Origin of the sequence: Planktothricoides sp. SR001, from assembly GCF_001276715.1 — a bacterium.
In the GTDB taxonomy this organism is placed as follows: domain Bacteria; phylum Cyanobacteriota; class Cyanobacteriia; order Cyanobacteriales; family Laspinemataceae; genus Planktothricoides; species Planktothricoides raciborskii.
The window spans coordinates 1-41,342 of the sequence record NZ_LIUQ01000057.1 but is presented as its reverse complement, the minus strand read 5'-3'; the positions used below and the strand labels follow the sequence as shown (position 1 = coordinate 41,342).

Here is a 41,342-nt window from a genome sequence, read left to right as displayed (position 1 = left end):
CCAAAACGTAGATAAGGGCGAGGGCGAGCGCCCCGAACAGCTATCCAGTAATTATTGTGCCACAAGGGCTTCTAGTATGTTTACGAAAATTAGTCCCCCTGCCAAAATGTCCGACTACTTAAGTGATGTCTCCAAATCTGACGGCAAGACAAAAGCTACCCATTTTTGAGTAGCAATGGGTAACTCTGTCCAACAATTACGTTACAGTTTCAAACCCCGAATAACGAATAACCAACAATCAATTACCAATAATTAATTATGGCTGACAGAATTTTTCGACGCACCGCACAAAGATTTCTACACCTTTGCTTAAAACGCTTTCATCAAAGTTAAAGCGGGGATGGTGATGGGGATAGGCCAGATTTTTGGCGGGGTTGGCTGATCCGAGGAAGAAGTAACAACCGGGGACAGCTTGGAGAAAGAAACTCATGTCTTCGCCGCCCATTGTTTGACATTCAGGAACGATGCCCGCAGGGGTTTCTACGACTTTGATCGCACAGGAACGCACCAGGTCAGCGATCGCCGGATCGTTGACCACCGAGGGATAAAGTTGCCAGTAGTCGAGGTGATAACTAGCCCCGTGACTTTGGCAAACTCCAGCCACAATTTGCTCAAAGCGCTGACGGATGATGGGTTCTAGTTTCGGATTAAAATAGCGCACGGTTCCCGCGAGTTCTGCTCGTTCGGCAATGACATTATGAGCATTTCCGGCGTGAAATTTGCCCACGGTGACAACCGCCGCATCCAGGGGGTCTACATTCCGGGCGACGATGGTTTGTAATGCTTGCACCACTTGGGAAGCCACTAATATAGAGTCGGTGGTTTGATGGGGCATAGCGCCATGTCCCCCTTTGCCTTGAATGGTGCAGCGAAATTGTTCGACGGCGGCCATTAATGGGCCACTGCGGACGCCAACAGTGCCGGCGGGTAGATTATTCCACAGGTGCAGACCGATGATGGCGTCTACGGTGGGATTTTCCAGCACCCCCTCAGCAATCATCGGTTTGGCACCCCCTGGGCCTTCTTCTGCGGGCTGAAAAATGATTTTTACGGTGCCGCAAAAGTCTTGGCGATGTGCCGCGAGGTATTTGGCGGTGCCCAGGGCGATCGCGGTATGGCCATCGTGTCCGCAAGCGTGCATGATTCCATGATGGTGCGATCGATATTCCACGTCATTTTCTTCTTGAATAGGTAAGGCGTCCATATCAGCCCGAATTGCCAGGACAGGCCCTGGTTGCTTTCCTGGAATGGTGGCCACAATTCCAGTTTTGGCAATGTCGGTTTTATGGTTAATGCCCCATTCTTGCAATTTCCGGGCGACAAATTCACTGGTGAGATATTCTTTAAAGCCTAATTCGGGATATTTATGAAAGTTACGTCGCCACTCCACTAAATCCGTGTGTAAGGCTTGAATTGTTGGGCGCACAGAGGAAATATCTTGTGCGGCTGAAATCGGAAACGTTGTCACCATAATAATCGGCTCTATCGGCTCTTAAGATTGGGCAATTTTTATTGGGATCGATTGTTAATCGTCTCTGACTGAATTGAACAGTTTCAATCGATTATTTCAAAAATGTTGTGACTAAAGCAAATATTCTAAAGCAAATATTCTAAGTCTAAGTTGGCGGCAACAGCGACGAGTTGCTCCATATCTTCACGGGCATTTAGGCCACGGGCATTTAGGGCATTTAAATGGGGAATCACTCCACAAACCGGGACCTTGGTTAAAGATTCGATCAGGTCTTGGGGCGCCCATTGGGCAATTTCTCGGTCTGAACAAGGCTCAACGCAGTTGAGGATGATGCCTTTTAGGTTGACGGCGGCTTGACGGGCAAGGGCAACATTGGCGATCGCCTGTCCAATGGCACCTAATTTCACCGGGACGACTAAGACGGTGGGCAAGCGCCAATCCCGCGCTAAATCAGCGACGGCGAGTTCGCGGGTAATGGGCGAACCCAGTCCCCCCAGGGCTTCCACTAAGACGAAGGATTTTCGTTCTCGGAGGGCGGAGAATGCTTGCCACGCGGCACTCAAGTTGATTGAGGCGTTTTCTTGTTCCGCCGCCAGGGGGGGCGCCAGGGGAGCGGAGAAATAAATCGGGTTGAGTTCTTCAAAGGATTGATCTAATTTATCTAGGTCAAAAAGTCGGGCAATCAGTTCGCGATCGCCGATACCAGATTGGATCGGCTTGATAATGCCCAAAGAACTTTGGGGATAAACTTTCTGCCAATAAGCTGCTAAGGCAGTGGTCAATACGGTTTTGCCTGCGTCGGTATCCGTTCCCGTAATTAATAGCGATCGGTGATTTTTCATGGTTAAGAATAAGTATGGTAGGCGATTGCTAATCTCTAACTTGAATTTGCATAGAAACTCAGCCAAGTTAACTAAAACCTTTATGCTGTCTGTTTTATAGTGTCAAAGTGCTTATTAGTTACTTCCATCGTTACTAATAGGTCACTATAAGAATGATTTTAAGCTGATTTTAAGCTGATTTTGGTGTCCCTAAATAGCATTGTTGCAGTAATGTTTGTAACTAAAACGTCTCTACTAACCTTGATAGCTGTTATGGGTGATTAGCGATATCACCTAGCAAGTTAACAAGGCGTCATTAGAGATACCTGTATTTAATGTCGCCTCATTAACTTGTTATACCCTGTTTGACTTAATCGACGTTTGGCTTGTTCTACACGGCGGCAAATGTTGCCACGGAAACCGTCTAGTTGTTCGGTTGTCATGTCGCTAAGAGATTTTTTCTTATACAAGAATTCTATGCTGTCCTGAAATTCTCTCTCTGGGAACCCACAACCGACAAACTCTGCTTTCAAGTGAGTGAGTTCTTGAATTAAGGCTTGTTTTTCCCTCTACCGCCGTATTCTCTTTTTATTCCTGAGTTGTGATTGTCTATTTCAGCTTTGATTTTTGGCAATTCATCGGAGTTGCCTGACTTGATTCTTGACATGGCTGTAGTTTCTATAGGTGGCATCTAGTAACTATAGCGTCACTAGATGCCACCTATAAACTGGGAAAAGCAGCGGGGAACCCATACCCAGAGTCAGTCACAGAGAAACTTAATCTCTAACTTGAATTTCCATACCGAAGTCTAAAGGTTCAGGAGCAATCACGTCAATTTGATATTGACCCGTCATGGTCGCCTGTCCTTTCCAGAAAACCACACCCTCGGCGTTTTTGAGTAAATTGCCGTTAGGATCGCGAATATCCAAAGATACGGCGCCTCGCAAAATTTCTACATTCAAGATTTTGCCAGGGTCAACGTTGACCAAATAACTCTTGATCTGGTCAGGACTGGTCGTACCATTAAGTTGCTGGACACCACCCCCACTGGGAAAGCTGACTACCTCAACCAATTCGGAAGATGGCCAATTTTCCCCTTCAGTTTCCGTGGGTTGGGGACTTGGTGTCACTTCAATGGGGGTGGGACTGGGGGTGGGTCTGTCCGCTTGAGTGCTTGTGGGAGTAGGGCTGTCCATTTGCGGGCTTGTAGGCGTAGGTCTCTGTGGAGATGTGACGGTGGGTGGCGCCGCCGCCCGACCCGGATTTAATTGAATTTGTAACTCATAATTACTGCCGGGGATATCGGGTAAGGGACTCAAGGCGATGGTGTATTCTCCGGTGCTGGGTAATGAGCCTTCCCACATGGAGACATTTTCTATTATTTCGCCATTCGGCCCGATTAAATCCATTAAAACTCCGTGACCACTGACAAAGGTGAGTAACTCTTCTCCGGTTTGTCCTTGAATTTTATAGTTAATCGTTTCTTTGGCTTTTAAGTTTCCTTCCAAAACCTGAGGAACCCCTAGGCTAATTTCTACGGGTTGATTATAGGTCTGGGGGGTGGGTGCCGGAGTAGAGGGTGTGGGGGGTGGGGGTGCAGGGGAGCGGGGGAGCGAAAGCTCCTCATCTCCTGTGACCTCCATCCCCTCTGCTGCATTTGTGCTGGTCTGCCCTGGAGTGGGGCTGGGTTGTTCGGTGGTTGTGGGTTTGGGCGTGGGTTTGGGTGTGGGGGTGGGGGTGTTGGGCAATGTGGGAATGTTAGGGCTGGGAATTTCCGGGTTGATGAATATGGGGGTTTCTTCTGGTTCTACGGGGGTTGGAGGTTTGTTGAAAGCCATCACTACTACCCACGCGGTGAGCCCGGTGAACAGGGACACGACAATTAAAAGTACACCGATCGCGATCGGACTTTCTAATAGGGGATTCCGATCCTCATTGTCGGTGTAAATCATCCCATCGGCTGTTTCACGGTTGCCTTCTGTGTGACGGCTGGTTTGATGGCTGGTTTGATGGCTGGTTTGATGGCTTTCGTCGGTGTAATGTTGGCCGATCGCCACCGTCCGCATTTCTGAATCTAGTTTTGAGAAATTTGGCTGGCTTTTGGGGGGTGCCTCTGGTTGATTCACAGGTGGCTCCGTGACTTTGGCCGCCAAATTATAACGTTTAAGCTGATCGAAAGTATAACCGACTTCATGGACAGATTGATAGCGCTGTCCGGGTCGATAACTTAACATCCGATTTAAAATATGTGCAAAATCTTTGTTGACTGGCGGTTGGACAAACTTTTCCCACTGCCAAGATAAGGTGACATCATCAAATAACTCCTGGGGTTCCCGCCCCGACAACAAGACGATCGCCGTGACGGCTAAACTATATAAATCACTACTAGGATATGAGCGACCGGATTGGATTTGTTCGCCTGGTGCGTAGCCAATTTTTCCCACGGTGGTACTGGGAAGATAGCGATATTGCTCCGCAAAGCTATCGCGAGCGGTCAATTCCATCTGTGTCACCAATTCCTTGACCACGCCAAAGTCAATTAAAACTGGCAGGCGATCGCTCTCTCGACAAATAATATTTTCTGGAGAAATATCTCGGTGAATAATCCCCTTTTGGTGCAGATAATCTAACACCGGCAACAGAGAATCCATTAGATGAAAAACTTCCGCCTCTGAGAAAGTTTCTCTGTCTTTAATTTTTTCCTCTAGCAACGTAGCATAAGTCTTGCCCTCTACATAATCTTGTACTAAAAACAAGCGGCTATCTTCTTCAAAAGTTTCTCTAAACTTAGGAATTTGCCGATGTTCAATTTGATATAAAGTTGCCGCTTCCCGGAGAAAAAGTTCGTGGGCTTTTTGTAAAGCATAATGATCCCCAAGAGGGGGAATAAATTCTTTTAAAGCACAAATTTCATTAAATCTGCGCTGATTTTCCGCCAGATAAGTACGACCAAACCCACCTTGACCTAACACACGAATAATGTGATATCGATTTTGCAGAACAGTTCCAGGAGAAATTTCTGATTGCATGGCCGGTTAATTTTAAATTATTATTTTGGCTGTCTTGATAGAGATTTTAATTGTTGCTTGATTTTTTTCGAGTTTATTTGGGGCTGGAATCATCCGAATACTACTAACCGATTATTACTCCTCCTAATTAATCAAAACAATTGTTATATCTAAGATTTGTTCGGATAATTCGATATAGGTTATTTCAATATTTTAAACGAATTTATGGCGGCATTTATGGCCTAAAAAAACGCTTAAATTCATTTTTATATTGCTTTCAAAGCGGTTAAATATGACTCGTATTTCATCATAAGCTAAGGCAATTGAAACCCCAAGGGGGTCTCGACATTTGACCTGGAGTAAGCTTTGAAATACCCCAAATTCTTCATTAAGATAGAATTTTTTTTACAGACTGGACTGATAAAACCGTCAATCGTCAATTGATTCAGGGCAGCAATTCCCAAAGGACTATTTAAAATATAATCCCACCCTTGGGCTTCTTCGTCCCGATTCATTTGTCTCCAGTTTGAGTCACTACCTTGGCTGACTTCTCTGGGGACTGAATCCTGAATATCCCTGGTTTGGCGATCGAGGTTTCGAGCATAACTGGAAATTAGGGTCAGCCCGATCGCGGCGGTTGGTAATAAGCGTTTCGAGAAATAGAATTGCTGGTATTTTCATACAGAATAATCAGGCAGAATAATCAGGCAGAATAATCAGGCAGAATAATCAGGCAGAATAATCAGGCAGAATAATCAGGCAGATGACTGCTGTTTTTATCGGCGACAAGACAGAAAAAAGCCACATTTGACCAACAGGATCACTAAGCAATTTGGCCAGAAAATATTACCAGCATGACCACCAGTATTACCATTCGACCTGCGATCGCTCTGTCACCACTTGTTGATAAACTCTCTCAGTTTGTTTCGCGAGTTTTGCCCAGTTAAAGCGCCACTGTAAATCCGCATAAGCATTATCAACCAACCACTGTCGGTATCCGGGATTTTTTAGCACTTCCAAAATGCCCCAGGCTAAAGAATCAGAGTTATTTGCCTCAGTGACAATCCCCGTTTGCGTATGTTGGACGACCTCTGGTAAGCCCCCAGTATTGGAAACGACCACTGGCACCCTAGCCGCGAAGCTTTCCAGGGCGACAATCCCAAAAGGTTCGTACAGACTGGGAAAAACAGCACAATTGGCGATCGTTTGGAATTTGTGTAAGTCATCATCGGACATAAATCCGGTGAAATAGCAGTGATCCCAAATTCCCAAATTCCAGGCAAGAAATTTTAAGCTATCAGTATTGCCACCACCGACAATCACAAATTTGACGTGACCGCCCATTTCCCAAAGGACTTTGGGTGCGGCACTGAGTAGCACGGAGATGCCTTTTTCATGGGTCATGCGTCCTACATAATAGACAATTTGTTGGTCATCATTGGCAAAGCGGCGGCGGAAATTCCCAGCATCAAACTCATGCAATAAGGGTTTTTTCTCAGGGCGAATCCCATTATAGATCACATCAATTTTATCCCAAGGACTGTGAAACGCCCGTTGCATCTCCTGTCGCATATAGTGACTACAGACAATAATGCGCCATGCTTCATGGGCTAAGTGAGACTCTTTTCCGTGGATATAATAGTGAGTCTGGTTATGTAAACCATTGTATCGCCCGTATTCTGTGGCATGAATGGTGGCTACTAACGGCAGTTTAAAGTGATATTTGAGGGCGATCGCGGCATCGGAGACCAACCAATCATGGCCATGAATCAGATCAAAGGAACCGGATTCTCCTAGCAGCTTGCCCCCCAACTCTCCCATGCTATCGTTCATATTTGCCACCCACTGGAAAAAGTCGTGACCGGATCGCACAGGTACGCGATGTACATGGATCCCTTCCACCACCTCATACAAGGGTGCTTGGCCAAACTCCACCGTAATCAAATAGATTTCATGTCCTAGTTTGACCAACTCTGGATATAACTCCGCCACATGGCGAGCAATCCCCCCGACAATTCTTGGTGGAAACTCCCAACTTAATACCAGAATTTTCATGAACCCGTTTGGCAAAATTTTTTATCTATATATTCGCACATTTTTTGTGAATTTCACCAAAATTTTTCTGAAAGCGAAGACATAACGCATGATTTCCGCATCTAATCCCCTCTCTTCCATCAACTTTTAGGGCGGGGGTGTTAGTCTGCCCAAAAGTTTTACTGGTCATTATCTGGTCGTTATCTGGTCGTTATCTGGTCATTCAACCGTCTGGGCTAAGGCATAATTGTTCTGGAAATAATCCAATAACAATCATCCCCTGGCTAATTTTTATATCAAAAAAAATTGTTATTCGCTATATTTACGGGATAGTTTATATGACTTTATTAAAACAACTAATATAACTACATAACCCCGGAATTTTAACGTCGCAACACTTGCAAATCTTCCTCATCTAATTCCATAGGAATCCCACTTCTAATTAATTCTATAAAATCTTCATTAGGCACCATCACACATAACGCATACAAGCGAGTCGAACCCGTATTAATAATTTCATGGATTCCTGTGGGGGGAACTAACAAGCTATCCCCGGCTTGAATTTGCACTTGTTTGCCATCACAAATCGCCATGCCCTCTCCTTGGAGAATATAAAACATTTCTACGGCCATCGTATGTCGATTTGGTGGGGTTTTTCCTCCGATATCAAAAATTTCCACACAAACCGCTAAGGACATATTTGCATTATTTGGATCGAAGACAATGGCTAATCGATTCGTATCCTTTGGACTAATTTTATAAACTTGATATTCTTTTGGGCTTTTAACCACGGGAATCATACAAATTTTATTCATATTTTCTTGATATTATTTATGCTTTTTATCTGAAAATATCAGATTATTAATTATTGTTTATTGGTCATTTACTAATCATATATTTAATAAATAATAAACAATAAATAATAATTAATAACCAATTATTTAAATTAATTAATCGCATTTAAAATAGCTTGAGAATTTGCTACAAAGCCAAAGCATTGTTTCACATTATAAAGGGTGGCTTGCCAGCAATATTCTGGGGAAGTGGTGGCCGTACAATCGGTGACTAAAATACAGTCATAGCCTAAAAAGTTGGCATCTTGCAAAGTCGTCATTACACATTGATCCGCATTCACTCCCGCAAAAAATAATGTGGTTTTGCCTAGGTTTCTTAATATGCTATCGAGGGGAGTATCCCAAAATCCACTCATTCGGTATTTATCGACCCTAATATCTTCTGGTTTTGGTTCTAATTCATCGACAACCGCTGCTGCCCAACTGCCTAATGTGAGTACCGGAGCCCCATTTTTCGGTAAAGGATCGGCTAAACCCACCCCCTCTCCTGTGGGGTTATAAACGTGCAAAAGTCCGGCACTAATATTTAGTAAATCTGGACGGTTTCCCCAGTTTAACCAAATAACTGGAATATTGGCTTTTCTTAGTTCTGGCAGTAGATTTTGTAACGGTTGAATTGGGGTTCTGGCTGGGGTGATATCGACGCCAATATGGGCTAACCAACCATCAGGATGACAGAAGTCATTCTGCATATCAATGACGATAATGGCTGCTTTGGCTAAGTCTATTTTTAGGGTTTTTGTTTCCGTTGGCAATGTCACCAGTTTGGGCTCTAAGGGAGGCCGAGTAATATCGGCAATTTCCTCATTAACCGCCCAAGCATTTGGGGGCGTTCCTAATGTTTTTAGTGGTTGCTTCATGGGTTTTATTTTTTAGATAATTTGATGGATTGGTGGTTGGTGGTTGGTGGCCGATGGCGGTCGCCCCCCTAGCCCGATGGTGATCGAAGGGGGGGGTTGGGGTGGTTGGTGGTTGGTGGTTGGTGGTTGGTGGTTGGTTGGGAAAGACCCATGACTGCTAAATTCATAAAACATTGCTACAGATAAATCAGCATCGATCGCCCCAACCCCCCTTTATCAAAGGGGGCTTAAGAATGGGGTGGTTGCAGAAGCGAAGGACGGTCAAAAGACAACAAGATATATTCACCAAATATATTCACCAAATATATTCGCCAAATATATTCGCCAAATATATTCACCAAGTATATTCACCAAGTATATTCACCAAGTATATTCACCAAGTATATTCACCAAGTATATTTCTGGGGTTTCTGGAAATTGTAGCGTTTATAGGGAGGAATGAACAGCAAATATTATTAAGTTTTGCTAACAATAATTGCCATAATTGGGCTGAGTGCGATCGCCTGATTGCTTTTGCTTGTAAGGGCGCCAGCCGAAGCGCCCCTAATTTTGTCCGTAGGGGCGCCCCCAGGGCGACCCTAAATTGTGTCAGTCGCCCTGGGGGCGCCAGCCGAAGCGCCCCTACATTTTTATCCCAGGCTAGAAAATTTAGCGCCGATCATTTTACCGAGTCGATCTAGGGTGAGTTTTTCGACGGGAATGGCTGGGGAAATTTGGCCATTACTGAACACGATCACCCGATCGCTATATTGCATGATTTCATCTAAGTCAGCCGAGGTAAATAAAATTGCCGTGCCCGTTTGGCAGCGGGCAATTAGTTGTTGCCAAACCCATAAAACCGATTCCATGTCTAAGCCTCTGGTGGGATATTCCATTAAGAGTAAATTTAAGGGACTAGGCAATAAAGCTAATTGGGTGCGTTGTTGGTTGCCGCCCGATAATTTTTCTACCGGGGTTTGGGGTTGACCGCGAATGGAAAATTGAGCGATCGCTTCTGCGGTTTTTTGGCCGATTTTTGCCCAAGGAATTAACCCGTGATGCCGTTGATTTTTTAAGGCGATATGTTCTTGAATGGATAATCCGGGAATTAGGCCATCTTTGAGGCGATCGGCGGGACAATATGCGACCCCCGCTTGCCGGTAATTTTCGTAGGGTTCCTGGGTCATTGGTTGACTATTAATATAAAGGGTTCCGGTGGGCGATCGCCTCAGTCCGGCACATAGCTGAAGCAGTAATTGTTGCCCACTTCCGGCTAATCCGGCGAGGCCGATAACTTCTCCCGCTTTTACCTGTAGTTCTTCAATTTTTATTTGCAAATAATCACTTTTTAAGGTAATATTGTTTAGTTGTAATCTGATGGTATTTCCTGCGGTTTTCGGTTTAATGGGTTTAGCCAGTTGCCGCCCAAATATCATCGAGATTAATTGGTCTTCGGGGCAAGGAAGTTCTCGATGACCAACGATTTGACCTTGGCGCATCACGGTAAGGCGATCGCACAATATTTCCACATCTTCTAATTTATGGGAAACAAAAATTACTGACTTACCTTGGGCGGCTAATTGCTTCATCGCCGCAAACAAAGCGGTTTTTTGGGCAGGAGAAATTCCCGTGGTTGGTTCATCCAAAATCAGGGTTTTCACCCCCAAAGATAATAACCGCAAAATTTCCACTTGCTGCCGTTCTCCCACGGTCAAATTGCCTAATTGTTCATTCACATCTAACTCAAACTGAAATTGATAAGATAATTGGTGAAATTCCCGGATAATTTGACGCAGGTTGATCAAAAATTTCCCGGATTTGCCGATAATAAAATTTTCCCAGACCGACAACGAGGGAAAATCTAGGGGGTCTTGGTGTAACATTCCAATTCCCGCTTTCATGGCATCTATGGGAGTTTGAATATTCACAGGGCGATCGCCCAGCAAAATTTCTCCTTGGTCGCGGCGAAGATAGCCGGTTAATATTTTCACCAGGGTACTTTTGCCCGCGCCATTTTCCCCTAAAATACCGTGAATTGTTCCCGCTGCCACGGTCAGGGAAATATCATTATTTGCCCGCAAATTGCCAAAAGTTTTGGAGATATTTTTGATTTCAATTTTCATAAAAACATCAGAATAAATTAATCTATTTCAGAAACAAACCGATTTTTAGCCTCTTACTGTAGAAATTATGTGGTTTAAATTTTATCAAATTTATTGTGAATTTAACCACTAAAATTATATTTTCTTAGGAAAAAATATATAACAAAAAACTTAGGAGGCAGCAATGGTTACCGAAATTCTGAATGTAGGGGAGATTCGCGAATCTCCCCTACAGACGAAAATCATCTATCCAGAAAGCGACGGTCAACCAATGGCAGATAACACGAAACAATTTCGCTGGATTGTGACGATTCAATGGGTAATCGATGCCCTATTTAAAGACGATCTAAATGTATTTGTTGCGGGATATTTACTTTGGTATCCTGTAGAAGGCAAAAATAAAATTCGGGTAGCCCCAGATACAATGGTAGCTTTTGGGCGACCCAAGGGAAAACGCGGTTTTTATTTACAATGGCAAGAGGATAATATTCCCCATCAAGTAGTTTTTGAGGTGTTACCTCCGGAGAATACCTTAACGGAAATGGCGAAAAAACTGGAATTTTATCAGCGCTATGGGGTGGAGGAATACTATATTTATGACCCGGATAAAATAGACTTCTGTGGCTGGATGAGAAAGGAAAATCAATTAGAACCGATTGAAACCACAAGGGTTGGGTTTCTCCGCGCTTAGGTGTAGGTTTTCACATGGGGGATGAAGGGTTAGAACTTTATCGTCCTGATGGCCGCAAGTTCTCCACTTATATTGAATTAGATACGGAACGCCAACAGGCAGAAGAACGGGCAGAAACCGAACGCCAACAGGCAAATCGCCTTGCAGAAAAACTCTGGTAATTAGAGATCGATCCTGATTCCATGTAAGGAATATGAACCACTTCAGACACAGAGAACACCGAGGTTTCTCCTCTTTGTGTCCTATGTGTCTGAAGTGGTTCATATTTTAGGATCATTCATACCTGCGATACCAAAAAAAACGGTTTTTTGCGTTAATTTTTGCCTCAAATAAAAATTTAAATTTAATTAAATTTAATTTAAAAAACCCGGTTTATGTACCCGGTTTTTGCGTTAGCTTTTGCCGGGATAAAGAAATCGGTTTTTTGTGCTAGTTTCCTCTTTCCCCAAGCAATAGCCGAATTAGTTAATTTTCTGGTTCAATGGTGATATCCCATTGGTCTAAAGTAATCCCCAGGGTGGCATATAAATCAGTTAACGCATTTAGATAAGCTATGGTCGCATTAAGTTCTTGGTTTTTAGCATTCACTAAATCTTGTTCAAAATCTAACACATCAATTAACCGAGTATTTCCTACTCCTAATTTTAATTTATCTTGTTCGTTTTTTAGCTGCTGTTCTGATAATTCTCTGGTTTTTTTAGCTTGCTCTAATTGCTGTAAGTTAAACTCAACATCCCGGAGAACGTTAATCACGCTAATTTCTAATTCTTCCCGTTGTTCTTCTAAAGTATTTTGCACAATTTCTAGTTTAATTTTACTGCGGTCTACTTCGCTGTCTAAGCTGCGATCGCCAAAAGTCCGACTCAGGGAAATCCCTGCTCTCAAATCATTGTTATTCTCAGTATTATTGCTTAAATTGTTCAGATAATTAGCCTGGAGACTTAAATCCCATTTTTGATTATTTTCCGCCAGCAATAAGTCAATCTTGGCTATCTCAATATCAATCAGAGATTGTAAATAATCGATATTGTTTGCCAAGGAAATACTTAGAGCGGATTCCCGATCCCAGGAAGTTAATTCCCGGTGATTGATCGCCGGTTGTTCAATTGCAACTACTTGGATAGTTTTGTCAATATCTAAAATAGAGATTAGATCGAGTTTTGCCGCTTCTAGCTGATTTGATGCAGCTAATAAGTCGAGTTGGCGATTAGCTAAATTTGTTTCCGCTTGAGTGCGATCTATTCTCGCTCTTCTTCCCGCTTCAATTAAAGCGTCAATAGATTCTAATTGCCTTTGGGTACTGGCTAAGGCAATTTCTTGAATTTTTAACGCTTCTTGGGCTTGCAATAAACTTCGATAAGCTCGCAAAGTTATGGTAATATTGTTAATTAAGGTATTTTTCAAATTTAAAATATTCGCTTGTTCATTCAGCCGCGCAATTTCAATCGAGGCTCGATTGATATCCGTGCCAAAGTTTCTTAATAGAGGCTGAGTGAAATTCAGGGAAATATTTTGTACCAGGCTATTTTGATCTACAATTGTACTAGAATCGAGAGTATTTTGGGCTTGCCTTACTCCCGCCCAAGTAGCCGAAATTTCTGCCCCCGTGGGAATTTTTACTACTAAGTTTGCTCCCAGGTTAAATTCACCCTGGTTGGTGGCGATCGCTCCTATTTGATTTCGATTATAAACCACTTCAACGCTCGGAGTAAAATTCGGGGTAAATTTAGCTTCGGCGATCGCTAAATCTTGGCGTTCTATGATTCTTTGTAAATAGGCATTTTTAATATCCCTATTATTTTGTAATGATAAGATAATCGCATCTTGGCTGGTTAATTCTAAAATGCGATCGTTTCTCGTAGATGGGGCAATTTGTTCAGCGGTTTTTGCTGATTCATGGGGTTTATTTTCTTGTTTAATTTGGCGAACAGTTGTGATTTCTTCTAGCCAATGTTTGCCGGTGAATCTTACAGCGGTTTTTAAGATAGGAAATAGTGGTTGATTTCCGTTTATGGGGGTAACGGATGGGGCAGCGGATGATAACTCAATGCCCCCCTTGGATCGGGGGGTTGGGGGGATCCCTTCGGATGGGGCAGCGGATGATAACTCAATGCCCCCCTTGGATCGGGGGGTTGGGGGGATCCCTTCGGATGGGGCAGCGGATGATAACTCAATGCCCCCCTTTTTACGAGGGGTTGGGGGAATCTCTTCTAAACCCTCGTTGGATCCGCTATCGGTTGAGGGGATCTCATCAACGATCGCCTCTTGTTTTTTGATACCTGTTTGGCTGGATAAATTATTAGTTGATAGGCGGTGTGATTTCGAGGAATTTGCGTTGAGATTATGGTGGATGATGTTGTCAATATCATCCAAGGTGAGAGGGGCGGTTTGGCTGGGTAATTTGTTGGCGCTTGCCGGTTCTTTGGGAGCAGATTTAATTACCAGGGCTAGGCTGAGGAATAAGCCCAAAGTGGTTGAACAAATTGCCGCGATCGCGAAATTTACCTCATCCGGTGAAAACAGCGATTTTCCTAATTTTTTATGATATTTTGAATTCATTTCTGGCTTGGGTTCTATCATAGTATTTGTTAAGCAAAAAATCAATAATTATGGAAACAATCGGTATTGTGAAACTCTAAAAAAATTAAGCTTATCGTATCAATAACAATCAACCATCAACAATAGAATCCCTACCCATCAACAATAGAATCCCTACCCATCAACAATAGAATCCCCAAGCATCAACCATCAACCATCAACCAGAACTTAAAGCTTTGACTGGATCGAGTTGACTGGCTTGTAAGGCCGGAAAAAATCCGGCACCAACCCCCACTAATAAAGCGGATCCTAATGCTAAACCGGCAGTGGGCGGCTCGAATTTATAGGGTAATTTAAAGGTATCAGCTACCACAATTGTGATACCATGTACGGTGCCGATCGCCAAGATTCCACCAATTAAACTCAGTAAAGCAGCTTCTAAAATAAATTGAAGCATAATATCGGCTTGAGTGGCACCAATTGCCCGACGTAAACCAATTTCTGCGGTGCGTTCCATCACCGTGGCAATGGTAATATTAGCAATGCCCACCCCACCCACTAATAGGGCGATCGCTCCCACCGCTAAAAGCGATCGAGACACCATTAGTAAGGTGTCTTGTTGTTCTTTGATATCGCGAATATTATTCCAGGTAGATAGTTCTTTGCCAGAAAATCTTCGTTTTAACAATTTACTCACCTGTTCACTCATCGGGTCGATTTCTTCCAGGCTTTCAGGCCGAATTAATATCAGACTAAGAGTTTGATCGCCGGTGAGCGCACTGTAGACAGAAAGTGGTATAATCGCCTCGCCATTCCCCTCATCCCAAGAACCTCTGAGTTTAGTTTCCATCACCCCACGGACAAAATAAGGGCGGCCATCAATATCAATACGTTCTCCAATGGGATTACTGTCTAAAAATAAAGCCTCAACCAGCGCTTCATCAATCACCACTACTGGGCGATACTTGTCAAAATCAGCTTGGGTAAAAAAGCTGCCTGAGATTATTCTGCGTCCAGAAGTTTCTAAGAAACCTTGAGAAACTGCTGTGATTTTAGGCTGCGGATTGGCTTGGCGATCGCGAAAACGGGTTTCCCACGAATATACCCTGTTGATCACCGCGATCGCCTGCGAACCTACCAATCTTTTTCTTAAAAATTCGATATCTTCGAGTTTAACGTCAACGGGTTCCCAGTCGTTAGAAGCATCATAAGGAAATACGATAATTTGTGGTGCTTCTCTTTCCGCCAATTTTTTGGCGACAACAGCCCGACTAATTGTTCCTACTTGCAAGGTGGCACTGACGGCGGCAACTCCCATAAAAACCCCCACAGAAGTTAAGGCCGATCGCAATAGATTGCCGCTTAAAGATAGATAAGTTAATTTTAGTAAGTCAATGGGTGTTAAACTCATTTTTCTATAATTATCGGTTATTGGTTGGTGGTTATTGGTTGGTGGTTATTAAAAATAATCACCCTAATTTATCTTATAAATACTATCATATTCAGCATTTTTATCGTAATTCAGGTCACTGTTTTTTTTTGCTAAAAAATATTGGAATCAAAAAAATTGAATAAATTTTAGTTTAAAAAATGCTTTTATTCTCATTAATTACGTCTTCTGCTTCTCTGGTCTAATTGCGCTAATTTTCGCTTTCCTCATTAGTATTTTCTGGCTTAAATTCTTTGACGATCATTCCTTCGGTTAATTCCTGATCTACTGGAGGCAAAATCACTTCGTCTCCAGGCTTTAAACCCTCGGTGACTTCAATTAAACCATTGGTTAAATCTTCTAGTCCTAATGTCACCGATTTTTTTTGGGCTTTTCCTTCAGCATCACGCACCCAAACAAATGACTCTGCACCTAAGTTTTGCACAGCAGTTGTTTCGACAGCAATTACATTTTTTCGTTGTTCTAAAATAATATCCACAATAACCCGACTGCCGGGAATAAAAGTGCCAGAAGGACTGTCTAAGCGTACTGTAGCTTCCACGGATCCGCCCCCAGAATCACTGCTTCTACTTGAGCTTTCCGACCCCTCACTGTTCGCCACCAAAGAGACTGTTTCCACATATCCCGTAAAAATTTCTTCATCGGGTCCAGGGAGACTAATTCGGGCTAATTGGTTGAGTTTTACTTTCGCCGCATTCAGGGTAGAAATTTTCAATTTTACGACTTCTCTATTCGGATCGCCAATGATGAGTAAGTCTTTACTGCGATCGACCACATCTCCAGGTTCAACGGCAATATTTAAGACTTTACCATTAATCGGCGCCGTGACGATACTATCGAGAATTTCTTGTTCAATTGTTTGCCGTCCTAGTTGATTTTTATCTAGGTCAATACTGAGGTTTCTGAGTTCTGATTTGGCATCCCGCAGATTTCGTTCTGCTTGTTGTAATTCCTGACGAGCCGCGACCAGATTTTTTTCTAAGTCTTCCTCGATTTCTTGCAAAGCAATTAATAAATTATTTAATTGATATTCCAGATTTTTTACCTGATTTTTTTCTTTTTCTAGGGTGATGGTTTTTTCTTTTACATCTAATTCTAATGCCAGCAATTCTTCTGAGATGTTTTTTTCTAATTTTTGTAAATCTACCTGACTATTATTTAACTCTAGTTGGGCGTTATTTAAGGCCAATTGTGTATCCCGCAGCATGGCCAGACTGCTGCGGACTTCTTGACGGTTTCCTTGCAGTTCATTTTCGGCAATAAATCCTCTGGAATAAAGACTTTCACCTTCTTGCAGTTGTTCTTGGGCTTCTTTTAAATTAATTTCCGCTTCGGTAACTTCTTCTCGCAGGTTTTCTAGGTTGAGTTGTTGTTTTTGAATGTCTACCTTTTTCTGTCTAATCTGGGTTTGGATTTCGCTAGATTCTTCCTGGAGAAATTGCTGGATTTTTTGAGTGGCTACTTTTAAGTTTTCTTCAGCGATCGCCACCGTTTGACGTTGATTTTGAATTTCCAGTTGTTGAGATTGAATTTCTAGTTGTTTTTGTTGCCGTTTCGTTTCGCTGTTGCTGCGATATTGGCTGAAAAGGTCTTGGAATTTTTGTTGTGCGATCGCCAGGTCTGCTTCGGCATCTTGGATTTTTTCCTGTTGTTGCACCAAGGCTAATTCTTTTTGCTGGGTATTATATTGATGATCGAGTAATTTGGTTTCTCGATCTGGCGATCGCAGCAGGATTAATTCATCCCCAATTGCAATGCGATCACCCATCTTGACTAAGACTTTTTCTACTATGCCATCGCTGGGAGATTTGAGGATTCTTTGATCGCCGAGTTCTAGGATACCCGATTCATTAATCGGTTCTTCGAGAGTATCGGTTTTGACAGTAATTAATCGCACTTCAACCACTTTACTGGATTGCTTTAAGGTACGACTATAAAGCCACCATCCCCCCAATGAGGCGATCGCTAACACTGCCGAAAAAGTCAGCCACCGCATCCCCAGTTTCAGTTTCTTGGTGGCTGTATCTTTAGTTAAAGTTTCATCTGCTGACATAGACATTCTTCTAAACGATGCAATAGCGTTTCGAGGTCTTCTCCCACTTCTTGAAAACAAATCGGAGGCGGAGGTTCAATTTTAAACTGAATTAACTTAATTTGACCTTTAGCAATGCCAAGCAGCAGCACTTCAGTTTCGGGATTATGATGATCGACAATACCCAAAACTTCCTGCAACTTATTATTCACATTTTGATTCAGAGTCGCGATCGCCTCTTTGGGACAAGAAACAAAATGAGGCCGGGGTTCCAGGTCAATGCCCAAAGTATCGTCACTTTTGCCCCATTCTTGCCACAAACCCCAAGCCAGGGCAGCTAACTCTTTTTGATTCGCCTTGACAAAATCTGCCAGATGTTCTCGCCATTCATTGTCTGCGGGATTACTTTGAGGTTGGATAGATTCAAACATGATTCCTGATGGTTTTTAGTGAGTTGAGGATGAAATTATTGCTATTTTATCAAACATTTCTGCTCGATTGTGGGTTGTGACCCCAAATTAACCAATTTTGCTGACAAATTGCCAGTCCCTAGGGTTATCCAACCCCCCTGAAAAGGGGGGATTTCCAGATTAAACCTTAAATTTTTCCGTAATTCGCCGCATAGCTTCTTCTACATTTTCCCGGCTATTAAATGCGGAAATGCGGAAATAACCTTCTCCGGCAGCGCCAAAACCAGACCCAGGAGTTCCCACGACATTGACTTGGGAAAGTAACTGATCGAAGAACTCCCAACTAGATAAATTATTGGGAGTTTTCACCCAAACATAAGGGGCATTCACACCCCCATAAACCGTTAAGCCCGCAGCGGTTAATTTTTCACAAATAATTTTGGCATTTTCCATATAGAAACTGACCAAACTTTTCACTTGGGCTTGCCCGGCTTCAGAGTAAACCGCTTCTGCCCCCCGTTGCACAATATAAGAAACACCATTAAATTTAGTAGATTGGCGCCGATTCCACAGTTTATGTAGTTCTACTTTTGTCCCATCACTGGTTTTCGCGGTGAGGGTTTTCGGCACCACGGTTAACGCGCAACGAGTCCCGGTAAATCCGGCATTTTTCGAGAAAGAACGAAACTCGATCGCGCAATCTCGTGCCCCTTCAATTTCATAAATTGAGTGAGGTAAAGTGGGGTCGGTAATAAATGCTTCATAGGCCGCATCAAAGAAAATAATTGCTTCATGGGCTTTAGCATAATCTACCCAAGCTTTTAAGTGGTCTTTGGTGGCGGTGGCGCCGGTGGGATTGTTGGGAAAACATAGATAGATTAAATCTACTTTTTCCGAGGGAATTTCGGCGGTAAAATTATTCTCTGCTGTGATGGGTAAATATAGTAATCCTTCATATTTTCCCGACTCGGTAGCCTGCCCCGTATGACCGGCCATCACGTTGGTATCCACATAGACAGGATAGACCGGATCCGTGACGGCAATGGTGTTATTGTCACCAAAAATATCCAGGATATTTCCCGTGTCGCATTTGGAACCATCAGAGATAAAAATTTCTGATGCATCGATATCACATCCCCGCGATTGGAAATCTAATGCGGCAATTTTTTCCCGCAACCAAGGATAGCCTTGTTCTGGGCCGTAGCCTTTAAAAGAGGCGCGATCGCCCATATCTTCTACCGCTTGAATCATTGCGGTGCGGCAGGCTTCTGGTAATGGTTCAGTCACATCACCAATGCCTAATTTAATAATCGGGGCTTGGGGATTTTCTTGAGCAAAAGCATTCACCCGACGAGCGATTTCGGGAAATAAGTAGCCAGCTTTTAGCTTCAGGTAGTTTTCGTTAACCGTTGCCATTTTTTGATTTTACGACTAAACAATTAGAAAATTATTTTATCATAGTTTAAGAAAAAATTAGCATAAAAATTATAATTTGTTTTCCAGGGATTTGACTAAGGCAAATAAAGCTCGCTGTCCGCGCAAGCGCATAATAATTTTAGTTAAGAATTTTAGTTAAGGGAAATTTTGCATCTTTCCCATTTAAATGACTGCTCAATCCTGGGAGATGTCCCGGAGGAGTGGTTAAATCAAAAATATGGCCCCCTAACTATTCTTTATCCGTGGGAGGGGAGATGCAGTCCAACCTAAGCGAAAAATCAAATATTTAAAGGAATCATAATCGAGGATTGGCTTTTCAGTCTGCATGGTTTCAAAGATCCGCTTATGGAAAAACCAAAACGATTTTGGCTATATTTCACCCAGTATCCAAAGTCAAAAAATATTCCCGGAGAAATTGGTGGATTTCTTGTTCCCGAAGCTATCCATTGGACGATGGCGATCGCCCCATTACCTCTAGCATTTTTTTCGCGGTTTCTTCATTGGCGGCTTGCCATTGTTGCTGGGATAATAATTGTTGTAAACGAGTATAATCAATGCCCATAGGACTTTTTAAAATTAGGTATTTATTGGTTTCATCGTTAAGGGCAGATAAGTGCGCGTTGTTCAATTTTAGCATTTTTATTAATTAAATCCTCGGTTAAATGTTGGATTTCTGCACTTGGCTGCTGGACAGGAAATTGGAGCTTTTGAATTTCTGAAGCTTTAGGGATGAATTCTGCGGGCAGCAGTTTAATTTCCGCCTGTTGCTGCTGAAATTATTGTTCGCGATTTTTCAGATTATTCAAGGCATTTTTTAACAAGTCGTTCGTATTCTCTGGCATAATCATTGAAAAGTGATAAAGGCTGACTGCTGACCGCTGATAGGAAATGATTCCTGGATGACTCCTGACTGTTGTATGATGGTGAATGTTAGCGTTTTTCCCAGAAAGATATGACCCTAGTAATTGGTTTAATGAGTGGGACATCAGTCGATGGCATTGATGCAGCTTTGGTTGAGATTACAGGTAAGGAATTTGACCTAAAAATAGAACTACTTCAGGCTAAAACTTATCCCTATCCTAATCCCCTGCAAACAGAAATTTTAGCAGTTTGTGCCGGCGATCGCCGATCGATGGCAGAATTTGCCGCCCTGGATGATGCGATCGCCCAAGTTTTTGCCCAAGCAGCGATCGCCATTCAAACCAATCAACCCCAAGCGGAATTAATCGGATCTCACGGACAAACAATTTACCATCGTCCTCCCGGAACCGCGATCGACCCGGGCAGAATTCCGGGAATTAATCCTCATGTCCCATTAGGTTACAGTTTACAACTTGGCAGAGGTGCATTGATTGCCCAGCTAACCGGAATTCCCACGGTGAGTAATTTTAGGGCTGCGGATATTGCCGCTGGGGGACAAGGGGCGCCCTTGGTGACAAAAGTCGATGCTTGCTTAATTAGTCACGAGCAAAAATATCGTTGTATTCAAAATATAGGGGGCATTGGCAACGTGACTTATTTGCCGCCAAAAAATTCAGCAACCATAAATCAAGTTAATTGGTTAGCACAAATTCAAGGATGGGATACAGGGCCGGGAAATAGTTTAATTAATTTAGCCGTAGAATATCTGACGGAAGGTGAACAAACTTACGATCGCAATGGGGCATGGGCTGCCCAAGGAACGCCTCGCTTAGACTTAGTGGAAACCTGGTTAGCACACCCTTTTTTTCACCAAAAACCGCCAAAATCTACGGGAAGAGAATTATTTGGGCTTGACTATTTTCAGCAATGTTTAGCCGATGCCAGTACCTTAGCCCCAGCGGATTTATTAGCCACAATTACCGAATTAACCGTAATGTCAATTGTCCGAGGATATCGGCGGTTTTTGCCCGTACAACCGGATGAAGTTTTTTTATGTGGAGGTGGCAGTCGTAACCAATATTTACGGCAACGATTAGCCCAAGAATTAAAATTACCTGTATTCCCTACCGACGACTTGGGTTTGAATGCGGATTTTAAAGAGGCGATCGCCTTTGCCGTATTTGCTTATTGGCGAACCATTGGCATTCCGGGAAATCTGCCCCACTGCACCGGCGCCAGTCAACCGATGTTATTAGGAGAAACTTATTTTATCTAGCTGTTATTCTATGCTATTAACCTTATATGTAATATATTTTTTTTATTTAATTTAACATTTACTTTGGCGATACTTTTTCACCGATATTGTCTGTGTTCTCTGTGTCTCTGTGTTGATTTAAAATAGCCGCTAAATCCCCGACCTAAAAGTACCAATAAAACTAAAATTCCTTGAATTACTCCGGCTAAAGACGATTCTAATTGTAGGGATAGCGGTAGCTGTAAACTGCCGATATTTAAGGCACTGAAAAAAAAAGCCACGGGCAAAATCCAAATAGGCCGAAATCCAGCAATCATCGCCACTAATAAAGCCAGAAATCCTAAGTTACTAGAAATCGCCGGAATTAGGCGATGAAATACGGCTAAAACTTGCAGAGCACCGGCAATCCCCGCTAAGGCACCACAAATGGCAAAAGCCCCTAAAATTTGGCGAACTGCGGGAATTCCTAACACATAAGCGGCGCGTAAATTTTTGCCCACCGCTTGTAATTCTAGGCCAAAATAAGTGCCTTCTATGACGATAAAAGTGATGGCTAAAGCCAAAAATGCGATCGCCAAGGCAACGGGACTGGCATCAGTTTGGCCAAAGGTGTTTAACCATAAAGATTGGTCAAATAATTCCGTCCCACTCATGGAAGCAACCCCGGCCCGTTTCCAGGGATTTAATATCAAATATAAGGCAATGCCATCGGCCACAAAATTTAACCCTAAGCCCGCAAAAATTTCGTTGACTCGACCATAGATGTTTAAGGTTCCCGCTAATAATCCCCAGCATAAACCGCCCAAACATCCCGCAATTAATCCCAAAACAATCACTAACGGTGCCGGGAATATGGGGTACAATAAACGTAAAGTAAATGTGGTGGCGATCGCGCCAAAAGTAATCTGACCTTCAACCCCTAAATTGTATAAACCAGCGGTAAAAGTAAAAATTAAACCACTAGCACATAATAGCAAAGGAGCTAAAGTTGCCACCACTCTAGCAAACCGATTAATGTTGCCAAATGCCCCATTAAAAATCCTCGCGGTGACGGCGATCGGGTCAGAACCCGCCAATATAATGAATAGGCTAATTAATCCCAGGGCAATCGCCACAAAAATTACTTGATTTAACCATTTATTGCTCATTTTTTGATTGGTTATGGGTAATTGGTTGTTAGCTATTAGTTATTAGTTCTTAGTAGGGTGCGTTAGCCACAGCGTAACGCACCAATTTTATCCGTATAAGTGACTATCAGTAGGGGACCGTTTTGAGACGGTGACACATCAATACAATGTAGGGGCGGTAAAGCGAATCGCCCCTACTGCCGATCGCCCTAAACATGATATTTTTGCCATGCTTGCCAAAAGATATAAAATGAAAGAATCAGCAGCAATATATTAAAGGCTAAACTGACCGTGCGATCGCTCAATTTGGGTAAAAATCTGGTGCTAATTTGAGCGCCCAATAACCCACCCATGCCTAAAATTAAACCAGGAATCCATAACACATTTCCTTGGAGGGCATGGCCAGTGGTAGCAGAAATTGCCGTAATCACAATTACCCCTAAACTGGTTTGAATCGCGGTTTTAATTTTAGTATTTAATAGCAGGATTTGCAGGGGCACCATAATCACGCCGCCCCCGACACCAAACAACCCCGCTAATAACCCGGCAAGGCTGCCAGTTAAAATCCGCGATAAAAAGAAATAAATTGGGCTTTTGTGGGTAAGTAGATCCCTATTTTGGCTGGCTTCAATTGTTGGCTCAATTGTTGGCTCAATTATGGAGTCAGCTTCTTGGTTATTTAAAGCTTCAATCGCTGCTTGTTTGCGGGTGATTCGTTGGCGAAATTGCACTAAATATATATTTAGCAAAAGTAAACCACCAAAAGCAGTTAATAAGACAGGAGGAGAAAAGATAGTCGCCAATTTTGCCCCAATTTGAGCCGTGACGATCGCCGGCATTCCAATGCCGATTACTTGACGAAAATTCAGATAGCCCATGCGCCAATTTTGCACTGTACCAGAGATGGCAGTGATGACAATAGATAAGCTACTGGTGGCAACCGCTTCACGCGGGGAATGTCCCAAGGAGACTAAAATTGGTACTAATACGGTGCCCCCACCAATCCCCAGAAATCCCGCGAGAATTCCGGCCAATAATCCGGCGGCAGTAAACGTCAACAAGGCGATTTCACTCATAATAATATGGGTTTAGATTAATATGGGCTTAGATTAATATGGTTTTAGATTAATATGGGCTTAGATTAATGGCTTGGGCAAAATTGACTTAGGTAACATACTATGGACTCCTTTATGAGGACGATTCACCACCTGAGTAATATGAAAATTCACCGCCAAGGAACATAATATATAGGCATCTTCGGCTTTGAAGCCAAACCAGTCCACCAAAAGGGCGATCGCCTGTTCCAGGGCTTGTGCAAACGCCTGATCCAAGGTTTCCCCAAACCCCATCGTCATCCAATGGGTTGGAGTTTCCCCCAAAGGGGCAGTCAACTTCAAATCCCGACGTAAATTAAGCTGAATCCTGCCATTCATCGAAGTTTCAATTGCCGTCACATTCACCTCCCCATCTCCTTGGGCTGAATGTCCATCCCCAATAGAAAATAAGCCCCCTGGGAGATAAATCGGCAAAAAAATTCGTGAACCTGCCTGCAAATAGCGGTTATCCAGGTTGCCACCATAATTACCAGGAGGAACCGAAGACCGATTAATTTCTGAAGTGGCAACTCCCAAAATGCCAAAAAAAGGTTGCAAAGGAATCCGGATCCCAGAGGCGATATTGCATCCGCAACGCTGCGCGAACGGAAATTCTGCCTCGGATTTTGCCAAATCCAAAGGAATAAACCGCAGCTTAGACTCGGTAAATTGGTCGGGTAAAGCGCCCCAACCGGGACGAATCGCGTTAAACCCCATTGGCAGTCGAGGGGAAATTTGTTCTAATTTCACTTCCAGGACATCTCCGGGTTTCGCATCTCGCAGATAAATTGGCCCGGTCAGCAAATGTGGGCCTGGCCCCACCTTTCTTTCAGTGGGTAAAGACTGACAAATTTCCACAAATTCTGGGGTGAGAAACTCTGGTGGGGCTTGATCGTAAACATAGAATCCTGTATAGGTTTCTACATCAATCGTATCCCCAGAATCAATGATTAAAGCCGGTTCCAGATCCGGGGAAAAACCCCCTAAATGAACCGTGTTCGGAGTAGCTTTGAGGATATAATGGCTCATGGAATTTTTAGTTACAGATTTGATATGTTTTCAATACTTATATGTTTACCCAATTTACTCTAAATTAATTCTCCCTAGCATCTGGATCATGTTTAAAATACCATAAATTGTGGTGAAACAATGTTACATTGTATCCGAATTTTAGCTGGGGTGGACACCAGCCCAACAGTTTATAGAATATGGGATAATGGGATAGTCACTGTCTACAAATACTGGATGAAACATCCGAGCGTCGCCGTACATCTTGATTGATTTGATTCAATCTAGTGTTTTTTCCCTGTACCAAGGCAACATCATTGATCAGTAATTCATCGGTAAAATTGTGATTATTTTTGTTTTAACCTAAGACTATTATGCTTGGTTAATTATTATACTTGAAAACTTACCATACAATGAAAGAGCGAATCAAATTTCATAAATATTTAATTATTGATGACAGTAAATATTTTAGAAAACTTATTAAATTTATTTTAAAGAAATCTCAGGAAAATATTCAAATTTTTGAAGCAGAAAATGGGAAAGTTGGAGTGCAACTTGCCTTAAAACATTTACCAGATTTAGTCATTTGTGACATTATGATGCCTGAACTAGATGGGTATGGCGTACTTCAGGCTTTGCGCGAACACCCCACCACTCAAAGTATTCCGTTTATTTTTTTATCCTCTAGAGTAGATAAAGCAGATCAACGTCATGGGATGGAATTGGGGGCTGATGATTATCTGACAAAACCTTTTACCAAGGAAGAGTTATTGGGCGCGATCGCTGCCCGGTTAAAAAAATATGAACTATTTTATCGCCAATCCCAGAAAGAACTAGATGAATTGCGAGATCACCTAACCCATTCACTCCCCCATGAACTCCATACCCCTCTCACGGGAATTTTGGGTCTTTCTAGAGTTATCTTGGATGTCTACCATATTGAAGATCCCAGAGTCGTTGAGATGATTAACATGATTCACAATTCTGCTCAAGTCCTCTATCGATTAACCCAAAATTTTTTACTTTATGCTGAATTAGAAATTCTCAGTAATGATCCAGAAAAATTTCAAAAAGTGAACATTTTTCAAGAATCAACTTTTACTGAAGAAATTATTACCAATTTAGCCAAAAAAAAAGGTGAAAAATATCAAAGAAAAGCTGACATTTACCTGAGTATTACTCAGGATAAATTTATTAAAATATCAGCGCCAAAGTTTGAAAAAATTTTAGAGGAAATTCTGGATAATGCTTTTAAGTTTTCTCAACCCGGTACACCCATTGAGATTAAAACTCATACCGATGATGTCTTTTGGAAAATTGACGTGATCGATTATGGCAAAGGCATGAGTCCCTCTGAAATTGAGCGGATCGGTGCCTATGTCCAATTTCAGAGAAAACTATATGAACAACAAGGGTCAGGATTAGGCTTAATTATTGCCAAACGATTGACCGAATTATACGGTGGGGAGTTAATCATTAGCAGTATTCCCGGTCAACAAACAATGGTAACAATTTCTTTGCCTTGGGAATCTTGATGGGTAGGGATTCTATGGTTGATGGTTGATAGTGAGACTTTTCAATTTTCAATTTTTCAATTTTCAATTTTTCAATTTTCACTTTCCATCGCAAACATTTGAATTAATTCTTGCTCCAATTGCTGATATTGGTTATCTAATTCTGCGAGCAATTCCTCAATATTTTGAAAGTCATCGGCTTTGCCTTTGATTTCAATTTGTAGGCACAGTTCAGAGAGTGCTTTCGCACCCATTAAGGCCGAAGATCCTTTGAGGCTATGGGCGCATTTTCTCATGGCCGAGGCGTTTTGTTCGGCAACCGCTTGTTTGAGTTGGGCGATCGCATTCGGGGCATCATCTTCGAGAAATCTTTTGGCCATTTTTTGAGGCAGAGAAGGGTTGAGTTCTTCTAACTCAGCAATCACCGATCTATCGATCAACGATGTTACTTCTGGAACCAAGGAAGGTTCCGTAACCGCTGAGGGAATTGCCGGAATATTTTTTGCCCATTTTTGCAACATTTGCTGGACTTGTTCGATGCGAATGGGTTTACTAATATAGTCGTCCATTCCCGCATCTAAACAGTTTTGTTTATCTTCTTGAAATGCGCTGGCGGTCATGGCAATAATTTTCGGTCTTTGCTTTTTTGGCCAATGGCTGACAATATAGCGAGTTGCGGTTAACCCATCCATTCCTGGCATTTGTACATCCATGAAGATGATTTGATAAAAATGCTTTTCCAGGGCTTCAATGGCGGCTAATCCATTGTCAACAACATCAGCAATATAGCCCATTTTTTGTAAAATGGTCAGCAATAATTCTTGATTAATAACGCTATCTTCGACGATTAAAATTTGCAAGGGTATATGTTCCGCTAAACGGGGATTTAGTTTAGCTTTATGGCGTTGATTCGCGGGAGTTGAGGCTTGAATATTTGAAAGAATACTCAGCAGCGAGTCAAAGAGTTGCGCGGGTTTAACCGGCTTCAATAAGTAGCTATTAAAAATCGCCGCGATCGCCTCACTATTTTCTTCGTGATGTAACAGAGTAGTTAATAAAATTAGGGGAACTCTTTTCCCGCCATCATATGCATAAATTTGACTGGCTAAAGTCAAGCCATCCATATCCGTAAGCTGCATATCCAAAATCATCACATCTGGGCGATCGCTGTTCTGCCATTTGAACAACAAATCCGCCCCAGTAGCAATCATTTCCACCTGCAATCCCCAATACTGACATTGTTGCCCTAAAATTGCCGCCGTGGTGGGATGAGAATTCACCAACCAAACCCGCCGATTTATCAATTCGGGAACTGCCGGATTTAAAGAGGGTTCAGGATGGCCGGGAACTGCCTGAGTTTTAATCTTAAAAAAGAAAGTAGACCCTTGGTTTTCTTGACTTTCTACGCCAATACTTCCATACATTAACTTCACCAAGCGATCGCAAATCACCAAGCCCAAACCCGTCCCGCCATACTTACGACTGGTAGCGGAATCCACTTGAGAAAACGGTTTAAATAACCGATTTAATTTATCCTGGGGAATGCCAATTCCCGTATCTTTCACCGCAAAAGTCAGATTGGGGAATTCTGGGGATTGCGCTTCACTGCTATCTGACTGCACTTTTACCTCAACAAACACCTCTCCTTGTTCCGTAAACTTAACCGCATTACTCAATAAATTCATTAAAATTTGATGCAGTCGGGTCACGTCTCCCATAATCATAATAGGCACATCCGGGGCGACTTGATAGAAAAGTTCCAGTTTTTTTTCCTGGGCTTTTAAGCTGAGTAAATCACAAACATTTTCAATACAATCACGGATATTAATTGGGCGGTGTTCTAACTCTAACTGACCGGATTCAATTTTAGAAAAATCCAGAATATCATTAATCACTGCCAGTAGAGTTTCTCCACTCATTTCAATGATTTTTAAGAATTTCTGCTGTTCGCGATTCAGTTCGGTTTCGGCTAACAGTTGAGTCATCCCTAAAACCCCATTTAAAGGAGTTCTAATTTCGTGACTCATCATCGCCAAGAAATCTGACTTTGCTTGCGCCGCTTTTTCCGCCGCTTCTTTTTGCTGAGTTAGTTGTTTTTGGAGGCGACGAATCGAAAGTTGATTTTCCACCCGGGCTAAGACTTCTTCAAACTGAAACGGCTTAGTAATATAGTCTACGCCGCCAATATTAAAAGCTTTTACTTTGTCCAAGACATCATCTAATGCACTTAAGAAAATCACCGGAATGTCACGAGTGATGTCTACGGATTTAAGCCGTTCACACACCTCAAATCCATTCATTTGGGGCATTTTAATATCCAGTAAAATCAGATCGGGAGGGTCAGCCTGTACCGTAGCCAAAGCCATTGGCCCATTTAAGGCTTTCCGCACTTCATAGCCTTGTTCGGCCAGCATAGTGGATAGAAACCGCAGGTTTTCTGGGGTATCGTCAACAATTAAAATATCGGCTTTTAACGTGGATGTTGGCTGGGATGTTGGCTGGTTATTCATGCGGCCACCGTTGAATTAAATCCATGATTTTGTCATAGCGAAAATTATTGACTAAGTCAACTAAAACATTCGCGAGGGGGCTATGTTCTGGTGGGATTTGGTCAATCAAGCGAAACAGTCGTTGATCTCTGGCACAAAGGGCCGCTTCTTGGAGTTGCGATCGCCATTGGGGAGACATGGCTTTGAGATGATCCGCATTCAGTTCGTCCGTATGGAGTAAACGGTTTTTACTGGATAATTGATGGGTCAGGGTGTCGTGATGGGTATTTTTGGTTTCATAAATATAACGCACCCCCAAATATTCAGCAATTTTTGCCAAAATTACCTCCTGGCGAAAGGGTTTGCGAACCCAATCATTACAGCCGATCGCTAATATCTGTTGGTGTTCTTCTTCAAAGATACTGGCGGTGAGGGCAATAATCACCACTGGATCCTCACTGGGGTCTTGCAGTTGGCGAATTTGCTGAGTGGCTTCTAATCCGTCCATTTCCGGCATCCGAATATCCATCCAAATTAAATGCGGCTGCCAACTGCGCCATAAAGCGATCGCCTCAATGCCATTCATCGCTTCACCCACCTGAAACCCAATCGATCGTAGTAACTCGGTTAGCATCACTCGATTAGCGGTTTGATCTTCCACTACCAAGATACGATATTCCGGCTGATTTGGTGCAAGACCGACGATTTTTGCCGGGGGAATTTTCGCTTTCACCGATCCAGCTACGGCCAGACGGATAGTAATTTCAAAGCTAAATAGAGTACCGCCATCTAAACAACTGCTGACCAAAATATCTCCCCCCATTAAGCGAACAAATTGGCGGCTAATGGACAAGCCTAACCCGGTGCCTTCAATGGATTTACGCCCGGTTTTAGTTTGGACAAAAGGCTCAAACAAATCATCAGTTTCATCGGGTTCGATCCCCGGCCCACTATCTTGAACTTGGAAGTGCAGTTTATCCTCATAATTTTGTACCATCGTCACCGATAATTGCACCATTCCTTGTTCGGTAAATTTGATCGCATTGCCCAGAAGATTAATTAATACTTGGCGTAATTTACTTTCGTCTGTTTGCACATATTGAGGCACATTGGGGTCACAGTGAAAGATGAATTTTAAACCTTTGCCCGTGGCTTTGAGTTGCAACATTTCAAAGATAGAATTGAGTAACCGAAATAAGTCAAAGCTGGTGGGGTTTAATTCTAGATGACCCGCTTCGATTTTAGACATATCCAACACATCATTAATCAGTTCCAGTAAATGCTCCCCAGAGTAGTTAATAATGTTCAGATATTCTTGCTGTTCCGGGGTTAATCTGTGATCGCGACTCATCAGTTGAGTAAACCCCAGAATCGCATTTAAAGGTGTTCGCAATTCATGGCTCATTTTCGCCAAAAAAGTGCTTTTAGCTTGATTCGCCGCATCTGCCGCTTCTTTGGCTTTTTTCAATTGACTCTCTGATTGACGTAAAGCTTCTTCCGCTTGTTTAAGATAAGTAATATCGCTGGCGGTGCCCGTAATTCCCACGACACGACCTTGCCAATTTCGCACCCCGATCGCATTCACCATTAAATAAATGGGTTGACCTTGTTTAGATCGGTGAACAGTTTCATAGTGAAATACAGATTCACCGGCTAAAATTTCTTGCAGCATTTGCCTATCTTGGTACTGATGTTTCGGATCCGCATAGTCCGTAAACTTTTGTTGGCTCATTTCCTCTGGATCGTAGCCATAAATTTGTTTCACCGCTTGATTCACAAACGTAAACTGACCGGCAGCATCTACAGACCAAATCATATCTTGAGAAGTTTCTACTAAATTTCTATATTTACGTTCATTGGCCGCGATCGCCTCTTCTGCTTGCTTGCGTTCCGTAATATCATTCACCAAATAAAGAATACATTCTTCTCCCCCCAGATTAATCAATTCAGCAGATAATAAAACGGTTCTGATTTCTCCCGACTTTAGTCCCCAAGCAAATTCCTGATTATGCACCGAATCGGCGGTGGTTAACATCTGCATAATTGAGATTTCATCTTGAGGATTTTGCCAAATATTCAGGTGATGACTCATTTGGTTAATCACTTCTTGTTTACTATAGCCGGTTAACGTCAAAAAACTATCATTTACTTCGATAAATTTTCCCGCAGCCAAGGTAGTAATAACAATGGGATTCGGCGAAGACCGAAACGCCTTAGAAAACTTTTCTTCTGATAAGCGTAATGCCGCTTCAGTTTGCGCCCTGACGCGAATTTGCTCTTCTAATTCTTCGGTACGTTCTTGCACTTTCGCTTCTAAGGTGCGGGAATAGACTTCCTCCGCTTCATAGAGACGAGCATTTTCTAAAGAAATCGCCGCTTGAGAACAGAGTAAGCGCAAAACTAAGAGACGATCGGGAGTAAATGCCCCAGGGGTGAGATTATTTTCTAAATAGAGAATGCCGATAAATTTTCCTTGGCCAATAATCGGCACGCAAAGCACGGATTTTGGCTGATGCAAAAGAATATAAGACTCGTCGGGATTTTGAATTTTACAAAAAGGAGAATCAATTTCTTTGGTGGCATCATTGAACACCACATATTCGTGAGTTCTGGCTACATAATTAATAATTGATTTCGGCAATAAGTTAGTTTTTTCCACCGGATGCGATCGCCGTACTGAAACTTCTGAATCTTCCACACCTCCAGCCGCTTCAATAACTAATTCTCCATTTTGTTCTAGAATTAAAAAGCCTTTTTGCGCCCCCGCATTTTCTAGGACAATGGTGATTAATTTGGCCAATAACTTATCCAGGACAATTTCCCCAGATAGGGCTTGAGATGCTTTCACCACCGTGGTTAAATCCAAGGCGGATGCCATGCGAGTTTCCGTGGAGGTTAAGGAGGTCATCCCATGATGGTTTGTGGCGGATAGGCGCCGCAGATCGGCTCGATAAGGAAGCAGTTCGGGATAAGTTTCTTCTAACTGCTTGGCTTTGGCTTTAGCCCCCCATTTGACATAGCAATAGCGAGCATTTTGCAAATAAGTCCTGGCAATATTAATTTGTTGTTTATCCGCATAAAATTTAGCGGCAAGTTCATTAGCTAAGGCTTCTTCGTGAAGATATTCATATTTTTTCGCAGCGGCGATCGCTTTTTCATAAAAATCCATCGCTTTAGCTTCCTGTCCCTTCGCCCGGTAGCGTTCAGCCTCAACTAAATAAAATTTCGCTAAATAGTTCATGGGGGCAAATTTAGCCCATTTCTTCATCTGCTTTTGATTTCGGTAAATCTCTTGCATTTGTCTTCTTTTTTGAAACTGACTAGCGGGATTAATTTGGCTTAAATAGATTAAAGAATCATAAAAATAAAACACCGGCAGGGCGATAGTCCCCACCACTCCGGCTACATATTTTTTAGCAAGTTTCGCATTTTGTCTCGCTTCATGATAGTTGCCAAATAAATAGCAGAGAATCAATTTATTTAAATAAAAGTAGTGTAAAATAGTTTGGTCTTGAGCTTGTTGATGCACCGGCAACATTTTTAACTCATTATAAGCTTCGCCAATTAAAACACAGGGATTCGCCGCCTCTCCCATCAAATTTAAAATTCCCTGGCGAAAGAGTTCACTGCCATAAAAACTGTTAATTTGATTTAGCTGGTAAAGAATCTGGCTATACCCCGCCATTTCTTGTTCTAAAACCGTCAGTTCTTCCTGACTGCTAAAATAGGAATAGTAGCCAGTATGCGCCGCATATTTAGCCCATTCTAAATCCCCGGTTTCCCTGCCCATTAGATACAACTGGCGGACTGATTGTAAGGTTTCTCGGATATGCCGTTTCCAGGGAAAAATCCAAATACTCACGGTTTGGACAACTTTGGCTTTAATCTGGCGATCTTCAACTTTTGACAACAGATTTAAGGCTAACTGACCAAACTGATATCCGGCATTAATTTGCCCTAAAAATCCCGATAAAATTAGCCCATAACCAGCATAAGCAAAAGCAGATTCTGGGGAATTTCCATATTCTAGCGAGAGATTCACCATTTTGAAAATAATCAGGGGAAACAGTTCGGGAACGGCAATATAAGACGCGGTAGCTACGGTGGATAAAATTCTAATGGCAGCCAGGTGAATGGGATCGGTCATGGTCGGCAGATGAATTAAATCCTCAATTTTTTTGCAAAACATTGCCCATTGAATCTGGTAAACTCCGAACCAAATTTTATGCAGAGGTACAGCGGTTGTTGTTGAATTTGCCGGGACTGAAGGGAAGGTAATCCCTAATAGTTGTAAAACAGGTAAAGCGGTATGAACCGCTTCTTTTAACTGGTTTTGGGCTTGGTAGGCTTGGATTTTGATTTCATAAACTTTTGCCTTATCTAAAATATTTTTGGCCGATTGTAAAACCACTAAGGAAAATTTATACATTTGCGGCAAATGCCCACTTAAATAAGCCGCTTCCGCTGCTTCCACATGGAGGAACAAGGTTAGTTCATATTGGGTTTGCCAACTGCGAACTCCTAATAAAGTGATGCCGATGGTGAGATAATTTAAAGCCAGTTCATAAGCGGCAGCAGTTTTGGCTTTGATGCCAGCAGTTAAATTTAGTTCCGCGAGTCGATCGCGATCGCCCTGATATTTAATCTGTTCGCTCCCCGCATTCAATTGATTGACAATTTCAAAGATTTTCGCCTCGCGATCGCTTTCTGGAGTATTTTGATATAAAAACTGTCCCACTTGCCAGTGAACCGCTTGTTTTTCCTTCATTGGCATCAAAAAATAAGCCGCTTGTTGAATGCGATCGTGGACAAACTTGTAGGCGATTGACTTTGTTTGAGACAGATGCAATGGCTGGGATGCGGATAAATTACCCAGAGAAGTTTCTGGTAAGAATCCATCGCGATCGCTTAAGGGAACAATCAGCCCTTCTTGGACTGCGGCTTGCAAATTTACCGTTGTTTGCTTCAGGGATTTTCCACTCAACATTGCCAAAGTCCCTAAATCAAAATGATTGCCAATACAAGCGGCTAACTTCAGGCTTTCTTGACTAGAATCGGGCAATTTTTGAATTTTACTGGCCATCAACTCAACCACATTATCAGTAATTTCTCTGAGTGAAATCTGATTAATCTCCCAATGCCAAGAACCTCGTTGATAATCAAAGTAAATTAACTGGTCTGCGGCCAAAGCTTTTAAGAACTCATTCACAAAAAAAGGATTACCCCCGGTTTTATTTTGGACTACTTGGGCTAAATATTTCGTAACCTCTAAAGGTTGCTTAACCGTCTCAGAAATTAACTGATTAATTTCCTTTAATTTCAAAGGAGATAAAGAAATAGATGAAATAATTGCCCCCTGGTGTTCCAATTCACTTAAAGTCAGCATTAAAGGATGACTATGACTGACCTCATTATCCCGATAAGCCCCGATAAACAAAACAAAATCCAAGCAGCCACTCATCAAGAGTTTCAGCAGTTTTAAACTAGCGGAATCAATCCACTGTAAATTATCCAGGAAAATTACCAGAGGATGTGCAGCATTAGCAAAAACTTGGATTAAGTTTTGAAATAACAAATTTAAGCGATTTTCCGCTTGCATCGCCGGTAAAAATGACCCCACTGATTCACAGCCAATAATCCGCTTAAATTCGGGAATTACCTCCAGAATTAATTGGGCATTAGCCCCTAAAACTTTTAAAGTTTTTGTCCGCCACTCATTCAACTGCTCTTCACTTTCCGTCAGCAGTTGTCGAATCAATTCCTGAAAGGCTTGAATCACCCCACTATAAGGAATATTCCGCTGATATTGGTCAAACTTTCCGCAAATAAAATATCCTTTTTTCCGGGTAATAGGTTTATAAATTTCCGCCACCAAGGATGATTTCCCGATTCCCGGAACCCCCGTCACGGTAATCATTCTGGCTTTTTGATAAAAAAATCCTGGAGAAACTGGAGAAACTGGAGAAACATTTCCTAAAGTTGCTGAGGACTTCGGGGTCTTTCCTCGACCCGCTATCTGTTCAAAGGCTGCTAATAACTGGGCTATTTCTTTAGACCGCCCATACAGTTTATTCGGGATCAGGAATTTGTCAGAAATATCTTGGCTGCCCAAGGGGAATTGGCTAATCACCCTTGTGGATCTTAATTGACTTAAGCAAAATTCTAAGTCCGCTTTCAGCCCCCAAGCACTTTGATATCTTTCTTCAGCAGTTTTCGCCAAAAGTTTCATCACCAGGTCGGAAATTGATCGAGGAATTGGCTCAAATTTATCTAGCTGTTTTTCTCCATTATTGGGTATAATTAAATGAGGAGGTTGGGGTTGTTTAGCCAAGTGGCAGTGAACTAACTCCATTGCATCAGCCCCTTTAAATGGTAACTGGTGCGTCAGGAGTTCATAAAAAGTTACACCCAGAGAATAAAAGTCCGTGCGATAATCCAAAATCCGATTCATTCTGCCGGTTTGTTCCGGGGACATATAGCTAAGAGTTCCCTCTAATATCTGTGGGGTTTCCAGCAGGTGACTGTCTTTGGCAAAATCCACGGCAATGCCAAAATCAATCAGCTTCAAAACCTTAGTTTCTGGGTTATAAACTAGGTTAGATGGATTAACATCTTTGTGGATGATGTTAGCCGCATGAATTTCTGCTAAACTATCAGCAGAGGCGATCGCAATTTCTAGGAATTCTTCCAGGGTAAACCGGCGGTGGGACATTAAACTTTTTAACGATTTGCCGCCAAAATCCTCGAAAACAATCATCAGGGTATTGTGATAGGTTTCTAGGCTATAGGACTTGACCACCCGCTGAAGATTCAGATTGTGGGTTATCAGATACTCCAGCTTATATTTGCGGATTTTTTCCGGGGTCGGATAGTCCTCTTTAAGCACTTTGAGAATCACTGGTTGATTGTCTGATTCACGCAGCCCTCGATAGACTCGTGAATTGGGACTTTCATGGATGGTTTGAAGAATTTTATATCCGGCGATCGCTGGCATAGTTATTTGTTGTTAGTTGTTAGTTGTTAGTTGTTAGTTGTTGGTTGTTGGGTAGGGATTCTTTGGTTGTTGGTTATTAGCTACTTAACAATGACTAGCTAATAACTAATCATAAATCATAACAGCCGCTGGCCAATGAAACAGCCTGTGACTATTTTATGTTTAAAATAAAACGTCAGGATTTTACTATGAAAAATAAATTGCCAACCAGAAAAGCGATCGCCCGAACTCGTCTCGTCTCCCTGAGTGCGATCGCGGGGTTATTCCTGTTCACCGCTTGTCAACCGGCCCCGAATGCCACCTCGGATCAATTTACCGTGGGGATGGTTTTAGTCGGGCCACACAATGACGCGGGGTGGAACCAGTCCAACTATGAGGGAGTGCAGACCGTTGCCGCAAAAGTTCCTCAAGTGAAATTTCAATATGTGGATAAAGTTAATCCCGGTGATCGGCCCAACGTGAAAGCATCCCAAGTCGCCGATGATTTAATTGATTCTGGGGCAAAAATGATTATTTTCAACTCCGATGACTTTAAAGATGATGCCCTGGAAACCGCGAAAAAATATCCCGAAATTCCGGTGATTCATATCTCTGGGGATGCTGCCTGGAAAGAAGGGAAAAATTATCAAGCAATTCCCAACTTAGGTAATATTATGGGGCGGATGGAATATGGCAAAATGATGGCCGGATGTGCCGCCGCCCTGGGGACGGAAACCGGCAAAATTGGCTATCTTGGCCCATTAATTAATGATGAAACTCGCCGCTATGCCGCGTCTGCTTATTTAGGGGCTAAATATTGTTGGCAAAACTATCGGCAAAAAGACCCGCAAGATTTAACTTTTAAAGTTACCTGGATTGGTTTTTGGTTTAATATTCCGGGGAAAACTTTAGACCCGACAAAAGTTGCCGATGACTTTTATAATAGTGGCTTTGATGTGGTCATGTCTGGCATTGACACCCCCGAAGCGGCTGTGCAAGGAAAAAAAGCCGCCGCAGCGGGCAAAAAAGTCAAATATGTTCACTATGATTATATCAAAGGCTGTGAAATTGCCCCAGATATTTGCTTAGGACTTCCTTATTATAACTGGGCAGTTCCTTATCAGGAAGCGGTGAAAAAAGCTATGTCTGGTGAATATACCAGTGAATTTGTTTTAGCTGGTCCAGATTGGGCAAATATTAATAGCCCAGAAACCAGTGCGATTGGTTTTATTGCCGGTCAAGCTTTGGGCGATCGCGCCTCATTTCTCAATCAATTTACTCAAGGATTGGGAGATGGCAGCATCCAGCTATTTAAAGGGCCATTAAACTTTCAAGATGGCAGCGTTTTCTTGAAAGCAAATGAAGTGGCCACCGACCAACAAATCTGGTATTTACCAAAATTATTAGAAGGCATGAAAGGGGCGAATTAGTAGGAGAGGAACCCGCCATCGGCAGAGGAGAAAGTGAATAGTGAATAGTGAATAGTGAATAGTGATATTTCTTTTGTAGGGGCTATATGGCCATTCGCCCCTACAATATTGCACTGGCCCGCTCGTGGTTTAGTAATCTGAAAACCGCTGTAAAAGCATTTCAGTCGGTTAAAACCGACTTTAGCTATTAGCCAGGGATTTTATTTAATCCCTGGCGCTGGCGGTTTTTCTTGCATCATTTTTAACCAGCCTTTGTGTAACCCTGCGATCCGTCGGGGATTAAAATCCCCGCCTCATAGCGCAAGTCGGTTAAAACCGACTAATTATGTTTGGTAGGGGTCAACGGCCGTTGACCCGTACATAATTTTAGTCGGTTAAAACCGACTTTAGCTATTAGCCAGGGATTTTAATCCCTGGCGGTTTTTTTGGAACAAAATTATTAAGATTTAATTAAATTAATGGCAATGGGGATCGAAATCGTTTAATGTTATTAAATAGCGCTTTATTATCAGACTACCGCTAACTTTTTTTATCTAAAATATCAATAATTACTTATGAACCAACGTATTCTAAAAATTGATGACCTCCGTGATTTAACCAGTCCTGATAAAATTGCTAAGATTTTTCAGCAATTAGGTTACACCGCTTCAGCGGAACCAATTGATATAAAAAGTTTAGAATTATCCCCTCGCAGTGAAGAAGCGATCGCGGGTGGTTATTTGATTGCTGACCAAGACCGAGGTGGTTTGCAAGTAATATTATTTGAGTTAAAACCAGAGGCTTGGATTTCCCCATCGATCGCCAGTGGTCGGATGAAAGCGATCGCCTCTCAGTTGGGCAAAAGACCCTCGGAATTTTTGTTATTAGCCACAAAAGACTATAACCAGTTGATGTTAGTCAACCCTCGCAAGTTTTTTGATGAAAAAAGTAATTTACAGGCAAGTATTCGCAAGTTATTAATCGACCGCCAAAATCCCACCGCTTATGATTTAGACCGCTTAGAAGCGATCGCGGTTCGGGGTCGTTCTGCCCGAGAACTTTACCAAGCACAATGTGAAGCTTTTGATGTTGAGAAACTCACCAAAGGATTTTATCAAGAATATCAGAAATTATTTCACCGAGTATTAGAGGCGATTTCCTCTCATAATCCTCACCCCTATTTTGCCGATAGAGACCGGCTTTCTCAGTTTACCCAAAGGTTATTGGGGCGGATTATGTTCTTGTATTTTCTCCAGAAAAAGGGCTTTTTAGCAGGCGATCGCCAATTCCTGAAAACGATGTATGGCAAAGGCAAAAGTGCTTATCAAGCGGAAAATACCGATTATTATACCGAAATTTTAGAGCCATTATTTTTTGACACCTTAAACCAGCAACGAGAAAATCATCAATCCCCCTGGGGGCAAATTCCCTATTTAAATGGGGGACTATTTGACCGGGATTATGGGGAAAATATTCAAGATGGGGCTGGTCGAGAAACCCCGGAATTAATTACATTGCCCAATCGGATTTTTGACCCCGGTAATTCTGACAGCATTTTAGGATTTTTCAATATCTATAACTTCACGGTGGCAGAAAATGTTACTGGGGATGAAGATGTAGCGGTTGACCCAGAAATGTTGGGGAAAGTATTTGAAAATATGTTAGCCGCAGAGGAACGGGGTAAGTCGGGAACCTTCTATACTCCTCGTGGAATTGTTCAGTTTATCTGTGCGGAAGTGTTAGGGCGATATTTGGCAGATACCACGGGAATTAGTTTAGAAACGGCGCAAAAATTGGTGCATTATGACCCAGATATTTCCGACAAAGATTTGAATGAATTAATTTCGCCCCAAGATGCGAAAAGTCTCAAAAAAGCCCTGATGAATTTAAAAGTTCTTGACCCTGCGGTGGGTTCTGGGGCGTTTCCTTTGGGGATGATGCAGTTAATCTTAAATGTGCGGCAAGCTGTAGCCCGTCGAGAAGGGATGACCGTCCAGCGAGGCAGTTTGGCAATATCAGAATGGAAGCGAGAAATTATTGCTAATAATCTTTATGGGGTGGATATTAAACCAGAGGCGATCGAGATTGCTAAACTGCGGATGTGGTTATCTTTGGTGGTGGATATTCCCACTATAGAAAATGTGGAAGCTTTGCCGAATTTAGATTATAAATTGATGTGTGGAGATTCGCTGATTTCTAAGATTAATGGGCAAACGATTATTCCTATACCGGGGCAATCGGAACAGTTAGCTTTCGCTTTTGAGATGACGGAATTGGATAAGGCGATCGCGGATTTGTTGAAATTAGAAAAACAATATTTTCATGTGTCTTCTCAGGAACGGCAAGATTTACGCTTACAAATTATGGAGGCGGAAAAACGAGTCTTTGTCGGGGCGATCACCGACCAACGCCATTTTATTTTAGCACAACAAAAGCAGTTAGAACTAGAAATTAAGGAATTCGATAAACCTAGCAAACAGCAGTTACAAGAACGGGAACAGTTAGCCGCCCGGTTAGCAGGATTAGATGAGTTTGAAGCCCAGGTAAAAAGGGGCGATCGCTCTTTAAATTTCTTTCAATATTATCTGCATTTTCGCGATGTTTTTGAACAGAAAGGAGGGTTTGATATTGTCATTGGCAATCCCCCCTATGTGCGACAAGAGCAAATTAAGGAAATTAAGCCCGCTTTAAAAGAGGAATATGACTGTTATACTGGAGTGGCGGATTTATATGTTTATTTTTATGAACAAGGATTTCGCTTACTCAAGGAAAAAGGTTATCTCAGTTTTATCACCTCTAATAAATATTTTCGGGCAGGGTATGGGGAAAAACTCCGCAAATATCTAGGGGCAAAATCCACCATTGAAGTAATGATTGATTTTGGCGATGCTAATGTCTTTGAGGCGATCGCCTATCCTAGTATTATTGTATTTAAGAAAGAAAAACCCAAAGAACATCAGGTTGCTGTATTGACCTGGCAAGAAGGACAAGAGTTAGAAGACTTTGTTTCCGTCTATCAAAAAAACGCTTTTTCTCTCGATCAAACCGAATTAAAACCCGATGGTTGGCGGTTAGAATCCTCAAAAGTTTTACGCTTATTGGATAAGTTAAGAAATGCCGGAACTCCTCTCGGTGAATATGTCAATGGTCGTTTTTACTATGGAATTAAAACAGGTTTCAATGAAGCCTTTGTCGTCGATCGCGAAACGCGGGATAGATTAATTGCCGAACATCCTTCATCCGCTGAAGTTCTCAAGCCATATTGTCGAGGTCGAGATGTAAAAAGATGGTTTGTTGAAGAACCTGACTTATGGTTAATTTTTACTCGTCGTGGTATTGATATTAATAAATATCCTGCTATCAGAGATTATTTAATGCAGTATGAAGAAAGATTAACACCAGGAACTAAAGGTGGCAGAAAAGCAGGAAGTTATCAATGGTATGAAATACAGGATAATGTTGCTTACTGGCAAGAATTTCAAAAGCAAAAAATTATATTAGGTCGATTTATGGATAAAGCTAAATTTGCTTTTGATAGAAATCAGATTCATCACAATGATGCTCTCTATATGATTGTGGGGGCAGATGAGTATGTAACTGCTGTTTTAAACTCATCAATTAGTTGGTGGTTTTTAAGTCATATTTGTACAGATTTACAAAATGGTTACTTGCAAGCTTATAAAGAAAATATTGAACAAATTACCATCCCGAAAGCGAGTGAAGCCGACAAACAAGCCATAGAAGAATTAGTAGAAAAATGCCTAGCCGCGAAAGGAGTCGGAGTCGATCGCTGGGAGGCAGAAATAGACGACAGAGTAGCCCACCTGTATGGGCTGACTGCTGATGACATGAAGATTATTAAAGGAGACGGATAACATGAGAAAAAATTATAAATTTTGAGACAGAATGTAGGGGCAAAGCATTC

At 42.3% G+C, this 41,342-nt stretch carries 23 protein-coding genes and 1 pseudogene; 5 read left to right on the top strand and 19 right to left on the bottom strand.

The window, feature by feature from the left end; translation table 11 throughout:
- Positions 1-256: 256 nt before the first annotated feature.
- The 8 genes from AM228_RS24015 to AM228_RS23980 form a co-directional block, all read right to left on the bottom strand.
- On the bottom strand, positions 257-1,471 hold the full coding sequence (locus AM228_RS24015) for a M20 family metallopeptidase (RefSeq protein ID WP_054469468.1): 1,215 nt from the start codon (positions 1,469-1,471) through the stop codon (positions 257-259).
- A gap of 125 nt (positions 1,472-1,596) precedes the next feature.
- The gene (gene bioD, locus AM228_RS24010; protein WP_054469467.1) at positions 1,597-2,313 is read right to left on the bottom strand and encodes a dethiobiotin synthase; all 717 of its coding nucleotides are present in this window, start codon (positions 2,311-2,313) and stop codon (positions 1,597-1,599) included.
- 755 nt (positions 2,314-3,068) lie between these two features.
- The gene (locus AM228_RS35665) at positions 3,069-5,321 is read right to left on the bottom strand and encodes a serine/threonine-protein kinase (RefSeq protein WP_054469466.1); all 2,253 of its coding nucleotides are present in this window, start codon (positions 5,319-5,321) and stop codon (positions 3,069-3,071) included.
- 293 nt (positions 5,322-5,614) lie between these two features.
- Positions 5,615-5,815 carry a hypothetical protein gene (locus tag AM228_RS24000; protein ID WP_054469465.1) on the bottom strand — a complete coding sequence of 67 codons (201 nt, stop codon included), beginning with the start codon at positions 5,813-5,815 and terminating at the stop codon, positions 5,615-5,617.
- A gap of 352 nt (positions 5,816-6,167) precedes the next feature.
- Complete coding sequence (locus AM228_RS23995; protein WP_054469464.1) at positions 6,168-7,355, bottom strand: glycosyltransferase family 4 protein; 1,188 nt, start codon at positions 7,353-7,355, stop codon at positions 6,168-6,170.
- A gap of 362 nt (positions 7,356-7,717) precedes the next feature.
- Entirely contained in the window at positions 7,718-8,149 is a 432-nt protein-coding gene (locus AM228_RS23990) for a cupin domain-containing protein (protein ID WP_054469463.1), read from the bottom strand.
- Positions 8,150-8,280: 131 nt separating this feature from the next.
- A complete protein-coding gene (locus AM228_RS23985; RefSeq protein ID WP_054469462.1) occupies positions 8,281-9,048 on the bottom strand; it encodes a cysteine hydrolase family protein in 768 nt (255 codons plus the stop codon).
- A 629-nt stretch (positions 9,049-9,677) separates the two neighbouring features.
- The gene (locus AM228_RS23980) at positions 9,678-11,150 is read right to left on the bottom strand and encodes an ABC transporter ATP-binding protein (protein WP_054469461.1); all 1,473 of its coding nucleotides are present in this window, start codon (positions 11,148-11,150) and stop codon (positions 9,678-9,680) included.
- A gap of 163 nt (positions 11,151-11,313) precedes the next feature.
- On the opposite strand from AM228_RS23980, the pseudogene AM228_RS23975 reads away from it, so the two are divergent.
- A pseudogene (locus tag AM228_RS23975) lies at positions 11,314-11,981 on the top strand (Uma2 family endonuclease).
- A gap of 304 nt (positions 11,982-12,285) precedes the next feature.
- On the opposite strand, the gene AM228_RS23970 reads toward AM228_RS23975, so the two are convergent.
- The 6 genes from AM228_RS23970 to AM228_RS23945 all read right to left on the bottom strand — a co-directional run bounded on the left by AM228_RS23970 (position 12,286) and on the right by AM228_RS23945 (position 20,324).
- A complete protein-coding gene (locus tag AM228_RS23970; protein WP_156332013.1) occupies positions 12,286-14,379 on the bottom strand; it encodes a TolC family protein in 2,094 nt (697 codons plus the stop codon).
- Between the two features lie 196 nt (positions 14,380-14,575).
- Positions 14,576-15,769, bottom strand: coding sequence for an ABC transporter permease (locus AM228_RS23965; protein ID WP_054469459.1), 1,194 nt, complete (start codon positions 15,767-15,769; stop codon positions 14,576-14,578).
- A gap of 229 nt (positions 15,770-15,998) precedes the next feature.
- The gene (locus AM228_RS23960) at positions 15,999-17,861 is read right to left on the bottom strand and encodes an efflux RND transporter periplasmic adaptor subunit (RefSeq protein WP_054469458.1); all 1,863 of its coding nucleotides are present in this window, start codon (positions 17,859-17,861) and stop codon (positions 15,999-16,001) included.
- Positions 17,840-18,271, bottom strand: a complete 432-nt coding sequence (locus AM228_RS23955; protein WP_054469457.1) for a hypothetical protein — start codon at positions 18,269-18,271, stop codon at positions 17,840-17,842. Before AM228_RS23955 ends, AM228_RS23960 begins: the two co-directional genes overlap by 22 nt.
- 159 nt (positions 18,272-18,430) lie before the next feature.
- Positions 18,431-19,666 (bottom strand): LL-diaminopimelate aminotransferase, encoded by a 1,236-nt coding sequence (locus AM228_RS23950; RefSeq protein WP_054469456.1) that lies wholly within the window; start codon positions 19,664-19,666, stop codon positions 18,431-18,433.
- Between the two features lie 460 nt (positions 19,667-20,126).
- The gene (locus AM228_RS23945; protein ID WP_054469455.1) at positions 20,127-20,324 is read right to left on the bottom strand and encodes a GUN4 domain-containing protein; all 198 of its coding nucleotides are present in this window, start codon (positions 20,322-20,324) and stop codon (positions 20,127-20,129) included.
- Positions 20,325-20,639: 315 nt separating this feature from the next.
- Here AM228_RS23945 and AM228_RS23940 point away from each other — a divergent pair, with 315 nt between their 5' ends.
- Positions 20,640-21,824, top strand: coding sequence for an anhydro-N-acetylmuramic acid kinase (locus tag AM228_RS23940; protein WP_054469454.1), 1,185 nt, complete (start codon positions 20,640-20,642; stop codon positions 21,822-21,824).
- 77 nt (positions 21,825-21,901) lie between these two features.
- Here the strand turns inward: AM228_RS23940 and AM228_RS23935 are convergent, their stop codons facing one another.
- From AM228_RS23935 to AM228_RS23925, 3 genes are all read right to left on the bottom strand, one after another.
- Complete coding sequence (locus AM228_RS23935) at positions 21,902-22,951, bottom strand: ABC transporter permease (protein ID WP_054469453.1); 1,050 nt, start codon at positions 22,949-22,951, stop codon at positions 21,902-21,904.
- Positions 22,952-23,139: 188 nt separating this feature from the next.
- On the bottom strand, positions 23,140-24,006 hold the full coding sequence (locus AM228_RS23930; RefSeq protein WP_054469452.1) for a sulfite exporter TauE/SafE family protein: 867 nt from the start codon (positions 24,004-24,006) through the stop codon (positions 23,140-23,142).
- Between the two features lie 60 nt (positions 24,007-24,066).
- Entirely contained in the window at positions 24,067-25,053 is a 987-nt protein-coding gene (locus AM228_RS23925; RefSeq protein WP_054469451.1) for an acetamidase/formamidase family protein, read from the bottom strand.
- 392 nt (positions 25,054-25,445) lie between these two features.
- On the opposite strand from AM228_RS23925, the gene AM228_RS23920 reads away from it, so the two are divergent.
- Positions 25,446-26,567 (top strand): response regulator, encoded by a 1,122-nt coding sequence (locus AM228_RS23920; protein ID WP_054469450.1) that lies wholly within the window; start codon positions 25,446-25,448, stop codon positions 26,565-26,567.
- Positions 26,568-26,638: 71 nt separating this feature from the next.
- Here the strand turns inward: AM228_RS23920 and AM228_RS23915 are convergent, their stop codons facing one another.
- Positions 26,639-29,056, bottom strand: a complete 2,418-nt coding sequence (locus AM228_RS23915; RefSeq protein ID WP_054469449.1) for a response regulator — start codon at positions 29,054-29,056, stop codon at positions 26,639-26,641.
- Entirely contained in the window at positions 29,049-36,029 is a 6,981-nt protein-coding gene (locus tag AM228_RS23910; protein WP_054469448.1) for a PAS domain S-box protein, read from the bottom strand. The genes AM228_RS23915 and AM228_RS23910 overlap by 8 nt, the downstream gene beginning before the upstream one ends.
- A gap of 188 nt (positions 36,030-36,217) precedes the next feature.
- On the opposite strand from AM228_RS23910, the gene AM228_RS23905 reads away from it, so the two are divergent.
- Together AM228_RS23905 and AM228_RS23900 are read left to right on the top strand one after the other, a co-directional pair.
- Positions 36,218-37,438, top strand: a complete 1,221-nt coding sequence (locus AM228_RS23905) for a BMP family protein (RefSeq protein ID WP_082349033.1) — start codon at positions 36,218-36,220, stop codon at positions 37,436-37,438.
- Between the two features lie 554 nt (positions 37,439-37,992).
- Positions 37,993-41,292, top strand: coding sequence for an Eco57I restriction-modification methylase domain-containing protein (locus AM228_RS23900; protein WP_054469447.1), 3,300 nt, complete (start codon positions 37,993-37,995; stop codon positions 41,290-41,292).
- The last annotated feature ends 50 nt before the right edge of the window (positions 41,293-41,342 follow it).

Excerpts from the sequence above, each read along its gene's own strand:
- AM228_RS23920 (WP_054469450.1), top strand. The coding sequence starts at position 25,446 with ATGAAAGAGCGAATCAAATTTCATAAATATTTAATTATTGATGACAGT.
- AM228_RS23940 (WP_054469454.1), top strand. The coding sequence starts at position 20,640 with ATGACCCTAGTAATTGGTTTAATGAGTGGGACATCAGTCGATGGCATT.
- AM228_RS23905 (WP_082349033.1), top strand. The coding sequence starts at position 36,218 with ATGAAAAATAAATTGCCAACCAGAAAAGCGATCGCCCGAACTCGTCTC.
- AM228_RS23995 (WP_054469464.1), bottom strand. The coding sequence starts at position 7,355 with ATGAAAATTCTGGTATTAAGTTGGGAGTTTCCACCAAGAATTGTCGGG.
- bioD (WP_054469467.1), bottom strand. The coding sequence starts at position 2,313 with ATGAAAAATCACCGATCGCTATTAATTACGGGAACGGATACCGACGCA.
- AM228_RS23925 (WP_054469451.1), bottom strand. The coding sequence starts at position 25,053 with ATGAGCCATTATATCCTCAAAGCTACTCCGAACACGGTTCATTTAGGG.
- AM228_RS24000 (WP_054469465.1), bottom strand. The coding sequence starts at position 5,815 with ATGAATCGGGACGAAGAAGCCCAAGGGTGGGATTATATTTTAAATAGT.
- AM228_RS23915 (WP_054469449.1), bottom strand. The coding sequence starts at position 29,056 with ATGAATAACCAGCCAACATCCCAGCCAACATCCACGTTAAAAGCCGAT.
- AM228_RS23930 (WP_054469452.1), bottom strand. The coding sequence starts at position 24,006 with ATGAGTGAAATCGCCTTGTTGACGTTTACTGCCGCCGGATTATTGGCC.
- AM228_RS23910 (WP_054469448.1), bottom strand. The coding sequence starts at position 36,029 with ATGCCAGCGATCGCCGGATATAAAATTCTTCAAACCATCCATGAAAGT.
- AM228_RS23900 (WP_054469447.1), top strand. The coding sequence starts at position 37,993 with ATGAACCAACGTATTCTAAAAATTGATGACCTCCGTGATTTAACCAGT.
- AM228_RS23970 (WP_156332013.1), bottom strand. The coding sequence starts at position 14,379 with ATGAATTCAAAATATCATAAAAAATTAGGAAAATCGCTGTTTTCACCG.
- AM228_RS35665 (WP_054469466.1), bottom strand. The coding sequence starts at position 5,321 with ATGCAATCAGAAATTTCTCCTGGAACTGTTCTGCAAAATCGATATCAC.
- AM228_RS23945 (WP_054469455.1), bottom strand. The coding sequence starts at position 20,324 with ATGCTAAAATTGAACAACGCGCACTTATCTGCCCTTAACGATGAAACC.
- AM228_RS23980 (WP_054469461.1), bottom strand. The coding sequence starts at position 11,150 with ATGAAAATTGAAATCAAAAATATCTCCAAAACTTTTGGCAATTTGCGG.
- AM228_RS23955 (WP_054469457.1), bottom strand. The coding sequence starts at position 18,271 with ATGTTTGAATCTATCCAACCTCAAAGTAATCCCGCAGACAATGAATGG.
- AM228_RS23950 (WP_054469456.1), bottom strand. The coding sequence starts at position 19,666 with ATGGCAACGGTTAACGAAAACTACCTGAAGCTAAAAGCTGGCTACTTA.
- AM228_RS23965 (WP_054469459.1), bottom strand. The coding sequence starts at position 15,769 with ATGAGTTTAACACCCATTGACTTACTAAAATTAACTTATCTATCTTTA.
- AM228_RS24015 (WP_054469468.1), bottom strand. The coding sequence starts at position 1,471 with ATGGTGACAACGTTTCCGATTTCAGCCGCACAAGATATTTCCTCTGTG.
- AM228_RS23960 (WP_054469458.1), bottom strand. The coding sequence starts at position 17,861 with ATGTCAGCAGATGAAACTTTAACTAAAGATACAGCCACCAAGAAACTG.
- AM228_RS23935 (WP_054469453.1), bottom strand. The coding sequence starts at position 22,951 with ATGAGCAATAAATGGTTAAATCAAGTAATTTTTGTGGCGATTGCCCTG.
- AM228_RS23990 (WP_054469463.1), bottom strand. The coding sequence starts at position 8,149 with ATGAATAAAATTTGTATGATTCCCGTGGTTAAAAGCCCAAAAGAATAT.
- AM228_RS23985 (WP_054469462.1), bottom strand. The coding sequence starts at position 9,048 with ATGAAGCAACCACTAAAAACATTAGGAACGCCCCCAAATGCTTGGGCG.